Origin of the sequence: Methylobacterium sp. PvR107 (assembly GCF_017833295.1) — a bacterium.
GTDB lineage: Bacteria > Pseudomonadota > Alphaproteobacteria > Rhizobiales > Beijerinckiaceae > Methylobacterium.
Genome location: NZ_JAFIBW010000001.1, coordinates 2537526 through 2593327, shown reverse-complemented (window position 1 = coordinate 2593327; position 55802 = coordinate 2537526). Strand labels below are relative to the sequence as shown.

Here is a 55802-nt window from a genome sequence, read left to right as displayed (position 1 = left end):
CTCCGCTTCGCCCGTGGCTGCCGTACGCAAGGATGCCTAGAAGAGGCCGATGAAGATCGGACGCGTCGTCCCCGCAGGTGGGCCGTTCCGGCCCGCGCTGATCTCCCTGAGCCTGTGTGTTGCGCTCCTGTCAGCCGCCCCGGCGGCGGCCGACATGGTGATCGGCGTGGCGGTTCCGCGCTCGGGACCCTACGTGGCGGTCGGGGAGCAGGTGCTGCGCGGGGTCGAGGCCGCGGCCCGCGACGCGAACGCCATGGGCGGCCTCGACGGCCAGGCCGTGACCCTCGACGTCCAGGACGACGCCTGCGACTCCAACACCGCGACGGCGGTGGCCAACCATTTCGTGCGCTCCGACGTGCGCCTCGTCGTGGGCCATGTCTGCTCCAACGCCTCGATCGCCGCCTCCGACATCTACGCCCAGAACGGCGTCGTGATGATCACCGCCGCCTCGGTGGCGGCGCGGCTCACCGACCGGGGGTTGCCGACCGTCTTCCGCGTCTGCGGGCGCGATGACGATCAGGCCCGGCTGTCGGCGGCCGTGCTGGCCGAGCGCTTCCGGGACCGGAAGATCGCGCTGATCCAGGATCCGACTCCGGCGTCCCGCACCCTCGCGGCCGCCACCAAGGACAATCTCAACCGCATCGGCGTCAACGAGGCGCTGTCGCTGTCCTTCTCGCCCAGCGACGCCGACGATGCCGCATTGGCGGATCGCCTCAAGGCCGCGGGGATCGAGGTGGTCTATTACGGTGGTGATGCCGTCGAGATGGGCCGCTTGGTGAAGGTTGCCGCCGATCGGGGTTTTCGCCCGCAATGGTTCGGCACCTCGGCGATCGCCACGCCGGACTTTGCCAAGATCGCCGGGCCGGCGAGCAACGGCGTGCTGATGACCTTCTACCTCGACCCGAGCCGGCAGCCCGCCGCGGCGAGCGTGGTGAAGGCGTTCAAGGCCGAGAATGTCGATCCGACCGGCTCGACGATCTACGGCTACGCAGCCATGCAGGCCCTGGTCGCGGCCGGCAACTTCGCCCATTCCGCCGCGCCGAGGGCCATCGCCCAGGCCCTCCACACGGAGCGTTTCGACCTCGTGCTCGGGACGGTGGGCTTCGACGCCAAGGGCGACGTCACCGCGCAGGGCTACGTGCTCTACGTCTGGAAGGACGGGAGCTTCACGCCGGCCGGGAAATGACGGCCCGCGGGCGGGTCTTTTCGCGCCCTAGCCGCTCGCGGCATCGACCTCCGCGCCGCGGCCCAGACCGCGCAGCAGGTCGGCGAGGTGCGGCCGCACCTGCAGCTGCAGGGCGTGAAGCTGCCGGACCGCCTCGCTGAGCTGGCCGTCCCGGTTCAGCATCGCGTCGGCGAAGCCGATCATCCGGGCATTGGGCCAAGCGGGCTCGCGCAGGGCGTGCAGGCGCGCGACCAGCGCCGCGGCGGGCGTCTGCGGCTCGGCCTGGGCGAACAGGGTCAGCAGCGCGGCCGTCGAGCGCGACAGCCCGTAGTGGCAATGCACCAAGAGATGGGCGGCGCCGTCGAGCTGACGTCCGAAGTCCAGAATGGCTTCGACGTGCGCGGGCTCCGGCGGCACGAGGCCCTCGCCCGGGCCCAGGCAATCGTGGAAGCGCAGGGTGGTGCGGGTATGACGGCCGTAGCCCGCGAACGCCTCGGGTTCCGGCGTGCCGGGATCGAGCAGGGACAGGACATGGCTGACGCCGCGCGCGCCGTGGCCCGTCAGCTCCTCCAGGCCGCAGACGGTGTGCAGGGTGACGGCGGGCTCTGATCGCATCCGCGGCGCCTAGCACGGGCGAACGCCGGTTTCGAGGCGGAACGGAACTGGCCCCGGCGCCCGCGACTTTCGAGAACCGGCGCGGACGTGCTACCTGCGGCCGCCGATCCCGCGCCGGCCGGATCGGAGTTGCTCGAACGAGATGCCGTTGGACGAGACTCACATCGCGCACCCCCCTACGGCCGGGACGCGGCGCCGGACGGTGTTGACCGCCGGCCTCGGCGCGGCCGCCGCGATCGCCGGTCCGCTGGCGGCTCCCGCCCGCGCGGAGGGCGCCCCCGAACTGCGCTGGCGCTTGTCCTCGGCCTACGCGAAGAGTCTCGACATCCTGTTCGGCGCCCCCGAGTCGCTCAGCCGGATCGTGGCCGAGGCCACGGATGGACGCTTCCAGATCCAGGTGCAGGGGCCGGGCGAGCCGGTGCCCGCGGACGGCGTGCTGGACGCCGTGGCGGCGGGCACCGTCGAGATGGGCCACGGCCCCGCGACGCTGGGCATGGCCAAGGACCCGACCTTCGCGCTCGCCACCGCGATCCCGTTCGGCCTCAACGCGCGGGGCGCCGCCGCCTGGTGGCAGGCGGGAGGCGCCGCCGAGCTCTTCGGCGAGGTGTTCGCGAGGGCCGGCTTGGTCTGCCTGCCCGGCGGCAATACCGGCGCCCAGATGGGCGGCTGGTTCCGGCGCGAGATCAAGAGCCTCGCCGACCTCCAGGGCCTCAAGTTCCGGATCGGCGGCATGGGCGGGCAGGTGCTCGCCAAGTTCGGGGTCCAGCCGCAGGCGGTGCCGGGTCCCGAGATCTACGCGGCTCTGGAGAGCAAGAAGCTCGACGCCGCCGAGTGGATCGGCCCCTACGACGACGAGCGGCTCGGCCTGCAGAAGGTCGCACCGGTCTATCACTATCCCGGCTTCTGGGAGGGCGGCGCGATGCTGCACTTCTGGTTCAACGCCGAGAAGTGGAAGGCGCTGCCGAAGGCCTATCAGGCCGTTCTCCGGATGGCCGCCGCCGAGGTCGGAGCCGATGTTCAGGCCAAGTACGACGCGCGCAACCCCCAGGCCCTGCGCCGGCTCGTCGCCGCGGGGGCGCAGCTTCGCCCCTTCCCTCAGGAGGTGATGGAGGCGGCCCTCAAGAACGCCAACGACGTCTACGGCGAGATCGCCGCCAAGAACCCCGATTTCCGCCGGATCTACGAGGCGATGCGCACCTTCCGCAACGAGGAATACCTCTGGTTCCAGGTGGCGGAGTATACCTACGACAATTTCATGATCCGGGCGCGGGCGCGGGGATAGCGTCCGGCCGGGCAACGATGAGCGGGGAGGGCTGGATGGCCGGAGCGCTGAAGGTCGGGTTGGTGCTGCTCGGGGCCGCGCTGCCCCTCCAGGTGCAGGCGCAATCCGCCGCCAACCTGACGGCCCTGCGCGGGCTCGTCCCGGTGGCGCGGCTGCAGACCTCGCCGGACGGCCAGGCGGCGCTCGACGCGAATCTGCGGGTCACCGGCGATATCCAGACCGGCGATCTCAAGCAGCCGATCCTCCTGCCGTTCCCCGAGCAGCAACAGCTCGCCCTGCGGGACTGCTTCATCACCGACGGCAACGCCGCCAACCTCGCCGACGGCCTCGGCACTGCGCTGGCCCAGGCCTACCACGCCAAGGCGACCTACAGCGACTACAAGACCTTCACGAGCATCGCGCCGGCGGTTGCCGATCTGATCGGGTACACCAACAACGTGAGCAAGTCGGATTCGAATTCCGGCAAGTACTTCTTCGCCAACGCCACCACCAACGGCAAGCATCCGGTCTCGGCCGAGGCCGCCGCGATCCTGGCGGACGGCGCCGTGACCGACGTGTTCGGAAAGGCCTACGACCGGCCCGCCGGCAGCCCCGGCGCCGACCGCTACGGCAATTCGCGGCCGTTCCAGACCCTGCCGCGCCTCCGGGCCTATCGTGGCAAGGACTATTTCGGCGATCCCTCCCACAGCCTCGACTGGCTGCGCGGCCCCTCGCAGGATCTCGTCGACAGCCCATCCTACCCGAGTGGTCACACCACCTACGGCTATACCGAGTCCATGCTGCTCGCGCTCCTCGTGCCGGAGCGCTACCAGCAGATGGTCGCGCGCGCGGCCGAGTACGGCAACGACCGGATCATCGTCGGAGCCCATTACGCGATGGATGTGCTCGGCGGGCGGGCGACCTCGCTCCACGCCCTGGCCCACCTGCTGGCCAACGATCCGGCCTATGTCGGCCAGATCCGGAAGAACCCGGCCGTGCTCGACAAGGCCAGCGCCCAGGCCGACAAGATGGTGTCCGTGACCGATTACCGGGCGCTCCTGACGGAAGCCCGGGCGGCCATGACCGCAGCGCTGAAGGCCGGCTGCGGCGACACGGTGGCGGCCTGTGCCGCGAAGGATGACGGCCGGTTCAAGGATCCGGCCGCCAACGCGGCGTTCTACGCGGCGACCCAGACGTACGGCCTGCCGGTGGTGCATCCGGAGATCGCCGGTCGCCGGGCGGACGTGGCCAAGGTCGCCCCGGAGGCGGGCCACCTGCTGACCGCGGCCTTCCCGGCGCTGACGCTCGACGAGGCCAACGCCATCCTCACCGACACGCAGGGACCGGGCGGCGGCTTCCTCGACGACGGCTCGGAGTTCGGCGTCTATTCCCGCCTCGACCTCTACACGGCGGCCGGCAAGGCCGCGGCGCTGGCGGCGAGCCGCGGCGGGGCCAGCGCGACGCGCTGAGCGCGCGGCGAGCGGGTCCGGGCGATGCGCGCGCAGACGCCAGCGTCTTTGCGAGCGGAGCGAAGCAATCCAGGCGGCGCCACGCTTTCCAAGGTGGTGCCCCCCTGGGTCACTCCGCTGCGCGCGTGATAACGGCGCGGCTCAGGCAGGCCGCCAGGGTCGAGCGGGCCCGTCGTCTGGCGCGCCGCTCTCACGGCGACCGGTCGCGTGCGCTCACGGCGTGCGCTTGCGCAGCACGAAGTCCCCGAGCGCCAGGAACTTCTGCGCCCGCTTGCCGGTGTCGACCTCGGTGGTGAACACGTTGCCCTTCGAATCGACCGCGAGGTTGTGGACCCAGTGGAACTGGCCCGCCATGCGCCCGTTCCGGCCGAAGGCTCCGACCACCTCGCCGGTGGCCCGCGACAGGGTCCGGACCTCGTTGTTGGCCCCGTCGGCGTTGAGCAGGTAGGTCTCGTCGGCGTCCGGCCACAGGGCCAGCTCCCAGACCGAGCCGTTCGCCCGGGTGTTCTTCTCGACGAAGAACTCCTTCACGAAGGTCCCGTCCTTCTTGAACACCTGGATGCGGTCGTTCGTCCGGTCGCAGACATAGACCAGCCCGTCCCGGGCGATCCGCACGCAATGGACCGGATTGGCGAATTGCTGCGACGGCGCCGCCGCCGGGTCGTAGGGGCCGAGCTTGTCGTCGGTCGGCGGCTTCCCGTAGGCGCCCCACATCCGCTTGAACGCGCCCGTATCGCGGTCGAAGACGATGATGCGGTGGTTGTAGTAGCCGTCCGCGACGTAGACCTCGTTCGCCGCCATGTCGAAATCGACATTGGCGGGCCTGCCCAGGCGGCTGGTGTCGCGGCTGTCGGTCTGCGGGCCTGACTTGCCGATCTGCAGGACGAACTTGCCGTCGGGCGTGAACTTCAGGAGCTGCCCGTCCTGGTCGCCGTTGCCGGCGATCCAGACGAAGCCCTGGCCGTCGATCTGGATTCCGTGCTCGTTGGTCGGCCAGTCGTAGCCCGCGCTCGGGCCGCCCCAGCTTCGCAGGAGCGTGCCGGCCTGGTCGAATTCCAGCACCGACGGAGCCGGCTTGCAGCATTTGGTGCGCGGCGGATCGAGGCTCGCGGCCTTCTCGTCATCGGTCAGCGTCCGGGGCCGCTGGATCACCCAGACATGGTCCTGCGCGTCCACGGCGACGCCGGACGCCTGGCCCATGATCCAATCATTCGGCAGCGGCTTCGGCCAGGCCGGGTCGACCTGGAAGCGCGGTGCATCCGCCGCAGGCGCCGGACCGGCGAGAGCGAGCAGGCAGGCAAGTGCCGGCAGCGCGGCGAAAATCCTCATGGCGTATTCCCTCCCGCGCCTGTCCCGACGCTCGCGGCCAGCATGGCGCTCGGCGCAGGCGGGATCCAGCCATGCGGGGGCGCTCCGGTGACAAAGGACGCCGAACCAGGGGCCGAAAAAGAAAAAAGGCCACTCCCGAAGGAGCGGCCCGAAGTCTAGGGAGGAAACGCCCAAGAAGGGCTGCGGAAGGGCGACGCCATCGCTCTCCCGCGCTGCACAATCTGCGCTCGCCGGAGAAAATTGCAAGGGGATCAGGACAGCATGGCTGTCCTTTTGTGCTTTTGCACATGAGTCCGCGGGAGCCTGTGCTGAAAATGTCGCAGGCGGTGCAGCCTGACCGAAGTCTGAATTTTCCCGAGCCGCCGCGGCGGAAGATCCCATAAGTTCCTGATCAAGCGTGGGTTTGTCGGATCAGGCAGCACGCCGTTCAGCGGTTCGACTGCGTCTTCTTATTTCTCGCCCTCCGAGAGACGAATTCGCCATGCGCTCTAGCTCTCCGGCCAAGTCTTCCGCGTGGCGGGTGAAGCAAGGGTCAGGGTGCGCATGGCGATTCAGGGTGAACGGACCCGGGTTCTCAACGATGTCGAGCCGCGTGGAGACGGGGATTACGTCCTGTACCTCCTGCAGCAGGCCAATCGGGCCCATTTCAACCCGGCCCTGGAATTTGCGATCGAGGAGGCGAACCGGCTGAACCTGCCGGTTGTGGCCTGCTTCGGCCTGCTCGATGGCGCGAGCGGTTTCCCCGAAGCCAATGCCCGTCACTACGCCTTCCTGCTTCAGGGGCTCGCGGATGCGAAGGCGGGTCTCGAGAAGCGCGAGATCGGCTTCGTGATGCGCAAGGCCTCGCCCGCCAAGGTTGCGATCGACCTGTCCGCGGACGCGGCGCTCCTCGTCCTCGACCGCGGCTATCTCGCCATCCAGAAGGGCTGGTACCGGGAGATCGCCGCGGCCGTCACGACGCGGATCGTTCAGGTCGAGGGCGACGTGGTGGTGCCCGTGGAAACGGCCTCGCAGAAGCATGAATACGCCGCGCGGACGCTGCGGCCGAAGCTCAACCGGCTTTGGGACCCGTTCCTCGCGGAGCTGGCGCCGCGCAAGCTGAAGCGCAAGGCGGAGGGCCTCAAGCTGAAGTCCGAGATCGACGTCTCCGACCCGGAGGCGGTGCTGGCCGGCATGAGCCTCGACCGGGTGGTCGGGCCGGTGAAGCGCTTCACCGGCGGCGAGACGCAGGCCCGCAAGCGCCTCAAGGCGTTCCTGAAGGACGGGTTCGCGGGCTACGGGGCCGGGCGCAACAGGCCGGAGGCCGCCGCCGCCTCGCATATGAGCCCGTACCTGCATTTCGGCCAGATCTCGCCGGTGGAGATCGCCCTGGCGGTGCGGGAGGCCAAGATCGGCGATGCCGACGACCACAGCGCCTATCTGGAGGAGCTGATCGTCCGGCGCGAGCTCGCCATGAACCACGTCTTCTACACGGAAGGGTACGACGATTACGACCGGGCGGTGCCGGACTGGGCGCGCAAGACCCTGGCGGAGCACGCCGAGGACGCCCGCCCGCACACCTATTCGGAAGACCAGCTCGCGGCCGGCGAGACCCATGATCTGTACTGGAACGCGGCGATGCGCGAGATGCGCGAGACCGGCTACATGCACAACCAGCTGCGGATGTACTGGGGCAAGAAGATCCTCGACTGGTCGCCCTCGCCCAAGGAGGCCTTCGCGCGCACGCTCCGGCTCAACAACCGCTACTTCCTCGACGGGCGTGATCCGAACTCCTTCACCAACGTCGCCTGGGTGTTCGGCCTTCACGATCGCCCGTGGCAGAAGCGCAAGATCTTCGGCACGGTCCGCTATCAGAGCGAGAACTCGCTCAAGAAGTTCGACGCCAAGGCCTATGTGAAGGCGGTCGAGGCGCTCTGCGCCGCGGAGGCGGACGGGTAGGGCGGGTCCGGCTCCGATCGGGTCCGGGTCAACGCCGCATGCCGGTAGTCGCGCGGGCTGACGCCGTAGCGGTCGCGGAAGCGACGGGAGAAGTGCGCCTGATCGACGAAGCCGCAACGGTAGGCGACCTCGCCGAGCCGAATATGGAGGCAGCCCGGATCGCTGAGGTATCGCGCGGCCTTCTCGAGCCGCCGCTCCCAGATGTGGGCGGCGACGTTGCGCCCGTCCTCGCGAAACAGCGCCTGCAGGCGGCGCAGCGACACGCTCGCCGCGGCCGCGACCTGCGTCGGTCCCAGATCGGGATCGCCGAGGTTCTCGGCGATGTGAGCTTTGGCCCGCTGGAGGACCAGCGTCCCGTGAAGGGCCTTGGGCGTGTCCAGCGCCAAGCGCTCGGCGAGGCTTGCCGCGACAAGGTCGATCGCCACGGCGGTCATCCGTTCGGCCTCCTGCGGCGAGAGCCGGTCTCCCACGTTCAGAAGGTTGCTCACGAACGACCGGGCCAGGGTGGCGGTTGGCAGATGGCCGCCCACGGTCAGGCCGGCAAAACGCCGGGTGGAGCCCAGCATGGCCTCCAGCCATCCCCGCGGGATCTGAATGGCGAGCACCTCGCTATATCCTTTGTGCTCGATCGTCCAAGTCCTGTTCGTGTCGCGTATTGAGAAGTCTCCAATATTGTCGGTACTCGAACGATCGTATTGTTCTGAATGCACGGCCCCGGACAGTACCATGCTCATGAATAGCTGATCGGTCTTGTGATTTTCGTGCCGCAGCGTCTGCGTCGTTGTCGACGCTCTTAAATTGCTCAATGAAAATTTCGTGAACTGCAGGCTCCCGATGCTGGTCCCTTCGATCACGGCATCGAACGGATCCTCGCCCAAGCAGCTTTGCGCCATCGGAACGAGACGGTCTTCGCAGACGTCCCGCCACTGTCGGAAGCGATCTCTCGAGTGTACTTCATCGGTGGTGAAGATAGTCTGCATCACATCGGTCTTATGGACGGTCTTGTCGTGGGCCGCAACTTCGGCCTCTCGCATCGCCATCCCGCCGATCGGGTGGGAACCCGCTGGCCGGACAACCGGCTCCGAAGGTCTGACGAGGACTGTATGGAGCGGATCTGAACCGGCGCATCCGGGCGACCGGGGCGCGCCGGTTCCCAGCACCCGTCTGGCCGTCGGCCTCGTCGGCCCTTCGCCTCCGCAACCGCGATGTGCCGGCGAAGGCGTCCGGCTTCCGAGAGGGTCCCTTATCCATCGATTGCGGTATAGCGTTCGCTCCGCCAGCGCGGGTGCAGTGCTCAGACAGGGTCGAGATGCGGGACGAGGCGCAGGAGACGATGGACGCCCCGCCCGCGAAGCGCTCGCGCTACCGCCGCTCGATCATGCGGCTGCGCTCGGCCTCGATGGAGGCCTATCCGCTCTGGCGCGGCCGGCTGCTGTTCCTGGCCGGCGGCATCGGCGTCGGCCTCGCCGCCGTGCTCATGGCCAAGGGTGCGGATCTCGCGCAGGACGGATTCCGGCGTCTCATCGCGATCTCGCCGCTGATCGCCCTGGTGCTCACGCCGGCGGGGTTCGCGCTCGCGGCGCTCCTCGCCCGCACGGTCTTTCCGAACTCGCAGGGCTCGGGCATCCCGCAGGTGATCGCCGCCCGCCACGCCCGCGACGCCGGCTTCCGCTACGCCCTGATCTCGCCGCGGGTCGCCTTCGGCAAGGTGATGGTCCTGTTCCTGGGGCTGCTCTGCGGCGCCTCGGCCGGCCGCGAGGGGCCGACCGTGCAGGTCGGTGCCGCGATCATGGCCGCCTTCGGGCGCCTGACGCCGGAGCGGCTGCCGGGGCTGCTGCTCGCCGGCGGCGCGGCGGGCGTGGCGGCGGCGTTCAATACGCCGCTCGCCGGAATCGTGTTCGGGATCGAGGAACTGGGCCGGGCCTACGAGGCGCGCTCGTCGGGGCTGATCGTCGCCGGGATCGTGGCCGCGGGCCTGACCTCCCTCTGGCTCCTCGGAAACTACACGTATTTCGGAACGACCCAGGCGGAGCTGCCGCTGGCCGCAGGCTGGATCGTGGTGCTGATCGCCGTCTTGGGCGGACTCGCCGGCGGCGTGTTCAGCCGCGTCGTGATCCTGTTCGCCCGAGGCCTGCCCGGCGCCGCCGGGCGGCTGGTCCGGGGCCGGCCGGTCGTCTTCGCGGCCGCCTGCGGCCTGTGCGTCGCCCTGTGCGGGCTCGCCTCCGGCGGTGCCGCCTACGGTACCGGCTACGAGGAGGCTCGGGCGATCCTCCACGGCGACGCCGCTGCCGGGTGGAGCTACGCGCCCCTGAAATTCGCCGCCACCGTGCTCAGCTCGATCAGCGGCATCCCGGGCGGCCTGTTCGCGCCCTCCCTGGCGGTCGGGGCCGGGATCGGCGGCACGGTCCACGGCCTGCTGCCGGACATGCCGGTGGGGGCCCTCGTGCTGATCGGGATGGTGGCCTATCTCACCGGGGTGCTCCAGGCGCCGATCACGAGCTTCGTCATCGTCACCGAGATGACCCAGAACCACTCGATGATGATCCCCCTGATGGTGGCCGCGCTGATCGCCGACGCCGCCTCCAAGGCGGTCTGCCGCGGCGGGCTCTACCACACCCTGGCGGAGATCATGCTGGAGCGCGCCGATGTCCCGGCGCAGCCGGTGACCAAGACCGCCTGACCGATCTTGAGAATAAAAGCGGACCGGGCTGGATTCTGCGGAACGGTCTCGCTTGGTGCCGGTTGAGGCAGCAAATGTCAGCCCGCCCTGCGGGCCAAGCCGGAGTGACGCCATGACCCTTCTGAAGTGGGCCCTCATCTGCTTCGTGATCTCGCTGATCGCGGGCGGGCTCGGATTCACCGGCATCGCCTCGGGCGCGGGCTCGCTGGCGCGGATCCTGTTCGGGCTGTTCCTCCTGATCGCCATCGTGATCGTCGTGATCGCCTTCGCGGTCGGGCAAGCGGTGTTCTGAGGCCGGCGCGATGCGGGACCGGGTCTGCCTCGTCACCGGGGCGACCAACGGCATCGGCTACGAGACCGCCCTCGGGCTCGCGCGCTGCGGCGCGCGGGTCGTGATGGTCGGGCGGGACGCGGAGAAGGCGCAAACCTGCGCCGCGCGGATCCGCGCGGCCGTGCCCGGCGCGGCTGTCGACGCGCACATCGCGGATCTGTCCGCCCAGGCCGAGATCCGGCGCCTCGCCGGTGTCCTGCGCGACGCCCATCCGCGCCTCGACGTGCTGGTGAACAATGCCGGTGCGATCTTCGACCGGCGCACGCTCACCGTCGACGGCATCGAGCGCACCTGGGCCCTCGACCATCTGGGCTACGTGCTGCTCACCCTCGAACTGCTCGACACCCTGAAGGCCTCGGCGGCGGCCGGGGCCAAGCCGCGGATCGTCAACGTCGCCTCGGCGGCCCATTACCGGGGCCATATCGACTTCGACGACATCGAGGGCACCCGGCGCTACGGGGCGATGCGGGCCTACGCCCAGGCGAAGCTCGGCAACGTCCTGTTCACCTACGCCCTGGCCCGGCGCCTCGGCGGCAGCGGCATCACCGTCAATGCCCTGCATCCGGGCGTGATCAACACCGGCTTCGCCAAGAACACCGGCGGCCTGTTCGGCTCCGCGTGGTCGCTGATGCGCCCGTTCCTGACGAGCCCTGACAAGGGCGCCGAAACCTCGCTCCACGTCGCGAGCGCGCCCGAGCTCGACGGCGTCACCGGCCGCTACTTCTCGCATCGGCGGCCGAAGCCCTCTTCGGCCGAGAGCCGCGACGAGGCCGTGCAGGAACGGGTCTGGGCGCTCAGCCTCCGGCAGGTCGGCCGGAGCGACTGAAATGACGGACGCGGTTCAGAGATGGACCGCTTTCAGATCCGTCTTGGAGAAATCGCGTCCCTTGAAGAGCATCGGCGCACCGCTGGCGATGGCGCACGCATAGGACAGGCAGTCGCCGACGTTGAGTTGGGCCGGATGGCCGTGGCCTTTTCCGTATCTGGCAGAGGCCTCGACGGCTCGGCGGGCCACGGCGTCGGTAATCGGGATGACGGCGATCTCGGCCGCTGCGAGAAAGCTGTCCTACAGGTCGTTCGCCTGCGTCACCTCGAGGCTGAGGATGCGCGCGAGATCGATCATTGCCGCCAGGCGGACATGTGCCCCCGTCTCCCGGGTTCTGGCGTTCTCGATCCGCGCGAGGACGGTGCCGGCCTCGGTCTCGTCTGCCAGAATTGCCACGATGGCGGATGTCTCGACGAACATCACGCGCCCCAGAGGTCGTCGCGTTTGGCCTCGGTCAGCGGAGCTTGCCGCGTCTTCGTTGTCGCCGCCAAGGCCCTCGCACGAAGCGCGCGCACGCGCTCGGCCAACGGGACAGCCGCGTCCGCGCGCCGGATCTCGTTCTGAAGCGCGCGTCGGATGGCGGCCGTGAGGTTGGGCGCACCGGTCCTCCTCATCACCATCTCGGCGAGCGTGCGTACCTCCGGGTCTCGGATGCTCTGCTTGAAAGCGCCTCCGCGTCACCCCGCGTGTAGGGACGCCTGTGTGTCGTTCGTCCATACGGCGCTCGGTGCAGAGGCGGGGCCTGACGCACGCGGCGCCCGTCACGCCGCCGCCCGGACCCCGTGTTCGCCCTGCTGCTGGATCTCAATGAACACCCGGGTCACGTCCGGGCTGCGCTGCTTCAGCGCCCGATCGAGACGCGTCACGAGACTCTCGACCTCGCCGGCACTCAGGTCGTCGGCCATGTCGATGCTGAGATTGACCAGGATGTCGGACGGGCCGAGGTGCTGGGTCAGCACCTCGTTGACGTGGAGCACGCCCGGCTCGGCTCGCGCCAGCGCGCCGATCGCCGCCACGATCTCGGGGTCGGCCGCCTCGCCGATCAGCAGGCCGTGGGTCTCGATCATCAGGAACCCGGCCATGCCGACGAGCACGAGCCCGATCCCCACCGAGGCCCAGCCGTCGAGGCTCGGCATCTCCAGGATGTGGGACAGGCACACGCCGGCCAAAGCGATCAGGAGGCCGATCAGCGCGGCGGCGTCCTCGGCCAGCACCGTGAACAGGGTCGGATCCTTGCTGCGCCGGATCGCCCGCACGGCCGAGAGCTTGCCCTTCTCGGCCCAGAACTGGCGCAACGCCACGAAGAACGACGTGCCCTCGGCCGCGATGGAGAAGCCCAGAATCGCCACGTTCACCCAGATCCCCGGCAGCCGGTATCCCAGGATCTCGGCATCCACGTCGGGCTCCGGATGGCGGATCCGCGCGATGCCCTCGTAGATCGCGAACAGGCCGCCGCCGAGGAAGATCATCAGTGCGACCACGAAGGCATAGAAGTAGATCTCACGCCCGTAGCCGAACGGGTGGCGCGCGTCGGCCGGCCGCTCGGCCCGCTTCATGCCGATGAGCAGCAGCACTTGGTTGGCCGTGTCGACCACCGAGTGCACACCCTCGGCGATCATCGCGGTCGAGCCGGTCAGCGCCCCGCCGACGAACTTCGCCGCCGCGATGGCGAGATTGGCGCCGGCCGCCGCGTAGATCGCCCCCGTGCTCTCATGCGCCATCCGGTACCCTCCTGCACGCCGTCACGCGCGGCGTCGGCCGCGGCGGTGCAAGCGTTCCGGCGCGCCGCCGGTTCCCGTGTGGACGCGGACCGAGACCCCGTGCAACCTGCGCCCGCTCAAGAATGCCCGGAGGCAGCATGGCCGACGCCCGCTACGATCCCGACAATATCTTCGCGAAGATCCTGCGGGGCGAGATCCCGTGCCAGCGCGTCTACGAGGACGCGCACACGCTGGCCTTCATGGACGTGATGCCCCAGGGCGAGGGCCACACCCTGGTGATCCCGAAGGCGCCGGCCAGAGGGCTGCTCGATGCCGAGCCCGAGTCGCTCGGCGCCCTGATGGCCAGCGTCCAGAAGGTCGCCCGCGCCGTGAAGGCGGCGTTCCAGGCCGAGGGGCTGACCCTGTTCCAGTTCAACGAGCCGGCCGGCGGCCAGACCGTGTTCCACCTGCACGTCCACATCATCCCGCGGCGCGAGGGCGTGTCGTTGACGCGACACGAGGGCGGGATGGCCGACAATGCGCTCCTGGCCGAGCACGCCGCGAGGATCCGCAAGGCGCTCGAAGAGCAGGTCTGACGCTCAGGCCGCGCTCACCGAACCGCCCGCCTGGGCCATGCTGGCGAGCAGCCGGCGCAGGGCGGCGTTCTCCGTCTCCAGCTCGCTGACGCGCTTCAGCAGCATGGCCAGGGTCGCCTCGGTCGAGGTCGGATCGGGGGCGGACGCCGAACCGGCGCCGGTTCGCGCCGGCTCATCGAACGTGACGCCGATGCCGTCCTCCCGGCGCCAGCGCAGGGTCGCCCGGTATGTGCGGTCCTTCTGCGGGATGTAGAGGTCGAACGCCTCCGGGAGCGTCGTGGCCTCGCTCATGACCAGGCGCGCGCCGGAGGAGGACATATCCCGCACGAGGCAGTCGAAGCTCGACGACGCGTTGTTGAAGACGATGCGGCCCTTGAGGAAGACCCTCTGCCGCGTCTCTTTGCGATGCTCGGACATGCGGCCGGCTCCGAAGTGCTGACGATGCCCGGATCCTGCCTGCCAGCCCTTAAGGAATCTTGGTCGGGATACCGGAGTCGCGGCTCGTTCGAGCGCTCAATTGTTGATGGACCGGCAGCGGCCGGCGCCGCGTCCCTGCGATGCCCGCAAGCCTTCTATGACCCCCAAGCCTTCCGGCTCGACCGTGCGGGTCTCAACGGCGCGCAGCAGCGCGATCGCGAGACCGCAGATCGTCAGCACGTCGCAGGTCAGGCCGAAGACCGAGCCGACCAGCAGGTTGTGGCCGCCCCAGCACAGGGAGGCGCCGAGGAAGAGGCGCCGCATGGGCTGTGGCGCCGTGTGGAGCCGTGCGGCCGTCGCGAGCAGCGTGCCCGAGGCCGCGCAGGCCGACGGCCATCCGCTCCATGTGGCCACCGTCAGGCAGGCGGCCACGAGGGTGCTCGCCGCGAACAGCGGCGGGACCCAGGCGCTCCGGCCCGGCATGCCCACGCACCGCCGGGAGACGAGACTCTGCATCACCGAGATGGCGCACATCGCCGGCCGGTCAGCGCGCCGCGCGTCAGGTAATGGGCACCGAAGCAGGCGGCACAGGCCGCCGACGCCGAGAGGAGCCGATCCCGGCGCGGCATGAGGCCCGCGATGAAGCCGAGGCATAGGCCCAGGGATCCGAACAGATCGAGGTGCGCCGCAGCCGGAGCGTACTAGGAATACGGAACATCGACGGCGTTCATCGCCAGCGCCCAACCGGCGCGGGAGCGCCGCTTCTATCGGATGCGCTCGGTTCGCATGGTCATCGGTTGGTTAACGCCGGACCGAATCCGCCCCCCGGGTCGTGCGAGCGCGGCCGCCGCGCCGCAATCGTGAGCGAAGCGGTGTCCACGCGCGGTCATTCCGGGGCGCCGCAGACGAGCCCGGAATCCAGAGCCGCTGCCGGTGCAGGATCCTGGTGCATCGGCGCGTATTGCTTCGCTCTGCTCGCAAAGACGGCGGCACCGCCGCGATCCGAGGATCAGATCGACGCGATGGGCTGGTGCTTGCCGTCATGGGCGGCGCCCGACGCCATGCTCTGCGTCTCCCCGGCCTGCCGCTGGTCCCGCGCCGGGGGCGGATAGTCGGTTAGCGGACGCCAGGGCGCCGCCGGTGCACCGAGACGAATGCTGCCCGGCTTCAGAGCCAGCCAGACGGCGAAGGCCATCCACGGAACGACGAAGACCACGAAGGCGGCGAGTCCCACGGCATTCCTCCCGGCAGCGTTGATCGGTCAGGAAAACGCGGCACCGGCCGGTTAGGATCCCGGGTTGCTCCGGCTATGGCCCAAGCGCTGTCCGGCCGCCTGCTCGGGGGCCGCGCGGCCGGCCGGGAGGACGAGGTCGCCCAAAGCCGCCTGCACCGCAGCGAGGCCGTCGAGCCCGTGCATCAGGGCGATTTCCCCCCGATGCTCGTGGCGGATCCCCTGCGCCATGATCCGCAGGCGCCGGTCGCTGCTGAACAGGCCGAGCAGGGCTGCGGCACGCCAGTTGATCCCAACCGCGCTCGACCGATGTCACCGCACGATGCCGCTCACGCCGGCCCCCCGTACCAGACCGGTTCTGCCGTAGGGGGCCGGCTTGGCACGGGCGACAGCCTATGTTGGAGATTGCCGCGACGCGCCTGGAGCCGGACGTCGGCCGGACCTACACTCTCCGCCGCGCGGCCCGATGCCGGCACGCCGCACGCAGCCTGCAGGGAGCACGCGATGGCAGATCTCTCCGGAAAGACCGTCCTGGTCACGGCCGCCGCGCAGGGGATCGGGCGCGCGAGCGCGCTCGCCTTCGCCCAAGCTGGGGCGCGGGTCCACGCCACCGACATCAACGCGGACGCGCTCGCCGGCCTGCCGGCCGACAGGCTCGAGACGGCGCTCCTCGACGTCCTGGACCCGGGCGCCGTCACGGCCCTGGTGGAGCGGATCGGGCCGGTCGATGTCCTGTTCAACTGCGCCGGGATCGTCCATGCCGGCAGCATCCTCGAGATGCGCGACGCCGATCTCGACTTGGCCATCGACCTCAACGTCAAGGCGATGATCCGTACGATCCGGGCCGTGCTGCCGGGCATGCTGGAGCGGCGCGACGGCGCGATCGTCAACATGGCCTCGGTCGCCTCCTCGGTGAAGGGCGTCCCGAACCGCTTCGCCTACGGGCTGACCAAGGCGGCTGTGATCGGCCTGACCAAGTCCGTCGCGGCCGATTACGTCGGCCACAACATCCGCTGCAACGCGATCTGCCCCGGCACGGTGGAGAGCCCGTCGCTGCAGGAGCGGATCCGCCAGCAGGGCGATTACGAGCAGACCCGTGCAGCTTTCATCGCCCGCCAGCCGATCGGGCGGCTCGGCACGCCGGAGGAGATCGCCGATCTCGCGGTCTATCTCGCGGGCGCCACCTACACGACCGGCCAGGCGGTGGTCATCGACGGCGGCTGGACGATCTGATCGGACGGAACGCGTCTCAGAACCGGGCGACCAGCGCGACGCCGCCGATCATCAGCGCGCCGCCCAGGATCCGCCAGAGTCCCGCCTCGTGGACCTTGAAGCCGACCAGTCCGAAATGGTCGAGCAGGATCGACGTGACCACACCCGCCGTGACGATCAGCCCGAGGAAGGTGGCGGCGCCGATCCGTTTGGAGATGTAGAGCTGTGCCATCGTCAGGCCCGCGCTCATCAGGCCGCCGAGCCAGGCCCACCAGGGCACCTGCGCGAGGCGGTCCGCCCCCGGCAGCCCGAACTGTCCGGTCAGCAGCATGATCATCCCGATAGTGAGGATGCTGACGACGAGGCTGATCACGCCGGCCAGGAGCGGCCGCGCAAGGGACTTGGCGAGGCCCGCGTTCTGGCCGGGTTCGATCGCGGTGGCGATGCCCGCCAGCAGGGCGAAGCCGTAGAGGAAGAGCATTCGGGGATCCTGAGGGAGGGGGGACGTTCGGGTCGTCGGCCGGAACCGTCAGAACACCGCCACGAGGGCGACGCCCGCGACCATCAGCACGCCCCCGACGATGCGCCAGAAGCTGGCGCGATGGCGCTCGAAGCCGACGAGGGCGAAATGGTCGAGGGCGATCGAGCCGACCACGCCCGCCGTGATCACGCAGCCCAGGAACGTCGCGGCGCCGATCTGCTCCGAGATGTAGAGCTGCGCCAGCACGACCGCGGCGCCGAGGATGCCGCCGGGCCAAGCCCACCAAGGAACGGTCGAGGCCGCTTCGGTCGGGCTGTGGCCGCGCAGCCGCACGACGATCATGATCCCGAGGAAGCAGGCGATCGACAGAGCGAAGCAGAACACCCCCGCCAGCATCGGCTGCCCCGTGACCTTCGCCAGCGTGGCGTTCTGGCCGGGTTCGATGGCGTTGGCGACGCCGGCCAGCAGGGCGAAGCCGTAGAGATACCACATGGGCGGCCTGGGATGTCCGGAGGGGGAGCGGCCTGCGCGCTGGAGGCGGCGGCGTGCGTCGGTCTGTTGGGCAACCCTGGCGCGCGGCGGGTGACTGCATCCTCCTGGTAGCAAGAGCCAGGGACACATCGCCTCAGGCAATGGCCCGCGCAAATGCGAAGGGGTCACGGCTGCGGGCTCGGGGAAAGTTTCCGCGCCCTGAGTGGTTGGCGTACGACAGCCCGAGTGGATGATGGACGCCCGTAGCCCCGCGATCACGTCGCATAGACAGGACCGTCAGGCCGAGCTGACCCTGCGCGGCATCGCGCTCGGCGCAGGCATCACGGTCATCTTCATGGCCGCCAACCTGTATATGGGCCTGAAGACCGGGATGACGTTCTCGTCCTCTATCCCAGCCGCGATGATCTCGATGGGGGCGTTCCGGCTGATGGGCGGGGCCGGCATCCTCGAGAACAACATCGTGCAGACCCAGGCCTCGGCCGCCGGCACCCTGTGCAACGTCATCCTCGCCCTGCCCGGGCTCGTGCTGATCGGGCACTGGCACGGTTTCCCGTTCTGGCAGACCACGGCCGTGTGCATGCTGGGCGGTCTGCTCGGCGTCGCCTTCTCGATCCCCCTCCGCCGCGCCCTCGTCTCGGGCAGCGACCTTCCCTATCCCGAGGGCATCGCCGCCGCCGAGGTGCTGCGGACCGGTCAGGAGGCGGAGGGCGGCCAAGGCCTGCGCGACCTGCTCGGGGCCGCCGCCGCCGCCGGGACGATCGGGCTCGCCACCACCGGGCTGAAGATCCTGGGCGACGGGTGGAACGGCGCGATCAGCCTCGGGGGGGCGGTGTTCCGCACCGGAACCGGCTTCTCGCTGGCGCTGGTCGGGGTCGGCTACCTCGTTGGTATCGGCGCCTGCCTGGCGCTGCTGACCGGCGTCGTGATCGCCTGGGGCATCGCGGTGCCGGTGCTCACCGCCCTGTCGAGCGATCCCGCGAAATCCGCCGGGGAGGCCGCCGAGGCGGTCTGGTCCGGTCAGGTGCGCCTGATGGGCGCCGGCATCATCGCGGTGGGCGGCCTGTGGACCGTGGGGTCTCTGGCGCGCCCGATCCTGGCGAGCATCCGCGCCGCCCTGTCGGGCAGCGGCGGTCTCGGCAAGGACCACCCGCGCGAGGAGCGCGACCTGCCGATCGCCTGGGTCGCCGCCGCGACGCTGGGCCTGTGCGTGCCGCTCGCAATCCTGTTCGGCTTCTTCGCCAAGCCTGCCGATCTCGGCAGCCTGATGATCGTGCTGGCGGTCGCCGCGACGCTGTTCGCTGTCCTGTTCGGCTTCCTGATGGCGGCGGCCTGCGGCTACCTCGCGGGCCTGCTTGGATCCTCGTCGAGCCCGATCTCGGGGATCGGCATCCTGACCACGATGGCAACCGCGCTGCTCCTGCCCTTCATCCTTGGTCATTCCGCCGGGCCGGAGGGCGACCGGTTCGTCACCGGCATGGCGCTGCTGCTGACGTCGGTCATCATCACCACCTGCTCGATCGCCAACGACAACCTGCAGGACCTGAAGACCGGACAGGTCCTGGGCGCCACGCCCTGGCACCAGCAGGTCGCGCTGATCCTCGGCGTCGGGGTCGGCGCCGTGGTGATCGCGCCGCTCCTGTCGCTGCTCTACGAGGCCTACGGCTTCGTCGGCGCCCCCGCGCATGACGGGCAGGATGCGGGCAGCGCCATGGCGGCGCCGCAGGCCGCTCTGATGACCCAGATCGCGACCGGCATCACGCAGGGCGCGCTGCCCTGGCGCATGGTGATGATCGGCGCAGGGCTCGGCGTGGTCCTGGTCGCCGCGGAGACATGGCTGAAGCGGCGCAACCTCACCTTTCCGGCGCTGACGGTCGGGATCGGCATGTACCTGCCGCTCTCGGTGGAGATGACGATCGCCATCGGCGGCATTCTCGGCTGGGTCGCCGAGCGCCGGCTGCGCGCCCGGGTCGGCGGCAAAGGCGACAAGACGGCCGACAAGGCGGTGGGGACCGCTCGCCGTCGCGGCGTGCTCCTCGCCTCGGGATTCCTGGTCGGGGAGAGCTGCGTCGGCGTGCTGCTCGCCGGCGCCGATCTCCTGGCGGGGCACAGCTCGGCAATCGCGATCGCCGGCAAGGGCTTCGCGCCCTACGCCACCGGACTCGGCCTCGCGGTCTTCCTGGCGGGCCTGACCGCCTACCTGCGGATGGTCTCGTCCCCGGCCATGGCGCCACGCGACCCGTGATGGATTTCCGTGCTCCCAGAGGGATTCCTTCCCTGCGGTGCGCTCGCGATGAGGGTATGAGGCGCGCGACCGCCGTTATCCCGGTCCTTCCCGAGCTGGATGTAAGCATGGCAGAGGCGGCAACCCGGGAACGCGCGTTTCCGCTGAGCGCCGGGATCCTGTTCGGGCTCGGTCTCGGCGGCTTCTGCGACGGGATCGTGCTGCACCAAGTCCTGCAATGGCATCACATGCTGAGCTCCTGATACCCGATCGATACGATCGCGGATCTCGCGCTGAACACCCTGTGGGACGGCATCTTTGACAGCACGACATACGTCTTCGTCGTCCTCCGGCGGTTCATCCTCTGGCGGGCCGCGCACCGCACGCATCGCGCCTGGTCCAGCAAGCTGCGCGCCGGGCCGCTCCTGATCGGCTGGAGCCTGTTCAATCCCGTCGAGGGGGTGATCGACCGCGAGAACCTCGGCGTGCATCACGTCAACGAACGGGTGCCGCAGGCGCAGGGGCTCTTTCGGGACATCGGATTCCTGCCCTGGGGCGGCCTGCTGGCCGCGGGCCTGGGCCTCGTGCAGGACGGCCGCGCGGCGGAGGCCTCGGCGGCGCGGGCCGCCGCATGAGGGCCGCCGGCTTCGGCCTCCGTCCGGTTCTTCCCTGGCTCGTCCTGACCGCCGGCCTGATCCTCGCAACGCTGCCGGCGTGGCGGCCCCTGATCTTCGGGACCGCGCCGACCCGCGATGACCTCCTCAGCCTGCGCTGCCTGTCGCGCTGAACGACAGGAACCCGGGGGCTCGGACCGCGGATCAGCTCTGGTCCGCCGCCTCGCCGAGCAAGGTCCGGATGAAGCGGCGGGTGCGCGGATCGCTCGGGCGCCCGAACAGGTCGGCGGCCGGTCCCTGCTCGACGATCCCGCCGCCTTCGAGGAACACCACCCGGTCGGCGACGCGCCGCGCGAGGCGCAGGTCGTGGGTTGCCATCAGCATGGTCATGCCTTCGCCCGCGAGGCCGGCCAGCACGTCGACCACCTCGGCGGCGAGTTCCGGATCCAGGGCCGAGGTCGGCTCGTCGCAGAGCAGCAGGCGCGGGGCGGGGGCGAGGGCCCGGGCGATCGCCACCCGCTGCTGCTGGCCGCCCGACAGGCTGGCGGGCCAGTCCGCCGCCTTGTGGGCGAGGCCGACCCGGTCCAGCAATTCCAGAGCGCGCGTCCGTGCCCTGGCCTGCGGCCACCGGGCGACGGTCACGAGCCCCTCCGTGACGTTCTCCAGAACGGTGCGGTGGGGGAAGAGCTGGAAGTTCTGGAACACCATGCCGGTCTGCCGGCGCATGGCGAGCACCGCGCGCCGCGCCGGCGGGCTGTCCGGCCGGAAGGTGAGGCGGAGATCGCCGAGGGTGAGGGTCCCCGCCTGCGGGATTTCCAGCAGGTTCACGCAGCGCAGGAGCGTCGACTTGCCCGAGCCCGACGGGCCGATCAGCGCCGTGACCCGCCCCTCCGCAACGGCGAGGTCGACGCCGTGCAGGACCGTTGTGGCGCCGAAGCGCTTCTCGATGGCCGACAGGGCAATCACGCGCGCGCCTCCAGGTAGCCGCCGTAGCGGCCGAGGCGCCGCTCCAGGAGCGTCTGAAGCCAGGACAGGAGCGAAGACAGGACTAGGTAGATCAGGGCGGCCTCGCTGTAGAGGATCAGCGGCTCGTAGGTGACGGCGACGATGCGCTGCGCCGCCTGGAACAGCTCCGGCACGGTGATGGCGGCGGCGAGGGAGGTGTCCTTCACGAGGGCGATGAAGGAATTGCCGAGCGGCGGCACCGCGACCCGCGCGGCCTGCGGCAGGATCGTGCGGCGCAGGGTTTGGCTCGGCGTCATGCCGATCGCGTAGGACGCCTCCCACTGGCCGCGCGGGAGGGACCCGATGGCGGCCCGGATGATCTCCGACGTGTAGGCGCCGACGTTGAGCGTGAAGCCGATCACCGCGGCCGGAAAGGCGTCGATCAGGATCCCGGCGCTCGGCAGGCCGTAGAAGATCACGAAGAGCTGCACGAGGAGCGGGGTGCCCCGGAAGATCCACACGTAGAGCCATGCCAGCGCCGCCAGCGGGCGGGGCGCGAACAGGCGCACGAGGGCGGTCCCGAGGCCGAGCCCCAGGCCCAGGGCGAAGGCGATGAGGGTCAGCGGAACGGTGAAGCGCAGGCCCGCTGCGAGCAGCGGCTCGAGCGACTGGAGCATGAGGTCGAGCCAGTGCGGCACGGGGTGGCGTGTCCTTCCGGGCGGAGTGTGACCGGCTATACAGGTTCGGCGGCCGGCTGGGATGTTCGTCGCGATGGATGGGGCGCGGGCCTTCCATCCCGAGGGAGCTTTCGGAGGCACCCAGCTGCCCGGCAACGAGACATCAGGAACGTGCGCGGGGCCCGTTCCCGTGCGAGCTTGCAACTTCCGGGATCTCGGTCGGGCACCAGAGCCTTGAGGAGGGCGGTTTCCCCCGCCCGTGCGGAGAGGGGTCAGGGGTGGGGGTGGCGCAGAAGGCGCGGCATCGCTCGATCCTGAACCACCGCCACCGCCAATCCCTCCTCGCAAGGGGGAGGGGAGCGCGCTGCGGCCCCGGTCTATTTCGAGACGTCGGCGCCGAAATACTTCTGCGCGATCGCCGCGTAGCTGCCATCGGCCTTGATCGCCTCCAGCGCCTTGTCGATCGCGGCCTTCAGCGCGGGATTGTTCTTGCGCAGGATGATCCCGGACGCGTCCGCGTCCTGCTGCTCGGCGGCGATCTTCACCGGGGCGTTCGGCTTCTGCTTGTGGAAGTCGAGGAACGACAGGCTGTCGTTGATGGTCGCGTCGGCGCGCCCGGTGAGGACCAGCTGGACCGACTGGTCGAATCCGTCCGTCCCAACGAGCTCGGCCCCGGATTGCTCGGCGAGGCGCGCGAAGTTGCTGGTCAGGCTCTGCGCGGCCTTCTTGCCCTTCAGGTCGGCGAAGGATCGGATGTCCGCCCGGTCGGCGCGGGTGATCAGCACGGCGCGCGCCCGAATATAGGGCTCTGAGAAGTCGAACTTCGCCTGCCGCTCCTTGGTGATGCCGACCTGGTTGATCACCACGTCGTAGCGCTTGCCGTCGAGCCCGGCGATCAGGCCGTCCCACTTGCCCTCAAGGAATTGCGGTGTGACGCCGAGCTGCTCGGCGACCTTGCGGCCGATCTCCACGTCGAAGCCGACGAGCGCCCCGGAGGCATCGTGGAACGTGAAGGGCGCGTAGGTCCCCTCGGTGCCGATGCGCAGGGTCTTGGCGGCGCGGATCGCGTCAAGATCGTCCGCCCGGGCGGCTGCGCCCAGGAGAAACGCCGAGACGGCCAGCATCGCGGCCACGCCCGTCGAGAAAAGTCGCATTCTCAATTGCTCCTGCTCGATAACAATGTTCTCTCGCCGTCGCGAAAGTCGTTCCCGGCTCCGCACGTGCATCGCAGCCATGAATCGAGTCGGGTGGTGCTGGCAAGAGACCGGATCAACGGCGGCGGATTTCTGTCCCGTCGTGAAGCTCTACTCCGCGCCGCGCGTCTTTATCCACCGCTGTCCAGGACCCAGCAGACGGCCGGCCGCTGACGGTGGGGCTGCATTGTCCCGACCGCTCGCTCCGCGTCACGACGGCGGCGCGGCGGGTCCGTGCTAAATGGAGGCGGGTCCCGATTCCTAGAGCGAGTCACGCGCCGGGGCGGAGCCCGACCGACGGAAGGAGCGCCCATGACCTCGCCCACCCAGACCTACCGGGGCGTCTTCCCGGTCGCCCCCACGGTGTTCGACGCCTCCGGCGCCCTCGACCTCGACGGGCAGCGCCGGGCGATCGACTTCATGATCGAGGCCGGCAGTCACGGTATCTGCATCCTCGCGAACTTCTCCGAGCAGTTCGTGCTCACCGACGACGAGCGCGAGCGCGTGATGCACGCCGTGCTGGAGCATGTCGCCGGCCGCGTGCCGGTGATCGTCACCACGACGCACTTCGCCACGCAGGTTTGCGCCGAGCGCTCGCGCCGGGCGCAGGACGCCGGGGCCGCCATGGTGATGATCATGCCGCCCTATCATGGCGCCACGATCCGCGTGCCCGAGCTCGGCATCTACGACTTCTTCCGCGCCGTTTCGGATGCGATCTCCATCCCGATCATGATCCAGGACGCCCCGGTTTCGGGCACGCCGCTCTCGGCCGCCTTCCTGGCGCGCATGGCCCGGGAGATCGCCAACGTCGCGTATTTCAAGATCGAGACCGCTCAGGCGGCCGCGAAGCTGCGTGAGCTGATCGCCCTCGGGGGCGACGCCGTCGTCGGCCCCTGGGACGGCGAGGAGGCAATCACCCTGATGGCCGACCTCGATGCCGGCGCCACGGGGGCGATGACCGGCGGCGCCTATCCGGACGGGATCCGCCAGATCACCGACGCCTACGCGGCCGGCCGCCGGACGGAGGCGATGGATGCCTACGAACGCTGGCTGCCGCTGATCAACTACGAGAACCGGCAATGCGGGCTGCTCGCCTGCAAGGCGCTGATGCAGGCAGGTGGGGTGATCGCCCACGAGATCGCGCGGCTGCCGATCCAGCCGCTCCACCCGGCGACCCGGGCGGGCCTGATCGAGCTCGCCCGCCGGAACGACGCTCTGGTGCTGCGCTGGGGGCGGTGACGTCGGCCACTGTTTCAGCTGGAATGCCGCAGGGGGTCTGGGCCAGAACGCGCATTCGCCTCCCCGGACCGGAACGCATGTGGGGTACCGGGCCGTGGAGTCAGTGCGCTGGCCCGGCAGGATCCGGCTACCTCAGCACGCCCGATAGCTGCGCCACCGCCTCCCGGGCCAGGGCCGGGCTGATGGCGAAGCAGATCCGCACGAGGCCTTCGCCCTCGGGCCCGAAGGCGGTGCCGGGGGCCACACCGACCTTCGCGTCCCGCAGCAGACGGAGCGCGAAGTCGAGGCTCGGCTCGTCGCCGCCCATCCGGGCCATGAGGTAGAAGGCGCCGTCCGGCGGCGCGACCGTCACGCCCGGCAGCCGGGACAGCCCGTCCACCAGGATCGCCCGGGCCTCGGCGCAGCGATCGACCATGGTGCGGATGAAGCTGTCGCCCTCGTCCAGCGCCGCGATGCAGGCGTGCTGCACGAAGGTCGAGATCGAGGTCGTGCTGTATTGCCCGAGCTTCGCGAAGGTGGGCGCCAGACCGCGGGGGTAGATCACCCAGCCGGCACGCCAGCCGGTCATCGCCCAGTTCTTGGAGAAGGTGTTGGTCACGATCAGCCGGTCGTCCTCCGTGCAGATCTGGAGGAAGGACGGCGCGATGCGGTTGCCGTAGGTGAAGTGCGCGTAGACCTCGTCCGAGAGGATCCACAGGCCGCGGTCGCGGGCGAGGTCGCGCAGCGCCGTCATTTCCGCGAGCGGCATGGTCCAGCCGGTCGGGTTCGAGGGCGAGTTGATCATGATCACGCGGGTGCGGGGCGTCAGCGCCGCCTCGATATCGGCGAGCGGCAGGGCGAAGCGCCCGTCGGGCAGCCTCCGATACGGGACCGTCACGGGCACGCCCCCGGTGATGCGCACGGCCTCGCGCAGGTTCGGCCAGGCGGGAGAGGGGATGATGATCTCGTCGCCGGGCTCCAGCAGCACCTGGGCGGCCTGCATGATCGCGTTCATGCCGCCGGCCGTCACGGCGAACCGGTCGGGCGGGATCTCAACGCCCCAGTGGCGCGCGTGATAGGCGCCGAGCGCCGCCCGCAGCGCCGGCAGGCCCAGCGACGTGGTGTAGCGGGTATGCCCCGCCAGCATGGCCCGGTGCGCCGCCTCGACGATGAAGGGCGGGGTCGGCAGGTCGCCCTCGCCGATCCAGAGCTTCACGACCTCCGGGTCGTCGCGCCCGCGATCCGCTACGAGACCGATCTGGCTCGTGCCGATCCCCCGGATGCGCGCCGAGAGGGCGTCCGCGAGATCGGCGGGCGCGGCAGGAGCGAAGGATGCGGCCATGATTCGCGACGGCTCTCCGTGCGCCGGGATGCGCGATGCCCGCGCAACGCGGCAGGCCGATGGCGGGCATCGCGCCTGCAAGGATCCCGGCAGAGGGGTGATCGGCGGGACCCTGACGCGTTCGGGCCCGTCCGTCCAGGCCCGCGAAGGCGGCACCCGGGGCAATCGCTTCGGAGACTAAGTTTCCAAGGCCGAGGGCGGCATCACAGGCTGATGCTGGCAGAGATCCGGCCAACGGGCTGGTCGACCACTTCGTCGTTCCGGGGCGCCGGAGGCGAGCCCGGTATCGAGAACCGCCGTCGGTGCAGAACGAGAACCACCCGGGTGCCTGGAACCCGGGCCCCGCTGCGTGGCCCCGTGATGACGGGGCAAACGCTTCAGCGTCAAGGTCCCGCGCCCGGTCAGGCGACCGCGAGGGCGCCGCGGTAGATCGCGATCAGGGAGACCCCGACATGCTCGATATGGGCGCGCAGGAGTTCGGCCGCGGCGTCGAATTTGCGCGCCTCGCACAGGTCCAGGATCTGCGTGTGCTCCAGCTCGGCACGGGCGATGTCGTCCGGGGTCGAGAGCTGGATGCGGGTCGGGCGATCGCAATCCTGCAGCAGGCCGGACACGATGGTCAGCGCCCGCGGACGGGCCGCATGCCGCAGGAGATCGAGGTGGAACCGGCTGTTCAGCTCCCCCCACCTTTGGGACTCCCCAGTCTTGAGCACGCGGTTGTACTCGCGCGAGAGCGCGTGCAGGTCCTGAAGGTCAGTCTTCGTGAGATGGGGCGCGGAGAGTGCCAGGAGTTGCGGCTCGAGCTGGCAGCGCAGTTGGAAGATGTCTTCCACCTCCTCCAGGGACAGCCCCGAGACCACGGCACCCCGGTGCGGCATGATCTTGACCAGGTTGCTGGCTTCGAGCTGCAGGAGCGCTTCCCGCACCGGGATCCGGCTGATCCCGAACTCCTCGGCCAGCGCATCCTGTCGGAGCTGGACGCCGGGCGGCAATTCCCCGTTCAGGATCCGCTGGCGAAGCGAGTCGGCCACGGCGGCCGCCACGGTCTTGTGCCGCAACCGGTCGGATGCGGGTCGGGCCGGAACCGCTGGGGACATCAACGCCTCGGGATCACTGTACGCATTTATACATAGCGGTCCGCAGCGATCAAACCCTACCGGTGACAGAAGCGGCGCCGATAATCACGTCAGGTTGCCAAAAAGGGAACCTGACGCGCGGCTGGCACTCTCTAGAGTGCGTGCGGACGTGCAGCCGGACCATCTGCCCCGCTGAGGTCGAGGGGCTTGGGCCGGCACCGGGCAATCGCACACCATTCACTCCCATCCCAAGGCGGATTCACGGGACGCGCCCGCTCTGTGCCGAGCGAGCGTAGACGGGGCGGGGAACATATTCCAAAGCCCGTCAAATTGCCCTCAAATACATTAGTTTTTCCTGGAGCGCGGTTCGGCCGGCGGAACGGAACGCCCGTGCGGATCCGCCCAGGGGGCCTGCGCGAGCCTCTGCACGAGGTAGCCGATCAGAGCGGTTACCCGGGCCGGGCGCGGGTCGCCGGGCGGCGTGACGAGGTGAAGGGCGATCGGCGGCGGCGACCAGCCGGGCAGGACCCGCTCCAGGCGGCCCGCCTCCAGGTCGTCCCAGATCATGAAGTCCGGCTGCAGCGCGAGACCGAGGCCGGCCCGGAGCGCCGGCGCGAGCGCCTCGGCGTTGTTCGCCCGCAACTGACCGCCGGGCACGATGACGGCCTCGGCCCCGGTCCCGTCCACGAAACGCCAGCGGTCGGGCGTCGGCAGGTAGGCGTAGCCGAGGCAGGCGTGCCGAGCGAGGTCGTCCGGATGCTCGGGGCGGCCCTGCCGGTCGAGATAGGCGGGCGTGGCCACGAGCGACCGCCGGATCGCGCAGAGGCGGCGCGCCCGCAGGGACGAGTCCGGCAGGGCCGCGATGCGCAGACCGATATCGAAGCCGCCGCCGACGAGGTCGACCACCGCGTCGGAGAGGTGCAGGTCCACCGACACGGCCGGATGCTGGTCGAGGAAATCGGGCAGGAGCGGCGCCACGTGCATCACCCCGAAGGTCATGGGCGCGGCGAGCCGCACCAAGCCCCGCGGTTCCGTGGCGCCCGCGGTGGCGAGGGCTTCGGCCGCCTCGCCCTCGGCGAGGATGCGCGCGGCACTCGCCCTGGCCGCCGTTCCGGCCTCGGTGAGCGCGAGCTTGCGCGAGGTGCGGTTGAACAGCCTCGCTCCGATCCGGCTCTCCAGCCGCGCGACAGCCTTGGAGACCGTGCCCTTCGACAGCCCGAGATCGGCCGCGGCCCGACCGAAGGAGCCGGTCTCCACCACCTTGGCGAACACCGCCCAGGCCTCGAAATCGGGCAGTCGCATGGGTCAAATCCGGAAACGATACGTTTCCATCGTTTCTATTTTCGGGGGACCTGGCAAGGGGCACATTGCGGTCATCGGAGAACGCGCCGCACCCCTCGCGGCGATCTCCCGGGAGACATCGTCATGGTTCAGACCGGCCTCCATCACGTCACGGCCTTCTCCGGCCCGGCCCTCCGCAACCTCGACTTCCACACCCGCATCCTCGGGCTGCGGCTGGTGAAGAAGACCGTCAACTTCGACGATCCGGGCACCTACCACCTCTATTACGGCGACGCGGCCGGCCAGCCCGGCACGATCCTGACCTTCTTCCCCATCGAGCATGCGGCCCCGGGCCGCGTCGGGATCGGCGAGACCCAGGAGACCGCGTTCCGAGTGCCCCGCGCCTCCATCGGCTGGTGGACCCACCGGCTGATCGAGAAGGGTGTCGCCCACGAGCCGCTGGTCCAGGTCTTCGGCGAGCCGACGCTGCGCTTCCGCGATCCCGACGGCATGATGCTGGCCCTGGTCGGCGTCGATGTCGGGGGCGAGGCGGCCTGGGCTTCGGCCGAAGTGCCGGCCGAGCACGCGATCCGCGGTCTCCACGGCGTGACGCTCCTCCTCGACAAGGCCGAGCCCACGGCGGCGATCCTCACCGAGGTGCTGGGCCTGCACGAGGTCGGCCGCGAGGGCAATCTGGTCCGCTTCGCGGGCAGCGCCGCGATCGGCAGCCTCGTGACCCTGCGGGCGGTGGGCGGCTTCCTTCCGGGGCGGCCGGGCGCCGGCTCGGTCCACCACATCGCGTTCCGGGCCGCGGACGATGCCGCCCAGGCCGCGATGGGCGAACAGCTCGCCGCGCGGGGGCTCCACGTCACCGAGCAGCGCGACCGCCAGTATTTCCGCTCGATCTACTTCCGCGAGCCCGGCGGCGTGCTGTTCGAGATCGCCACCGACGCGCCCGGCTTCGCGGTCGACGAGCCGGTGGAGGCCCTGGGCCAGGCCCTGAAGCTGCCCGCCGGCCTCGAGCCGCACCGGGCCCGGATCGAGGCCGTGCTGCCCAAGGTCGCCTGATCCCACAATCCCGCCCCGCCATCCGCGGGGCGGGCGCCCACTCCCACCATCAGCGAGGTCGCCATGACCCAGGATACCCTCGGCTTCATCCACCATTTCGAGCCCGGCGCCGATGCCGCGCACCCGCTCCTCCTCCTCCACGGGACCGGCGGCAACGAGCTCGACCTCCTGCCGCTCGGCCGGATCGTCGCGCCGGGCGCGGCCCTGCTGTCGCCACGCGGAGCCGTGTCGGAGAACGGCATGCCGCGCTTCTTCCGGCGCCTGGCGGAGGGCGTGTTCGACGAGGCCGATCTGCGCCGCCGCACCGCGGATCTTGCCGGCTTCGTGGCGGCGGCGCGCGACCGCTACGGGATCGGAGCGCCCCTGGCGCTCGGCTTCTCCAACGGCGCCAACATCGCCGCGTCGCTGCTGATGCTGCGGCCGGAGGTGCTGGCCGGCGCCGTGCTCATCCGCCCGATGGTGCCCTTCGCCGAGGCGCCTGCCGCCGACCTCGCCGGCAAGCCGGTCCTGATCCTCTCCGGGGCGATCGACCCGATCGTGCCGGCCGAGAACGCGAGCCGCCTCGCCGACCAGCTCGCCGCCGCGGGTGCGGCGGTCGAGCATCGGATCCTGCCCACGGGCCACGGCCTGTCGCAGGCCGACATCAACCTCGCGGTCGACTGGACCCGCGGCCACGCACTCCCGAGCGCGGCCTGATTCTCCCCCGCTCTCGCACAGGACAATGACCGCCATGGCCTCCTCGACCTCCCCCCTCCCGCGCGTCGCCGGTGCTTTGCCGGCGACCCTCCTGCCGGTCACCGGCCGCGTTCTGATGAGCGCGCTCTTCCTGGTGAGCGGCGTCGGCAAGCTCGCCGCGGCCGCCGCGACCCTCGCCACCATCCGGGCCGCCGGCCTCCCGCTGCCGGAGGTCTCCTTCGCGGCCGCCGCCCTGGTGGAGATCGGCGGCGGCCTGCTGCTGATCGCGGGCTACCGCGTTCGGATCGTCGCCCTGGTCCTGGCGGCCTTCGCGGTCGCCACGGCGCTGACCTTCCACAGCGCCCTCGCGGATCCCAACCAGATGTTCCACTTCCTGAAGAACTTCGCGGTGGCGGGGGGCCTGCTGCAGGTCGCGGCGTTCGGGGCCGGCCCGCTCAGCCTCGACGCGCGGCGGGGCCGGGTCTGACCGTTCGCCGTCTCGGACCCGCCCGTTGGCCTTCATCCAGAGTTGAGCGGGGCAGCGGCCTTTCCCGCGCGTTTCGGTGCCCGTAAAGCCTGTCGGAGCCTCGGACCGGGGCCTGACAGATGACGGAACCGCGGATGCCGACCACCGACGCTCCTCTCGCCCTCGGGATCATCGGCGCGGGGATCATGGGCGAGCGCCTGCTCAACGCCATCCACGGGGCGCCGGACTCGCCCGTCCGGGTCTCGGCGATCTGGGACCCGGCCCCGGAAGCTCTGGACCGCATCGCCGCGGCGTTTCCGGCCGTGCCCCGCGTCGCCGATGCCGCCGCGGTCGTCGCCGCGAGCGGCTGCGTCTACGTCGCCTCACCGCCGGCTTCGCATCTCGGCTACGCCCGCGCGGCCGTGACCGCGGGGCGCAGCGTGTTCTGCGAGAAGCCGCTCGCCATCGATCTCGCTGAGGCCCGCGCCTTCGTGGCGGAGGCCGGGAGCGCCGGCGCGGTGAACTTCCCGTTCGCCTCGTCGCCAGGGGTGGCGGCGATCGAGCGCTGGATCGAAGCGGGCGCGATCGGGACCCCGCGGCGGCTCGCCATCGCGGTCGAATTCTCCCGCTGGCCGCGGCCCTGGCAGGTGGACGCGGCGCGCTGGCTCGACGCGCGGGAACAGGGCGGCTTCACCCGCGAGGTGGTCTCGCACTTCCTCTTCCTGGCGCGCCGCCTGCTCGGCCCCCTGCAGGACATCCGGGGACACGTCGATTTCCCGGAGGCCGGCCGGTCCGAGCGGGCGATCGACGTCACAATCACGGCGGGCGGCCTTCCGGTTACGCTGACCGGCCGGGTCGGCGCCACCGCCGCGGACGATCACAACACCTGGACCCTGGAGGGCGACGCGGGTGCCGTGCGGCTGCGCGACTGGGCCATCGCCGAGCGCCGCGCTCCGGACGGGCGCTTCGAGCCGGAACCCGACGCGATCCCAAACGAGCGGCTGCGCCCGCTCACCCTCCGGCGCCAGATCGAGGGCGTAGTGCGGATGGCGCGCGGCGAGCCTCACAACCTCGCCACCTTCGCGGAGGCGCTCGCCGTGCAAGAGGCGGTCGAGGGCATCCTGGCGCTGTGAGGGCAGGGCCCTCAGACCCTGGCTGCGAATCCGGCCGGGCGCCTCGGCCAGGACGGCCGGAGCGGCGGTAACATCGCTGGCATTGCCGGGCGTCAGCAGGAGGGCGCCGGCCCGGCCGAGGACATCAGTGAGCGCGTGGACCTTGGTCTTCTGGCCGCCGCGCGACGGGCCAATGGCCTGTGCCGTCGCCCCCTTTCCCGCTGTGCGCCAAGCGATGCGCGCGCACGGTGCTGCTGTCGGTCGCACCCGCCTCACCCGACCAGCCGGTCTTGGTCGGGGCCGCCGACATGCCCTCCCGGAAGCCACGCCGGGACCAGCGGATGAAGCAGTTGTGGGCGCGCGTGCGAGGCCCAGCGTGGAGGGGCCGTCACGCCAGCGACAGCCCAAGGGGGGGACGTTCAGGATGCCAGAGATGATTCGCCGGGCGTCCTTCCGCTCCGGTCCGGACTGAACCTTGGGCATGAACCGGGCCATCACCGCCCTTTGCTCATCCGAGAGCCAGAACAGGTCCGCCATCGCCGCCTCCCCCTCGGCAAGCGGCTGCCCTGAATCATAAAGCCGTCGACTGAACAAGGCCTTGCTTCGGTTCGCACCCGAGGTCGCTTCGCTCGCGATGACGGAGCGGTTCCGTCACCTGGGGGCGTCAGCCGGAAACGCTCTCAGACCTCGAGGAGGTCGACCAGGAACGGGATCAGCGGCGCGTCGGCGGGCGGCATGGCGAGATCGCGCAGCGCCTTCGGCCGGACCCATTTGAGCGCCTGCCCCTCCATCGGGCGCGGCGTGCCGGTCCAGCGCCGGCAGACGTAAAGCGGCATCAGCAGGTGGAAATCCGGATAGGCGTGGCTGGCGAAGGTGAGCGGCGCGAGGCACGGCTCCTCGACCCGGATACCGAGTTCCTCGGCGAGCTCCCGGATCAGCGTCTGCTCGGGACGCTCGCCGGGCTCGACCTTGCCGCCGGGAAACTCCCACAGGCCGGCGAGCTGCTTGCCCGGCGGGCGCTCGCTGACCAGCACGCGGCCGTCGACATCGACAAGCGCCACTGCGACGACCAGCAGGAGGCGGAGCACGGCCTGTTCGGGCGCGCTCACGGGGCCACCGCGAAGCTGGCCGAGACCTCGGAGGACATCTGGATCGTGCCGGCCTCGATCGGTACCCGTCGGCCCTTGGCGGGCATGGGCGCCGGGAGGGCGCGGCTGGCCATGGGGAACGGTGCCCCGCCCTGGGTCGAGAGGGTGCAGAGCGGGCCAAGCTTGGTGCCGAGCGCGTCGGCGAGCGCCTCAGCCCGGGACCGGGCGTCGCGCGCCGCCGCCACCTGGAGCGCCGATTCGGCCTTGTCGGGATCGCGCAGCCCGAAGCTCACGGAATCGATCCGGTTCGCCCCCGAATCGAGGGCTTGGCGCAGCAGGTCCCCGAGGCGGTCCATGTCGGCGAGCCGGACAGTCACGAGATTGCTCGCGCGGTAGCCGTCGGGCTCCTCGGTACTGCTGCCGCCGGGCCTGACCACCGCGCGGGTTGCAGCCTGAAGCGTGACCGCTTCCGTCCCGATATCCGCTGGCGTCACGCCGAGGGTGCGGGCCTGCGCGGAGATCCCGGTCACAGTCTTGGAGGCCGCGTCGAGGGCTGCCGCCGCGGTGGCGCCACGCGCCTCGACCCCGATGGTGATCTCGGCGAAGTCAGGCGCCCGCGTCTCGACGGCGCGTCCGACCACGCTGATGTGGCGCTTGCAGGCCGAATCGTCGGCGTGGACCGGCGCGACCAGAATCGCCGCGATGAGGGTGCCGGCGAGGGCCGTCCTCACGAGCGGTAATCCCCGTTGATCTCGATGTAGGCCTTGGTCAGGTCGCAGGTCCAGACGCGGGCCGCGCCGTCGCCGAGGCCGAGATCGACCCGGATGCCGATCTCCGGCGCACGCATCACGGCGCTCGCCGCCGCCTCGCTGTACGCGGGATCGCGGGCGCCGTGGACGGCTACGCGCACGTCGCCGAACCAGATCGCCAGCCGGTCCCGGTCGGCGGGCTCGCCGGCCTTGCCCACGGCCATCACCACCCGGCCCCAATTGGCGTCCTCGCCCGCCACCGCGGTCTTCACCAGCGGCGAGTTGGCGATCGACATCGCGATCCGGTGCGCGGAGGCGTCACTCTCGGCGCCCGTGACCCGCACGGTGACGAACTTGCGCGCGCCCTCGCCGTCCTTGGCGACGAGCTGGGCCAGCTCGACCAGCAGGCTTTCCAGCGCCGCGCGGAAGTTCGACAGGCGCGGATCGGCGGGATCGGACACGGCCGCGTTTCCGGCCCTGCCGGTGGCGAACAGCATCAGCGTGTCGGAGGTGGAGGTGTCGCCGTCCACCGTCACGCAGTTGAAGCTCGTCTTCGTCCCCGCGGACAGGAGGGCCTGCAGGACTGTCTGGGGCAGGGCGGCGTCGGTGAAGACGAAGGACAGCATCGTCGCCATGTCGGGGGCGATCATGCCGGCGCCCTTGGCGATGCCGTTGATCGTCACGCCCACGCCGTCGATCTCGGCCGTGCGGGTGGCGAGCTTCGGGAACGTGTCGGTGGTCATGATCGCGCGGGCCGCCTCGTCCCAGGCGGCAGGCCCGTCCGCGGCCCGGGCCGCGCAATCGGCCAGCACGCCTTCGAAGCGCTCCGCCGGCAGCGGCTCGCCGATCACGCCGGTGGAGGCGACATAGACCTCCCGCGCGCTGCAGCCCGCCGCCGCCGCGGCAATCTCGACGGTTCGCGCCACCGCCTCGCGGCCGAGCCGGCCCGTAAAGGCGTTGGCATTGCCGGAATTGACCACCAGCGCCCGGGCCGAGCCGTCGGCGAGCGCTTCCCGGCACCAATCCACCGGCGCCGAGGGGCATTTCGAGCGGGTGAACACGCCGGCTGCCCGGGTCCCGGGCTCGAGGGCGACGTAGAGCACGTCGGTGCGGCCGCTGTAGCGGATCCCGGCCTGGGCGGTGGCGATTCGCACCCCGGTCACGGGCGGCAGATCGGGGCTCGCGGCAGGCGCCAGCGGGGAGACGGGCGGTGATTTCGCGGACGACATCGGCTCGGGCTCCGGCAGCGCGGCGTGAGAGGCCGCGGCCGGCCGGTGTTGCCCGCCTGACCCCCGCGGCGTCAACTGCGTGCCCAGTCTCTGGTCACGCTTCGGGCTGCATCGCCATTGTGCAGCGGCGGCGCGGAATGCGGCGCCTTCACGGCGGCGGGCTTGCGCGGGGATTGCTTCCCAGCTTAGCATGCTGCATCGCAAAGCCAGCGCGAAGTCGAGTGCGGAATGCCCCCAGCCGACGTCGAGACTGCCTCCGACAGCCTTCCCCAAGGCAGCTGCTACCGTATTCAGGTGCTGGTTGTCGGCCGCCACAAGCGCTGGCGCGACGAGGTCTCGGCTCAGGTCCGGATGCTGGGTTACCAAGTCACCGCCTGCGACCGCGGCGTCGATGCCATGACGGTGCTGGCCCTCGGTTTGCCGGTCGACGTGTTGGTGGTGGATACTGCGCTCCATGGCAGCCTGTGCTGCGCGCAGCTCGCCGTCGAGGCGCGGACCCTGCGGCCGGGACTGCGCATCATCCTCGCGCGCGATCCCGTCGACGCCATGGGCCCGGAGGTCTCGGCCCGGGTGCCCGACGCGCTGCTCGTCCCGCGCGACCAGCTCCAGAACGGGATGGTGGCCACAACGATGCGCGAGGCGTTGGCAAGCCGCGCCGCCTGAAGCGCGATTCGGCTGCGTTTCGCCCCGGGCGATCCGCTCGCGGCCTTGGGACGCGACCGGCCGGTGTTGTGAGGGCTTCTCCCGCTGCACCGTGACGGCACGCCGAGCTCTGCTCGCGGCACGCCCCCGGTATCGGCGTCGCACGGATCACGCCCTCGGCGGGACCAGGACGCGCCCGAATCCTGCTCGCCAATGCAGCATCCCAGACGAGCGAGCGCCGTCTCGATCCGCGAGACACACGGCACGCAGCGAGGGCCAGCACGGCGATTGCCAAGCCGGCGGCGTCCGCACGTTCAGATCATCGCACCACCAAGAACCGTTCGGAAAGAACGGCCGCAATTCGCTTTAGCGGGTTGATTGGCGGCCTGTAAGCGGTCTTATTGTAATTTAATGCTCAATTCCAGACTATTTAGTGATTTTTTCGACTGATATACTACCCAACCTCAAGTATCGTTCCGATAAAAAGACAAATTTGACACAAAGATGTCACAAATATCCTACCTTGATATGCGGCGCAGCATCGGGGCGACGCATCAAGGGCGAATAGGATGAGCATCGGGATAAAGTCGCGCCTATATTCCGGATTTATTCTGCTTGTCATAATGGCGGGATTTATTGGCGCGTTTGCAGTCGTTCAGCAAACTAAGCTCAACGAAAGTTATCACCTGCGCCGCCGCCTCTATCTGGGCGCACAGGCGATTTTCGCCGTCGATGGCTCGGCGGCGCGTCTCAACGGCTTTGCCGAGACTTATCGGCTCACACCGCAGCCGGAGCGGATCGTCGCGATGGAACAGGCGCGCCTCGCGATCGAGAAGTCCTGCGACGGTGGTATCGCGGGAGCCCTGACGGATCTCGGGCGCAAGTACTTCACTGAGATGCGCGATCACGCCAGTGCCATGAGGCCGGAGCTGGAGCGTCTCGCCGCCGCGGGCGCCGCTCTCAGCGAATCCAAGGCGCGGATGTTCGAGTCCGGCAACGTGCTGGCTCAGCTCATGGCGAAGCTGATCACGGACGTGCACGCACGCGCCGAGGAGGCGACGCTCGCCCGCGCCCAGAACGTCGACAATGTCGTCCTGCGGGCGCGCCTGACGTCCGCGCGCTATATGATCAGCTTCGACCCTCAGGATTTGTCGTCCTACAGCCGTCGGATCGACGAAGCGCGGTCGGCACTGGAGACGTTCAGGGCGGGTCCGGGAGGAGCGCCGTTCGGGCCGCAGGTCAACACGGTTCTCGAAGCGCTCAAGACCGCCTCGAGCAGCTTCTATGTTTATGATCAGGCCATGATCACAGCGAAGACTGTGTTCGAAAGCGGGATCAAGCCGCATATCGAAGCCCTCGAACGACTCGGCGTGGATCTGCGGGGCAGGATTCTGGCAGCCGCCGAGCGGAAGTCCAAGGAAACCGATGAAGCCGCAGAAAGCGCCCAGCGCATCCAGATCGGCCTCTTCGCGCTGGTTCTTGTTCTCGGCGGCCTCCTGGCCTTCCTGGTCGCCCGCAGCATCGTCCGGCCGCTCACCGGCATGACGGAGGCCATGACGCGGCTGGCCGGCGGCGACCGGGAGGTCGTGGTGCCCTATCGCGACGTGACCGACGAGATCGGCGCGATGGCCCGCGCCGTGGACATCTTCCGCCAGAACGCCGTCGCCCGCGCCGAGCTGGAGGCCGCGCGGGCCGCCGAGCAGGCCGCCCGCCTGCGCCGGGCCGAGCGGGTCGACGCGCTGGTGCATGCCTTCGAGGGGAAGATCGCCGCCTCGCTCGACATCGTCACGGCGACGACCACCGCGCTCGATGCCACCGCGCGGGCGATGACCCGGGTGGCCGACGATACCAACAGCCAGGCCGTGACCTCGAGCACGGCCGCAGAGCAGACCTCGTCCAACGTCCAGACCGTAGCGGCTGCGGCCGAGGAGATGGTCACGTCGCTCCAGGAAATCGAGCGGCAGGTGGTCCGCTCGAACGAGGTCGCCGGTCATGCCGCCCACGAGGCCGAGGCGACCAACGCCGCCATGGCGAGCCTCCGCGCGGCCGCCGAGCAGATCGGCGCGGCCGTGACCCTCATCTCGGGAATCGCCAGCCAGACCAACTTGCTGGCGCTGAATGCCACGATCGAGGCGGCGCGTGCCGGCGAGGCGGGGCGGGGCTTCGCCGTCGTCGCCGCCGAGGTGAAGGCGCTCGCGGGACAGACGGCGCGGGCCACCGAGGAAGTCGGCGGTCAGATCGCCGCGATCCAGGCGGCCTCTGGCCAGGCCGCGGAGGCGATGCAGCAGATCGGCCGCACGATTGCCGCCGTGAACGAGATCAGCGGCGCCATCGCCGCGACCGTGGTGGAACAGACGGCGGCGACGAGCGAGATTTCGCGCAACGCCGGCGAGGCGGCGCGGGGCACGGAGGACGTTTCGGCCAACGTGTCGCGGGTTCTGGCCGCCGCCCGCCAGACCGGCAGCGCGGCCGTCCAGGTGCAGAGCGCGGCCGCCGAGCTGGCGGCGCAGTCGCTCACCGTCAAACGCGACGTCGACAGTTTCCTCAGCGACATCCAGGCCGCTTGAGGCCGGGGCATCGTTCAGCCTCGCCGCCTGGATCGGTCGCTGAGAGCATGTTCCGCCGAAGTGGTCACCGGTTCGGCGGAGAATGCAGCCTCATCGATAAGCTAGAGCATTTTCAGCGGTTCAAGCATCGCTGAAAACGCTCTAGATCGCGGCGGCGGGATCCGATTCGTCGCCGTCCTGTCCACGGCGCTCGCGCGGGCGGCGGTCCAGGAACGAGCGGCCGAGGGCGCGCAGCGGCGCTGTCAGCCGGCGGACATCCTCGGCCCGCTCCATGAAGCGCTCGCCATTGCGGATCTCCTTGTCGAGCCGCGCCATCGTCCGGGCGAGCGCCGGATCCTCGTCGTCGAGCCAGACCTGTGTGACGCGGGCGAAGGCGATCACCACGCCCTGCAGCTTGAGCTGCCCGAGGGGGCCCTCGGTGTCGATCCCGGCTGCCGCCAGCATGTAGCGGTGCGAGTTCAGCATGACGCCGTTCAAGGCCAGCATCGACAGCGGCTCGCCGCGGAGCGCGTAGGCAATCCGGCGCAGGGCCGGCTTGTAGGGCTCCATCGCGTCGAGGCGGCGCATCAGCACGTCGAACAGGCGCTCGCGGGTCGGCTCTTCCTCAAGGCCCGCGAGGTCGCCCTCCAGGACCTTGCGGTCGATGATCCGAGTGAGCCCGCCGAGCACGGCGCCCTTCGAGGGGAACAGGTCGCGCAGCTCGGCCAACGTCAGGCCCGCCTCGCGGGCGATGTCACTGACTTCGATGTCGTTCCAGGGCTGCTCTGCGGCGAGCCGCATCAGGGCCTCGACGGCGGCCTCCCGGGGCGGCAGCTTCGGCGCGCTGTCGCTCGGCGCCGCGCCCGCCTGCCCAGAGGCCTCGGCCGCAACGCTCTCCTGCACGACGCTCCCGTCGGTGCGGCTCGACGTGGCGGTGCTCGCGGCCTTGCGGGGGCGCTTCGGAGAGGCTTTGCTGTCGGTCATGGGTCGGTCGCCCGCATTTGTCGGTCGTGTCGCTTCATTTAGGTGGGCCGGCGGCGAAGGGCAGGGTCGTCGCGCGGCCATGCCGCACAGAGGTGGGCCCGCTGTCAGCCGGAGAGTTCCGCCGCCCGTCGACGGGCCGCCGCCACAGCCTCCCGCATCAGCGCGCCAAGGCCATCCGGGCGCATCAGCACATCAAGCGCCGCCGCAGTGGTGCCGCCGGGCGAGGTGACGTTGCGGCGCAACTCCGCCGCCTCGGCCGGATCCGCATCGAGGAGCGCGCCGGCGCCCGCCACCGTGGCCCGGGCGAGAGCACGGGCGACGTCGGGGTCCAGACCGGCCGCGATGCCGGCCTCCGCCAGGGTCTCGGCGAGCAGGAAGACGTAGGCCGGGCCGGAGCCCGAGACCGCCGTCACCGCGTCGATCTGCGCCTCGTCGGCGAGCCACGCCACCGCCCCGTTGGCCGCGAACAGCGCCTCGGCGGCCGCGCGCTGCTCCGGCGAGACCTCGGGACTCGCGCAGGCGCCGGTGGCGCCCCGGCCGATGCTCGCCGGCAGATTGGGCATCGCCCGGACGACGGCACGCGCCCGCTTCAGCCGGGCGCGCAGGTCGGCGATGGTTTTGCCCGCCAGGATCGAGACGAGGAGCGTGTCGCGGCCGATCAGCCGATCCAGCCCGGTGGCCGCCGCCTCCAGGCCCTGCGGCTTGATCCCAAGGACCAGCACCGCCCCGGGCTCGGCATCCGGCGGGTTCAAGGCGATGCCCCGCGCGGCGCAGAGATCCACGATCGGGCGTGCGGGCACCGGATCGATGATCGTCGTGCGGCGCGGGTCGAGGCCGGCCTCAAGCCACCCCGTCAGCATCGCGCCGCCCATCTTGCCGGCCCCGGCCAGGACCAGGGAGTCCGGCATCCGCGCCGCGGAGGCGCCCGGGTCCGTCACGCCTCGCCTTCGGTCTCGAACAGGACGGCATCCAGCGCCTCGCGGGCGCTCTTTCCGGCCCACAGCACGAACTGGAACGCCTGGTAGTAGCGCTCGCAGGCGTCGACCGCGCTCTTCATCATGGTGGCGCATTGCGGATGGGTCGGGACCGCCCCACCCGTCAGCAGCAGGGCGTGCCGGAACATGACCACGCTGTCGCTCGACCACAGGTCGAAATGGCCGACCCAGAGCTGCTCGTTGATCAATGCGATCAGACGCATCACCTCGGTCCGCTGCCGCTCCGGCACCTTGAGGTCAAACGCGCAGGCGACGTGCAGAGCCTCCACGTCCTCGATCCACGTGAAGGCCACGTTGTAGTCGGTCCACCGGCCGGGGCTCGTGACCGACATCTCGTCGGTCTCGGCCCGGTCGAAGATCCAGTCGCGCAGGGACGCCAGCCGCTCGACGACGTCGAGCGGATGCTCGTTCCGGTCCGGGTCGTGGAAGTCGACATTGAGAAGCGGCATGACGATCCAAAAGGACGGCCTAGACGAGTCCGGGCCTGACGTGACGGTGACGCGAAACCGGAGCGTGAGAACACTCCGAGAACTGGAACGACCGGCAGATCTGCACCGGAGGTGAAGCGATCGACTGTCAAAGCTCCGCGGACATCGCCCCGCAGCCCCCGAATCACCCTATGCCCGACTATAGACCGGCCGTGACTCGCGACACAAAGTGCAGGCCACGTTCAGTGAACAGGAAACCGGATCGTCGCTGCCGCTTCCTGTGTAAAAGCCTCCGGCGTTGCCGCGGAGACTCAGACGACCTCGCTCAGCCCCGCCGCACCCGCTGCGGCACCGCCGGATTTCGCCTCCAGGGCCGTGACGCGGGCCGTGAGCGCCGCGTTCTGCGCCTGCAGGTTGGTGACGAGATCGCGCAGCACATCGAGCTCTTCGCGCGAGGCGACGTCGAGGTCGCGGATCACGCGTTCGAGCTGGGCCTTGACCACGGTTTCGGCCTCACGGCGCACGCCCTGGGCGGCGCCGGCCGCATCGGTCATCAGGCGGGCGAGATCGTCGAACAGTCGGTTCGAGGGGGGCATCCTGGTCTCCCGGATCGGCCGGCTGCCGCGACGGCCGCCTGACTGCGCGATTCGAGTGAGGAGATAGGAATCTTCGCGGTGGGGAGCAACGCCCCGGGACGGCGGAGCGGGGCCGGTGGACCACCGCTCCGCCTGCGGACCTCACATGCGATGCATCATCCGGCGGTGCATGCGACGATGCATCATGCGCCGCTCCATCCGGCGGTGCATCATCCGGCGCTCCATGGGGGTCATGCGGACATGGGTCACCGCATCGGGGGCCGTGACGGCGCCGGGCATAGCGGGGGCCGCGGAGGCGGGCTGGACGAGGGCGGCGCCGCCGAGCGTGGCCAGCACGGCGAAGGCGAAGGTCAGTTTCCTCACGAGGAGACTCCAGTTCTCTGATGGCCGGGTTTGGTGCCCGGTTCATCCTCCCGGATGGGAGGTACGGAGAGTCGTCTCGTGCCGCGGGGCGGCACGGCGGGTCTGCGAGGACCCGCCGCCATCAACTTCCGGGTTACAGATTCGTTTCCTCGAAGGCCTTCACCCATTCGGCGCAGATGCCCGAGCGGACGATGTCGTTGCGGGTGAACTCGACCACCGGGATCGGCATCATCCGGCTCTTGATCAGATGCATCACGGTGCGCAGGCCCGAAGTCTCGCGGAGATCCGTCTGCGAGACGTCGCCGTTGATGATGACCTGGCAATCGTCGCCGATGCGGGTCAGGAACATCTTGATCTCGTTGACCGTGGTGTTCTGGGCCTCGTCGAGGATCACGAGGCAGTTCTTGAAGGTTCGCCCGCGCATCACCTCGAAGGGGACGATCTCGATGTCGCCGGTCTTGACGGCGATCTCGAAGGCGGCGGCGCCCATGCGCTCCTTCATGGCCTCGGTCAGCGGGGCGACCCAGGGGGCGATCTTCTCCTCAAGGGTGCCGGGGAAGTAGCCCAGCGAGCGGCCTGACGGCACGTTCGGACGGGTGATCACCACCTTGGCGATGCGACGCTGGCGGAGCTGATCCGCGGCGCGGGTTCCGGCGATGAAGGTCTTGCCGGTGCCGGCCGGCCCGAGGACGATGACCTGCGGGGAGCGGGCGAGGGCGTCGAGATATTCGGCTTGTCGTTCGGTGAGCGGTTGGATCGGAGCGAGGTTGCGTTCTTCGTCGAAGCGTGTGCGATGAATGCGGGACGTGCGGTCTTCAACCAGTTCAAGTCGTGCGCGGCGTCTCTTCATGGATGTACACTCCAACGGGACTTGCCAACCTGGATCTGTCTCTGAACTGCCGTTTACCTGCTTGCTCCCGGTTCTACTCGTTTGCGGACTTAATACCGGCCCTAGACCGAAGGTTCCGCCCCGCGTTCGTCAGCCTGTGGAGAGCGTCACGACATGTCGTACGCGGCCGAATACGCGATGCAACTGCCGCACCAGCGCGCTTCGCACCCGACGATTGCGCGCCGGGTGTGACCAAGAGGTGACGGTGAGGGGCGGGGTTTCGAAAATGCCGCGCGGCTGGCGCGGATGCATCAGGGTTGGCCTGAGCGATGCCGCCTCCGTCCATCGGCCGCCCCGTCCTGGCGGGCAGGGCAGAGCCATCCGGCAGTGCCGCGCCGGCGGATAACCCACCGCTCCGGGTCGCTTCGCCGCGCGCGCGATGACGGAGCGTGTTGCAGGGACGGGAAGCCTCGACCGGATACCGTACGGGTCGGGATGGCACGGTATCCGGCACGATCGCGGATCCTCCCCGCCCGCAGGGGCGAAGCCGGCCGACCCTGCCGCCCTGAAACGTCCGGGCTTGGTCGGCGGGACTAGCTCGATCCAGCCTGGATGAAGCTGTCGAGGACCATTTTCCGGCCGGCCTTGTCGAAGTCAACGGTCAGCTTGTTGCCGTCCACGCCGGCGATCGTTCCGGGGCCGAACTTGGTGTGGAACACGCGCTGGCCGGTCTCGAACGCCGACGGCGTGCCCGTCGACTTGGCGATCAGTTCGCCCTCGATCTGGCGCGGACCGCCCGAATAGCCTCCGGACCGTCCGCCGGGCCCCGAACCGAAACCGCGGCCGCCATTCGGCGCCGTGTTGGCTTGCGCCCGCTGCCAGCCGGGCGTGCCGTAGCTCGATCCGAACGGCGTCGGGTTGCGGTCGAACCGCGAGGCGCCGGCGGAGAAATGGGCGGGCGCCTCGACCACGTCGACGGCTGTCTCCGGCAACTCGTCGATGAAGCGGGACGGGATGGTCGAGGACCACAGCCCGTGGATGCGCCGGTTCACCGCGAAGGACAGCTTCGCCCGCTTGCGTGCTCGGGTGAGACCGACATGGGCGAGGCGCCGCTCCTCCTCAAGGCCGGCGCGGCCGCTCTCGTCGAGCGCCCGCTGGCTGGGGAACAGGCCGTCTTCCCAGCCGGGCAGGAACACGGTGTCGAATTCGAGCCCCTTGGCGGCGTGGAGCGTCATCAGGGAGACGCGCTCGGCGCCCTCGGTCTCGGAGGCCTCCATCACCAGGGAGACGTGCTCGAGGAAGGCCGCCATGTCGGGGAATTCCTCCATCGAGCGGACGAATTCCTTGAGGTTCTCCAGGCGCCCGGCGGCGTCAGCCGAACGGTCCTTCTGCCACATCTCGGTGTAGCCGGATTCCTCCAGGATGATCTGGGCGACCTCGCTGTGCGGCCGCGACTCCACGAGCCGCGCCCACCGCGAGAAGCTCTGGGTGAGCGCCCGCAGGGTGGAGCGGACCCGGGGCTTCAGCTCGTCGGTCTCACACAAACGTTCGGCCGCGATCCGCAGCGGCAGCCGGTTGGCCCGGCCGTAGGTGTGGAGCTGCTGCAGGGTCGCGTCGCCGAGGCCGCGCTTGGGCGTGTTGACGATCCGCTCGAAGGCGAGGTCGTCGCTGACATTCATGGTGGTGCGCAGATAGGCCAGGGCGTCGCGGATCTCGGCGCGCTCGTAGAAGCGCGGGCCGCCGATGACCCGGTAGGGGAGGCCGAGCTGGACGAACCGGTCCTCGATCTCGCGCATCTGCGCGGAGATCCGCACCAGCACGGCGATCTCCGACAGGGCGTGCTGCTTCGCCTGGAGGGATTCGATCGACTCGGCGAGCATCCGCGCCTCCTCCTCGGAATCCCAAGCGCCGGTCACGGTGACGCGCTCGCCCGGCTCGTCGTCGGTGCGCAGGGTCTTGCCGAGCCGGCTCTCGTTCTTGGCGATCAGCCCGGAGGCGGCGGCCAGGATGTGGCCCGTGGAGCGGTAGTTGCGCTCCAGCCGCACCACCACCGCACCCGGGAAATCGTGCTCGAAGCGCAGGATGTTGTCGACCTCGGCGCCGCGCCAGCCGTAGATCGACTGGTCGTCGTCGCCCACGCAGGCGATGTTCTTGCGGTTCTGCGCCAGGAGGCGCAGCCACAGGTACTGGGCGACGTTGGTGTCCTGATACTCGTCGACCAGGATGTAGCGGAACCGGTCCTGATAGTTGGCCAGCACGTCGGGATTTTCCCGCCAGAGCTTAAGGCAGAGCAGCAGGAGATCGCCGAAATCGACGGCGTTCAGCGTCGCCAGCCGGGCCTGATAGGCGGTGTAGAGCGTGCCGCCCTTGCCGAACGCGAAGGCGGCGGCCTCGCCCGGGGGCACCTGCTCCGGCCCGAGGCCGCGGTTCTTCCAGCCGTCGATGGCGTGGGACAGGGCGCGGGCCGGCCAGCGCTTCTCGTCGACGTTCTGGTCGGCGATGACCTGCTTCATCAGCCGGAGCTGGTCGTCGGTGCCGAGAATCGTGAAATCGGACTTGAGCCCGACCATCTCGGCATGGCGGCGCAGGATCTTGGTGCCGATGGCGTGGAAGGTGCCGAGCCAGGGCATGCCCTCGCCGGCGGGGCCGATCAGCGCGCCGATCCGGTGCTTCATCTCCCGGGCGGCCTTGTTGGTGAAGGTCACCGCCAGGATGTCGAAGGGCCGCGCCCGGTTGGTCGCGATCAGGTGCGCGATGCGGGTGGTCAGCACGCGGGTCTTGCCGGTCCCGGCGCCAGCGAGCACGAGCACCGGGCCCTCCGTGGTCTCGACGGCGCGGCGCTGCTCGGGGTTGAGGCCTTCGAGGTAGGCGGAGGCGTCGCGGCGGAGCGCGCCCATGGCGCGGGCGGCGATGGAGGAGGCGGGAGCGCCGTCCCCGGCGGGCTGCGCGGGCGGGTGGTTCTGCATCCCGCATCCCTGGACCAAATCGCGAACGGCGTCGAGGTGGTTCGGGCGCGCTGGGGACAGCCGTGGCCGGCGCGAGCGGTGCGAATCTCCAAGTAAGTGCACCTTGGATCGTCCTCTCGGCGCCTCCCACGACAGCGCCCCGACATTCCGGGGCCGCGCAGCGGCGCCCGGAATCCAGATCCGCAGGTGAAGCAAATCCAGCCACCGTTGGCGGCTCTGGGTTCCGGGCTCGCCTGCGGCGCCCCGGAACGACGGCGCTGCCGCCGGGGTGGCATCGCCGCTGGCGCCCGCCGGGACTTATCGTGCTATGGCCGTGGCGACTGACTCGCGGGGGCACGCGGGGCGCGGCGGCACGGCGAGGTCGCGGCCTCGCGCAGAGATGGTGCGGAACGGGACCATTGCGTGATCTTCTGACCGCGCTGGCGGGCGCCGTCATCCTGGTTCTCGTGGCGGCGCTGGCCGTCCCCCCCTTCGTCGATTGGCAGGCCCATCGTGCGCTGGTCGAGCGGGCGATGACCCGTTCCCTCGGGGTGCCGGCCCGGACCGACGGCCGGATCGAAGTCCGCCTGCTGCCGTCGCCCCGGCTGCGCGTCGACCGGCTGCATCTCGGAGCCGACGCGGACCGACCCACGCTCGACGCCCGGTTCGTCAAGGCCGAGATCGCCCTGGCGCCGCTCCTGAAGGGCGAGTTCCGCTTCACCGAGACCCGGATCGGCCGGGCGGAGATCAAGCTCCCGCTCGCGGGCCCCGACGCCCTGAAGCTGCCGGGCGACTTCGGCGAAGCCCTGCGCGCGCGCGACTTCGCGATCGAGGCCCTGCACGTCCAGCAATTCCTCGTGACCACGCAGGTGCCGGCCACCGGCCGGACCGACCAGCTCTACGTCCAGGACCTGACCCTCCAGGCGCCGGCGCTAATCGGGCCCTGGCGCGTCGAGGGAACGAGCGGCGGCATCCCGTTCCGCGCCGTTAGCGGCACGCCGGGGTCCGATGGGCGCTTGGCCGCGAAGATCTCGGGCGGCGGCGACGCGCATCCGCGGTTCGAGGCGGACGCACGCTTCGGCCTGGTCCCGGCGGAATCCGGCCGGGCCGTCTCGGTGGAGGCCGAAGGCTCCGCCCGCCTCGTGGTCGGCCCGCCGACCCAGGCCGCCGGGGCCTACCTGCCGTTCTCGATCGGCGGCGCCTTCAAGGCCCGCGGCACCCAGGTGCGATTCGAGAACGTCGATCTCGCGATCGATCCGGGCGGCCGCGCCTTGCGGCTCGGCGGGAGCGGCCGCCTCGACCTGCGCCAGTGGCGCGCCGGCCTGAACCTGGAGGCCCGCCGCCTCGACCTCGACGCGTTCCTGGCCTCGCCCGAGGGCCAGAGCCTGATCGCCCGCGGCCTGCCGAGCTGGGCCGGGGGCCTGCCGGCCATGCTCGACCTCGATCTCGCGGTCGGCAGCGCCGTGCTCGGCGGCGAGGAATGGTCGAATCTCGCGCTCACCGGCACCCTGGAGCGCGCGGGCGGCCTGCTGCTGCGCCGCCTCGCGGTGACCGGGCCGGCGGACTCGAGCGTCAGCGTCAGCGGGCAGGTCGAGACCGCGCCGTTCCGCCTGACCGGGCCGGTGGCGCTGACCGCGCCGGATTCCGAGGCGCTCGGGCGCTACCTACGCCGCCTCGGCCTGGACGGCCCCCTGACCGCGCTCCTCGACGGCCGCCGGATCGAAGCCGCCGCCGACGTTTCCGCCGATGCGGCGAGCCTGTCGCTGCGCAACCTCCGGCTCGGCCTCGGGCCGGCGCGGATCACCGGCAATGCCCGTTACACCGCCGCGGAGGCCGGAACGCGCGGGCGGTTCGAGGCGCAGATCCGCGCGAGCGGCATCGACATCGCCGGCCTGCCGCCCCTCGGGACGACGCTGGGGAGCCTGCGCGATCTCGATCTCGCCCTGACCCTGGAAGCACGGGACGTCCGTTTCGGGGCGGCGGGCTCCGGAAACGGCACCATCGCGGCGCGCATCCAGTCGGACGGCGCGGGCCTCGCGGTCGACAGTCTCGACGTGACCGACCTCGCGGGCGCGAGCGCCACGCTCTCCGGCCGGATCGGCGCGGACGGGACCGGCCGCGTGTCGGGGCGCCTGAAGGCCCCGGTGGCGGCGCCGTTGCTCGGCCTGCTCGAACGGGTCTGGGTCGGCGAGATCCGCCTGCTCCCCGCCTTCCTGCGGGACGCGCCCCTCGACCTCGCCGTCGCCCTCGACCGGGAGGGCGTGGCCTCCGAGGCCCTGCGCACCCAGGCGAAGGGCAGTGCCGGCGGCGGCACCCTCGACCTGATCCTGGCGAGCCGCGGGACACGGATCGAGGGCGGCACCGCCGCCCTGACCAGCCCGCGGGCCGGCCTGTGGTTCGGGCGGACCGACATCGCCGGCCTGCAGCGTCCCGCCGAGCTTCACCTCAAGGCCGAGCGACCAGGCGCCGGCGCCCTCGCCCTCACGATCGACGGAACGGTGGCGGGCCTCCGGATCGCGACCGGCCGGCCGGTCCAGATCGGGGCCGACGCCGTGCCCACCGGCGGCGAGATCCGGGCCGACACGGCCGACCTCGCTCCGTTCCTGACGCTCGCCGGGGCCGCGCGCCTCCAGCCGGGCGCTTGGCCGGCGGACCTGACCGTCACCCTGTCGCGGGACAAGAGCGACAGCATCGCCGCCCTCACCGGCAAGGTCGCCGGGTCGGGCGTGACCGGGACGCTGATGCGGGCGCCGGGCGGGGCCCTGCGCGGCCGTCTCGGCCTGGACCGCCTGTCGCTGCCGCAGCTCGCCGCCGCGCTCCTGCTTCCGACGGAGGCGAACGGCCGGTTCTCGACGCCGCCGTCGCACCCGTCCGCCGCCCTCGATACCCGGATCGCCAGCCTCGATCTCGGGCGCGGCCTCGTGGCGACGGAGGCCTCCGTCGCCCTCGGGCTGGCCGACACGAGCCTGACCCTGCGGGACCTCACGGCCAAGCTCGCCGGTGGACGGATCGCGGGCTCGGCCACGATTGCCCGGCTCGGGGCGGCCGCGGCGATCACCGGCGAGGGCACGATCGACGCGGCCGCGATCCCGGCGCTCGCCGGGGGCGGCCCGGTCGGCGGCCGCCTGAGCGCCGACCTGCGCGTCTCCACCAATGCGGAGACGCTGACGGGTCTCGACGAGGGTCTCTCGGGGAGCGGCACGCTCACCCTCCAGGACCTGAGCGTGCCCGAGGCCGATCCCGCGGGGCTCGGACGCGCCCTGGCCCGGGCGGCCGAGATCGACGATCCGCTGCGCGGGGGGCGGCTCCAGGCCCTGGTCTCCGAGGAACTCGCGAAAGGTGGCGCGCAGGCACGCGGGCCAGCCCGCGCCGCGGCCACCATCGTCGGCGGCGTGCTGCGGGCCGGCCCCCTCGACATCGATTTCGGCTCCGCGCGCTGGACCGGCACGGTCGGCTACGACCTGCGTGCCGGCCGGCTCGACGCCCGCGGCACGCTCGCCGGCGGCCCGGTGCCCCGAGGCTGGAATGCCGGGCCGCCGGCCGTCCAGCTCGGGCTGACGGGGCCGCTCGCCGCGCCCGAACGGAGTCTCGATGTCGGCGCCCTGTCGAACGGGCTCGCCGCCTTCGTGCTGCAGCGCGAGCTGGAGACGATCGAGTTGTCCGAGGCGGATCAGGTGGAGCGGCAGCGCCGCCGCGCCCGGATCGAGATGGACCGCGCCCGCGCCGCGGCGCTCAAGGCTGCGGCCGACAAGGCCGCTGCCGAGAAGGCTGCCGCCGAGCGCGCCGCCGCCGAGGAGGCCGCACAGCGGGTCCGGGTGCAGGGCGGCGACGGGCAGGGCGCGACGCCCATCGACGCGCAGCACCCGTAATCGCTTAGGGAATTCGTCCGCAGGGCCGAAGACACCCGCGCAGGGGCTGTGTGATCTCAGTGACTGGTGCGGGAGAGGCAAGCCGCACAGCGTCCCGTTCCGCCGGCCTGTGAGAAGCCGCCCGAGCCGGCTGCTCCCGCGTCATCTCGGGGCCGCGCAGCGGCGCCCGGGATCCAGAGCCGCCGTCGTGCCGAGGCATCACACGGACGGCGGATCCGACGTCCAGATCGATGTGCCGCGGGCGCACCCATGAGGACGGCTCCGGAACGCACGCCGGACCGGCTCGCTATCCCCTCAAACGATGAAGCGCCGGTCGACGGTCTGGAACAGGTAGAAGCCGTTGAAGCGCACGGCCGTGTCGGCGGCCCTGTCGTCGAAGTCGAGCGGCTGCCGGCTGCCGTCGCAGAGCTTGCCGCCAAAGGTCCAGCGGCCGGCACCGATGAAGGGCGGGACACTGCTGGCCTCCGGCACCGCGCAGCAGAGGCCCTCCACGCTTCTGAGCTGGAACAGGTTGTAGCTTCGCATCCGAAGTCCTCCGCCTGGCCGCCCTCAAGCCAAATTTTCCCAATACAAGATCTTGCATTGCGAAGAATCGGCTTGACCGTGCTCATAATGGCACAATCAGTCGAGTTTGTGACGGTCAAGTTTCAGGGACGTTTCGGTTCAACTCCTCGAGCCAGATGCGCGCGGACCCGTCCGAAGGCGCCCGCCAGTCGCCCCTCGGCGACAGCGAGCCGCCGGCCGAGACCTTCGGCCCGTTCGGGAGCGCCGAGCGCTTGAACTGGCTGAAGCCGAAATAGCGGGTCAGGAAGACACCGAGCCAGCGACGGATCTCCGGCAGGTCGTATGCGACCCGCTTGGTCTCGGGAAAGTCCGGCGCCCAGAAACCGCTCTCCTTGTCGCTCCAGGCATGCAGCGCCAGGAAGGCGATCTTCGACGGCCGGAACCCGTAGCGCAGCGTGTAGAACAGGTTGAAATCCTGCAGCGCGTAGGGGCCGATCGTGGCTTCCGTGCTCTGCGGGCTGTCGTCCTGGTCCATCGGCACCAGTTCGGGGGAGATCTCGGTGTCGAGGACCGCCTGGAGGGTGCGCGCCTCGTCCGGCCCGACCTCGCCGTTGCCGATCACCCAGCGGATCAGGTGCTGAATCAGGGTCTTGGGCACGCCGGCATTGACCGCATAGTGGCTCATCTGGTCGCCGACGCCGTAGGTGCACCAGCCGAGCGCCAGTTCCGAGAGGTCACCGGTGCCGACCACGATGCCGCCGGCATGGTTGGCGAGCCGGAACAGGTAGTCGGTGCGCAGGCCCGCCTGCACGTTCTCGAAGGTCACGTCATAGACTGCCTCGCCTTTGGCGTAGGGGTGGCCCATGTCGGCGAGCATCTGCTTGGCCGCCGGGCGAATGTCGATCTCGGCGGCGGTGCAGCCGAGCGCCTTCATGAGCGCGTGGGCGTTGGTCTTGGTGGCGTTGGAGGTGGCGAAGCCCGGGAGCGTGTAGGCCAGGATGTCCGAGCGCGGATAGCCGAGGCGGTCGAAGGCTTTGGCGATCACGATCAGCGCGTGGGTCGAATCGAGTCCGCCCGAGACGCCGATCACGGCCTTGCGGGTGCCGGTCGCCTCCAGGCGCTTGGCGAGGCCGGCGACCTGGATGTTGTAGGCCTCGTAGCAATCCTGTGCGAGACGCGCCGGATCGGCCGGCACGAAGGGAAAGCGCTCGATCCGCCGGATCAGCCCGATATCGGCCTCCGGGGGGCTGAGCCTGAACGCGACGCGACGATAGGCGAGGGCGTGGCGCCGGGCGTCGTCGTCGAAGCTGCCGGCCTGCAGGCGCTCCTGGGCGATCAGGTCGAGGTCGATATCGGCCAGCGTCGTCACCGGGCCTACGGGAAAGCGCTCGCCCTCGGCGAGACGGACGCCCAGCTCGTCGATGCTAGTCTGGCCGTCCCAGGACAGGTCGGTGGTCGATTCGCCCTGGCCGGCGGCGGCATAGACATACGCGCAGGCGCCGCGCATCGCGGCGGCCCGCGACAGGAGCGCCCGCGATTCGGCCCGGCCCACGGTGATCGGGCTGCCGGAGAGGTTGGCCAGCACCGTGGCGCCCGCCAGCGCCGCGCGCATGCCGGGGGGCTCGGGCACCCACAGGTCCTCGCAGATCTCCACCCCGACCACGAGGCCCGGCAGTTCCTCGGCGGGGAACAGCAGGTCTGTTCCGAAGGGCACCTCGTGACCGGCGACCCGGATGGTCTCGCCACTGATCCCGGCGCCGGAGGCGAAATGGCGCTTCTCGTAGAACTCCCGGTAATTCGGCAGGAAGGTTTTCGGGACCACGCCGAGCAGGCGGCCGCCCTGGATCGCCAGGGCGCAGTTGTAGACGCGGTGGCGCCAGCGCAGCGGCGCGCCGACGAGCAGGAGCGGCCGGAGATCGGCCGATTCGGCGATCACCCGGGTTGCTGCGGCCTCGACCGCGTCCAGCAGCGTCTGCTGCAGGAGCAGGTCCTCGATCGCGTAGGCCGAGAGGCCGAGTTCGGTGAACACCGCCAGCGCCGCCCCCGAACCGTGGCAGGTCCGGGCCAGGTCGAGGATCACGTCGGCGTTGCGCTCGGGCTCGGCCGGGTGGCTGCGGCCGGTGCAGGCGGCGACGCGGGCGAAGCCGTGGCGGTAGAGGGAGCGGAAGCGCGTCGGCGATTCGGAGGTGGCTTGCGACACGGGCACCTGTCCGGATGAGGGGTGGCTGCGGGTATCATATGGGACGCGGCAGGGTGGTGGCAGCGCCGCGTCACGCCGGTCAACGCGGCGGGACGGAGTTTGGCCTCCATCGGCCTTTCACGGCCTCCGCGTCATCCCGGGCTCGCCTACGGCGCTCCGGCATGCAGGAGGCGACCGACAGGTCCGGACCCCCACATGGTTTCCGCCAGATGGGCGCGCGGCAAGCCTCCATTAACGACGAATGGCCTAACTCAGGGACAGCCGCCGCGCGTCGGCGGATCCCTGTTTCGAGTATCGTTCGAGAACCCATGCGCGCATCGGGACGGCCTCCGTACTCCCACCGTGACCCCGCTCGCCCCGTCCGCGGCGGCGACCGCTCGGGCCTCTCCCTGGGAGCCCTTGCGCACCGGCTGATGGCGCTCCGCGCCAGCCTCACCCGACGCCTGTCCGGCTCCCCGGCCGGCGTGCCAGCGCGCCCGTCCTACGGCGTCCCCGGGTGCCGGGCGGAGCCGAGCTGGCTCACCGCGCCGGCCGCGATGGTCGGCCGCGAATCCGCGGAGCGCACCCCGCGCGCCGCTCCGTCGGAGCCCCAATGGCCGGCCGAGGTCTTCGACGACCGGGCGAGCCTCGACGCGCTGGACGGACCCGTCGTCGAGAGCCGAATCGATCGCAGCGCCTCCTCGCCGGGCGTGCTGGTGCGTCAGCCGCGCCGACCCGCTGCGATCGCGCCGGAGCATGCGGCGGCCTCCGCGCCCGCACCGGCTCCGGCCGCGCCTTCGGCCGTGCGCTGGACCCGGACGCCCGATTCGGTGCTGCAGGAGCGCCGCCAGCGCGCCCTCGAGGCCGAGCGCGTCGCCCTGGAGCGCGCCCGCGCCGATGCGCAAGCGGCCGCCCTCGCTCAGGAGACCGAGCGGGCGGCCCGCGACGAGGCCGAGCGCGAGCGCAGCGAGCATGCCCGGATCGCCTCCGAGGAGGCCGAGCGCGCGTTCGCCCCGCCGGACATGCCCGAAGCCGGCGCGCCGGACGCGGAGCCGGTGCCCCTGTGGCGCCAGCCCTTCGTCGCGCCGCCGGGCGTCCGCTTCTTCCGCACGCCGGACCGCCGCCCGGTCCGGCCCGCCGTCGAGCTCGCCGCGTCCACGGCGGTGATCGCCCCGGTGGCGGCCATGCCGGTCGTCGCGGAGGCGGCCGAGGACGCCGTACCGGCTCGTGACTGGTCCGACCTGCCGGACTGGTCCGAGGTCCAGCCCTGGTTCGAGGGCGCCGATTGGTCGTCCGTGGACGCCTGGTCCGCCCTGGAGGCGCAGCCCGCCGTAGCTGCACCGGCCTTGGGGGAGATCACCGCGCAGGCGGCTTCCGACGAGCGCTTCGTGTCGATGCCCCTCGACGTCTCGCACCTGCGCTCGCTGCCGCCGCGGCCGGTCTACGTGCTCGACCGGCTCGTGCGGTTCGATCAGCCGCCGCGGCCCGCCGACGGGCAGGATAACGGAACGGAGTCCGGCCAGCGCACCGAGGAGGCCGCCGCGATCCGGAGCGCGTTCCTGCCGTCCGCCACGCCGGCATCGTCCGGCCTGTCGCTGGTCTTCGGCCCCGGCATTGCGGCCGAGCCGGAAGCCCCGCGCCGCGCCCCCGTTCTCAGCGCCATGGCGGCGCGGGCGGCGATCCGTGCGGGCGGCCAGCCGAGCCCGGTCCCGCCGGCGCCGCAGGCTCAGCCCGAGATGGTCCCGTTTCCGGTTGCGGCCACGCCGATCGCCGAGCGCGCCGAAGCGGAGCGCGTGGTGATCCCGATGACCCCGCGCCCGGTCCTGCTCCGGGGCAAGCTGGCGCCGCAGCCCGAGCCGATGGCGGCCGAGGTCGAGGTCGCGGCCGAGCCCGTCGCGGCTGCGGTCGAGATGGTCGAGGTCGCCGTGCCCGCGCCCGCTCCGTCCGCGCTCCCCATGGTGGCGTCCCGGGCGCACCTGATCCCGGCCGGCCGCCACCTCGAGATCGCGCCGATCGAGAACGCCGATTACGAGCTGCCGTCCCTCGAACTGCTCGCCCTGCCGGCCCCCGGCGGCAGCGAGGAGGTCGATGCCGACGTCCTGGAGCAGAACGCCCTCAACCTCCAGCAGACGGTGCAGGATTTCGGCGTGCGCGGCGACATCCTGGCGGTGCGGCCCGGCCCGGTCGTCACCCTCTACGAGCTCGAGCCCGCCCCCGGCACCAAGTCCAGCCGCGTGATCGGCCTGTCGGACGACATCGCACGCTCCATGTCGGCGGTCTCGGCCCGCGTCGCGGTCGTGCCCGGCCGCAACGTCATCGGCATCGAGCTGCCGAACGAGACCCGCGAGACCGTCTACCTGCGCGAGCTGCTCGCGTCGGCCGATTTCGGCGAGAGCAAGCACAAGCTGGCTCTGTGTCTGGGCAAGAACATCGGCGGCGAGCCGATCATCGCCGACCTCGCGCGCATGCCCCACCTCCTGGTCGCCGGCACCACCGGCTCCGGCAAGTCGGTGGCGATCAACACCATGATCCTCAGCCTGCTCTACCGGCTCAAGCCGGAGGAGTGCCGCCTGATCATGGTCGATCCCAAGATGCTGGAGCTGTCCGTGTACGACGGCATCCCGCACCTGCTCTCCCCGGTCGTGATCGACCCCAAGAAGGCGGTGATCGCCCTCAAATGGGCCGTGCGCGAGATGGAGGAGCGCTACAAGAAGATGTCCAAGATCGCCGTCCGGAATATCGACGGCTACAACGCCCGCATGAAGGAGGCCCGCGACAGGGGCGAGACCATCACGCGCACGGTCCAGACCGGCTTCGACCGCCATACCGGCGAGGCGGTGTACGAGGACGAGGCGATGGACCTGGCGCCGCTGCCGTACATCGTGATCGTGGTCGACGAGATGGCCGACCTGATGATGGTGGCCGGCAAGGACATCGAGGGCGCGATCCAGCGTCTCGCCCAGATGGCGCGGGCGGCCGGCATCCACCTGATCATGGCGACGCAGCGGCCGTCGGTGGACGTGATCACCGGCACGATCAAGGCGAACTTCCCGACCCGGATCAGCTTCCAGGTGACCAGCAAGATCGACAGCCGCACGATCCTGGGCGAGATGGGCGCCGAGCAGCTGCTCGGTCAGGGCGACATGCTGTTCATGGCCGGCGGCGGGCGCACGACCCGCGTGCACGGGCCGTTCTGCTCGGACAGCGAAGTCGAGAGCGTGGTCGCCCACCTCAAGCGCCAGGGCCGGCCCAGCTACCTCGACGCCGTCACCGCCGACGACGCGTCCGAGGAGCCCACCAAGGAGGGCGGCCGGTCCGGCCGGGGCAAGGCGGCGACTGCCGACAAGTCCGAGCGTTCCGACGAGCCCGAGGAAGACGCCCCCGTCTTCGATATCGGCGCCTTCGCGGCGGCGACCGGCGGCGAGTCCGACGACCTCTACAAGCAGGCCATCGAGGTGGTGCTGCGCGACCAGAAGGCCTCGACCAGCTACATCCAGCGCCGCCTGCAGATCGGCTACAACCGCGCCGCCTCGATCATGGAGCGGATGGAGATCGAGGGCATCGTCGGCCCGGCCAACCATGCCGGCAAGCGCGAGATCCTGGTCGCCGGGGCGTCGCACAGCTCGGCCGGAATGTACGACGACGAGTGACACGCTGTCCGGGCCGCTTCCCACGGGGGCGGCCCGGACGTCGCATCTTCGCCACAGGGCGGGGTTCTAACGGGCCGCTGCGAAACCCGCCCCGTCCTTGCGCGCGGAGCGACGCAACCCAGGACAGCGCGACATCGGTAAGCGTGGCGCACCTGGATTGCTTCGCTCCGCGCGCAAGGGCGAGGGGATGGTCAGGCGTCCGCAGCGGCCCGCACACCTCTGTTTCGCCGCCGGAGCTTGCCCGCGGTTCCCCAGGAGATTCTGCCGATGATCGGCCGCCGCATCCGCACAGCCGGCTCCCTGATCGCCGCCGGGCTGTGGCTCGCGACCGCCAACCCGGCCGACGCGCAGGTCGGCGCCTTCATCGACAGCTTGTTCGGCCACAAGGAGGAACCCGCCCCGCAGCCGGAGACCGCCCCGGCAGCGCCCGCGCCGGCCAAGAAGCCGGCCCCCAAGGCGAAGGAAGCGAGCAAGGACGCGAAGGCCGGCAGCGCCAAGCCCGCCAAGGGCGGCGACAAGGCCGACCACAAGGCCCCGGAGCCGAAGGTCGCGGCGGTCGGCGCGCCGACCGCGAT

Annotated in this window: 51 protein-coding genes and 3 pseudogenes (1 of these 54 only partly in view); 22 read left to right on the top strand and 32 right to left on the bottom strand. The window is 70.7% G+C overall.

Going from position 1 to position 55802, the window contains the following annotated elements:
* Positions 1-49: 49 nt before the first annotated feature.
* Complete coding sequence (locus tag JOE48_RS12130) at positions 50-1186, top strand: branched-chain amino acid ABC transporter substrate-binding protein (RefSeq protein ID WP_210030054.1); 1137 nt, start codon at positions 50-52, stop codon at positions 1184-1186.
* A gap of 27 nt (positions 1187-1213) precedes the next feature.
* Here JOE48_RS12130 and JOE48_RS12125 read toward each other — a convergent pair whose 3' ends face one another.
* Positions 1214-1780, bottom strand: a complete 567-nt coding sequence (locus tag JOE48_RS12125) for a tyrosine phosphatase family protein (protein ID WP_210030052.1) — start codon at positions 1778-1780, stop codon at positions 1214-1216.
* A gap of 142 nt (positions 1781-1922) precedes the next feature.
* On the opposite strand from JOE48_RS12125, the gene JOE48_RS12120 reads away from it, so the two are divergent.
* On the top strand, positions 1923-3062 hold the full coding sequence (locus JOE48_RS12120; RefSeq protein WP_210030051.1) for a TRAP transporter substrate-binding protein: 1140 nt from the start codon (positions 1923-1925) through the stop codon (positions 3060-3062).
* Positions 3063-3097: 35 nt separating this feature from the next.
* Complete coding sequence (locus JOE48_RS12115; RefSeq protein WP_210030050.1) at positions 3098-4510, top strand: phosphatase PAP2 family protein; 1413 nt, start codon at positions 3098-3100, stop codon at positions 4508-4510.
* Positions 4511-4723: 213 nt separating this feature from the next.
* On the opposite strand, the gene JOE48_RS12110 is transcribed toward JOE48_RS12115, so the two are convergent.
* Positions 4724-5839 (bottom strand): hypothetical protein, encoded by a 1116-nt coding sequence (locus tag JOE48_RS12110; RefSeq protein ID WP_210030049.1) that lies wholly within the window; start codon positions 5837-5839, stop codon positions 4724-4726.
* A gap of 543 nt (positions 5840-6382) precedes the next feature.
* Here JOE48_RS12110 and JOE48_RS12105 point away from each other — a divergent pair.
* Complete coding sequence (locus JOE48_RS12105) at positions 6383-7777, top strand: deoxyribodipyrimidine photo-lyase (RefSeq protein WP_210030048.1); 1395 nt, start codon at positions 6383-6385, stop codon at positions 7775-7777.
* On the opposite strand, the gene JOE48_RS12100 is transcribed toward JOE48_RS12105, so the two are convergent.
* Positions 7729-8817, bottom strand: coding sequence for a helix-turn-helix domain-containing protein (locus JOE48_RS12100; RefSeq protein ID WP_245252805.1), 1089 nt, complete (start codon positions 8815-8817; stop codon positions 7729-7731). The two genes, JOE48_RS12105 and JOE48_RS12100, sit on opposite strands and share 49 nt — an antisense overlap.
* A 293-nt stretch (positions 8818-9110) precedes the next feature.
* Between JOE48_RS12100 and JOE48_RS12095 the strand changes: the two genes are divergently transcribed.
* The 3 genes from JOE48_RS12095 (at position 9111) to JOE48_RS12085 (ending at position 11614) form a co-directional block, all read left to right on the top strand.
* Positions 9111-10457, top strand: coding sequence for a chloride channel protein (locus tag JOE48_RS12095; RefSeq protein ID WP_210030047.1), 1347 nt, complete (start codon positions 9111-9113; stop codon positions 10455-10457).
* A 112-nt stretch (positions 10458-10569) separates the two neighbouring features.
* The gene (locus JOE48_RS12090; protein WP_010685332.1) at positions 10570-10749 is read left to right on the top strand and encodes a DUF1328 domain-containing protein; all 180 of its coding nucleotides are present in this window, start codon (positions 10570-10572) and stop codon (positions 10747-10749) included.
* Positions 10750-10759: 10 nt separating this feature from the next.
* A complete protein-coding gene (locus tag JOE48_RS12085; RefSeq protein ID WP_210030046.1) occupies positions 10760-11614 on the top strand; it encodes an SDR family oxidoreductase in 855 nt (284 codons plus the stop codon).
* Between the two features lie 15 nt (positions 11615-11629).
* Here JOE48_RS12085 and JOE48_RS30275 read toward each other — a convergent pair.
* The 4 genes and pseudogenes from JOE48_RS30275 to JOE48_RS12070 form a co-directional block, all read right to left on the bottom strand.
* A pseudogene (locus JOE48_RS30275) lies at positions 11630-11833 on the bottom strand (PIN domain-containing protein); the annotation flags it as partial.
* Between the two features lie 21 nt (positions 11834-11854).
* Complete coding sequence (locus JOE48_RS30270) at positions 11855-12034, bottom strand: type II toxin-antitoxin system VapC family toxin (RefSeq protein ID WP_245252804.1); 180 nt, start codon at positions 12032-12034, stop codon at positions 11855-11857.
* Positions 12034-12267 carry a type II toxin-antitoxin system VapB family antitoxin gene (locus JOE48_RS12075; protein ID WP_312893417.1) on the bottom strand — a complete coding sequence of 78 codons (234 nt, stop codon included), beginning with the start codon at positions 12265-12267 and terminating at the stop codon, positions 12034-12036. Before JOE48_RS12075 ends, JOE48_RS30270 begins: the two co-directional genes overlap by 1 nt.
* A gap of 108 nt (positions 12268-12375) precedes the next feature.
* Positions 12376-13335, bottom strand: coding sequence for a cation diffusion facilitator family transporter (locus tag JOE48_RS12070; RefSeq protein ID WP_210030044.1), 960 nt, complete (start codon positions 13333-13335; stop codon positions 12376-12378).
* A 137-nt stretch (positions 13336-13472) separates the two neighbouring features.
* Here JOE48_RS12070 and JOE48_RS12065 point away from each other — a divergent pair, with 137 nt between their 5' ends.
* Positions 13473-13910 carry an HIT family protein gene (locus JOE48_RS12065; protein WP_210030043.1) on the top strand — a complete coding sequence of 146 codons (438 nt, stop codon included), beginning with the start codon at positions 13473-13475 and terminating at the stop codon, positions 13908-13910.
* A 3-nt stretch (positions 13911-13913) separates the two neighbouring features.
* Here the strand turns inward: JOE48_RS12065 and JOE48_RS12060 are convergent, their stop codons facing one another.
* From JOE48_RS12060 to JOE48_RS12045, 4 genes are all read right to left on the bottom strand, one after another.
* Complete coding sequence (locus JOE48_RS12060; protein WP_210030042.1) at positions 13914-14327, bottom strand: PilZ domain-containing protein; 414 nt, start codon at positions 14325-14327, stop codon at positions 13914-13916.
* 96 nt (positions 14328-14423) lie between these two features.
* Positions 14424-14810 carry a YgjV family protein gene (locus tag JOE48_RS12055; RefSeq protein ID WP_409518576.1) on the bottom strand — a complete coding sequence of 129 codons (387 nt, stop codon included), beginning with the start codon at positions 14808-14810 and terminating at the stop codon, positions 14424-14426.
* 526 nt (positions 14811-15336) lie between these two features.
* Positions 15337-15561 (bottom strand): hypothetical protein, encoded by a 225-nt coding sequence (locus JOE48_RS12050; protein WP_210030041.1) that lies wholly within the window; start codon positions 15559-15561, stop codon positions 15337-15339.
* 51 nt (positions 15562-15612) lie between these two features.
* A complete protein-coding gene (locus JOE48_RS12045; RefSeq protein WP_210030040.1) occupies positions 15613-15789 on the bottom strand; it encodes a hypothetical protein in 177 nt (58 codons plus the stop codon).
* Between the two features lie 273 nt (positions 15790-16062).
* Here JOE48_RS12045 and JOE48_RS12040 point away from each other — a divergent pair, with 273 nt between their 5' ends.
* Positions 16063-16791, top strand: a complete 729-nt coding sequence (locus JOE48_RS12040; protein ID WP_210030038.1) for an SDR family oxidoreductase — start codon at positions 16063-16065, stop codon at positions 16789-16791.
* A gap of 16 nt (positions 16792-16807) precedes the next feature.
* Here JOE48_RS12040 and JOE48_RS12035 read toward each other — a convergent pair whose 3' ends face one another.
* Positions 16808-17251 carry a DMT family transporter gene (locus JOE48_RS12035; RefSeq protein WP_210030036.1) on the bottom strand — a complete coding sequence of 148 codons (444 nt, stop codon included), beginning with the start codon at positions 17249-17251 and terminating at the stop codon, positions 16808-16810.
* A 48-nt stretch (positions 17252-17299) separates the two neighbouring features.
* Positions 17300-17743, bottom strand: coding sequence for a DMT family transporter (locus JOE48_RS12030; RefSeq protein ID WP_210030034.1), 444 nt, complete (start codon positions 17741-17743; stop codon positions 17300-17302).
* Between the two features lie 232 nt (positions 17744-17975).
* On the opposite strand from JOE48_RS12030, the gene JOE48_RS12025 reads away from it, so the two are divergent.
* The 3 genes and pseudogenes from JOE48_RS12025 (at position 17976) to JOE48_RS12015 (ending at position 20751) form a co-directional block, all read left to right on the top strand.
* Positions 17976-19985, top strand: a complete 2010-nt coding sequence (locus tag JOE48_RS12025; protein ID WP_210035715.1) for an OPT family oligopeptide transporter — start codon at positions 17976-17978, stop codon at positions 19983-19985.
* Between the two features lie 107 nt (positions 19986-20092).
* Positions 20093-20599 (top strand): annotated as a pseudogene (locus JOE48_RS12020) (DUF2243 domain-containing protein).
* Positions 20596-20751: a hypothetical protein gene (locus tag JOE48_RS12015; RefSeq protein WP_210030032.1), complete on the top strand. Its 156-nt coding sequence runs from the start codon at positions 20596-20598 to the stop codon at positions 20749-20751. Before JOE48_RS12020 ends, JOE48_RS12015 begins: the two are co-directional and overlap by 4 nt.
* A 31-nt stretch (positions 20752-20782) precedes the next feature.
* Here JOE48_RS12015 and JOE48_RS12010 read toward each other — a convergent pair whose 3' ends face one another.
* The 3 genes from JOE48_RS12010 to JOE48_RS12000 all read right to left on the bottom strand — a co-directional run bounded on the left by JOE48_RS12010 (position 20783) and on the right by JOE48_RS12000 (position 23354).
* Entirely contained in the window at positions 20783-21544 is a 762-nt protein-coding gene (locus JOE48_RS12010) for an amino acid ABC transporter ATP-binding protein (protein ID WP_210030030.1), read from the bottom strand.
* Positions 21541-22221: an amino acid ABC transporter permease gene (locus JOE48_RS12005; protein WP_210030028.1), complete on the bottom strand. Its 681-nt coding sequence runs from the start codon at positions 22219-22221 to the stop codon at positions 21541-21543. The genes JOE48_RS12010 and JOE48_RS12005 overlap by 4 nt, the downstream gene beginning before the upstream one ends.
* 356 nt (positions 22222-22577) lie before the next feature.
* Positions 22578-23354 carry an amino acid ABC transporter substrate-binding protein gene (locus JOE48_RS12000; protein ID WP_210030027.1) on the bottom strand — a complete coding sequence of 259 codons (777 nt, stop codon included), beginning with the start codon at positions 23352-23354 and terminating at the stop codon, positions 22578-22580.
* A 351-nt stretch (positions 23355-23705) separates the two neighbouring features.
* Between JOE48_RS12000 and JOE48_RS11995 the strand changes: the two genes are divergently transcribed.
* Entirely contained in the window at positions 23706-24632 is a 927-nt protein-coding gene (locus JOE48_RS11995) for a dihydrodipicolinate synthase family protein (protein WP_210030024.1), read from the top strand.
* Between the two features lie 127 nt (positions 24633-24759).
* Here the strand turns inward: JOE48_RS11995 and JOE48_RS11990 are convergent, their stop codons facing one another.
* The 3 genes from JOE48_RS11990 to JOE48_RS11980 form a co-directional block, all read right to left on the bottom strand.
* Positions 24760-25953: a pyridoxal phosphate-dependent aminotransferase gene (locus tag JOE48_RS11990; protein ID WP_210030023.1), complete on the bottom strand. Its 1194-nt coding sequence runs from the start codon at positions 25951-25953 to the stop codon at positions 24760-24762.
* 401 nt (positions 25954-26354) lie between these two features.
* Positions 26355-27050, bottom strand: a complete 696-nt coding sequence (locus JOE48_RS11985) for a GntR family transcriptional regulator (protein ID WP_210030022.1) — start codon at positions 27048-27050, stop codon at positions 26355-26357.
* Positions 27051-27374: 324 nt separating this feature from the next.
* Complete coding sequence (locus tag JOE48_RS11980; RefSeq protein WP_210030021.1) at positions 27375-28331, bottom strand: LysR family transcriptional regulator; 957 nt, start codon at positions 28329-28331, stop codon at positions 27375-27377.
* Positions 28332-28454: 123 nt separating this feature from the next.
* On the opposite strand from JOE48_RS11980, the gene JOE48_RS11975 reads away from it, so the two are divergent.
* From JOE48_RS11975 to JOE48_RS11960, 4 genes are all read left to right on the top strand, one after another.
* The gene (locus JOE48_RS11975) at positions 28455-29378 is read left to right on the top strand and encodes a ring-cleaving dioxygenase (RefSeq protein WP_210030020.1); all 924 of its coding nucleotides are present in this window, start codon (positions 28455-28457) and stop codon (positions 29376-29378) included.
* Positions 29379-29441: 63 nt separating this feature from the next.
* Positions 29442-30074: an alpha/beta hydrolase gene (locus JOE48_RS11970; RefSeq protein WP_210030019.1), complete on the top strand. Its 633-nt coding sequence runs from the start codon at positions 29442-29444 to the stop codon at positions 30072-30074.
* 34 nt (positions 30075-30108) lie between these two features.
* On the top strand, positions 30109-30540 hold the full coding sequence (locus JOE48_RS11965; protein ID WP_210030018.1) for a DoxX family protein: 432 nt from the start codon (positions 30109-30111) through the stop codon (positions 30538-30540).
* Between the two features lie 134 nt (positions 30541-30674).
* The gene (locus JOE48_RS11960; RefSeq protein ID WP_210030016.1) at positions 30675-31652 is read left to right on the top strand and encodes a Gfo/Idh/MocA family protein; all 978 of its coding nucleotides are present in this window, start codon (positions 30675-30677) and stop codon (positions 31650-31652) included.
* Positions 31653-31676: 24 nt separating this feature from the next.
* On the opposite strand, the pseudogene JOE48_RS11955 reads toward JOE48_RS11960, so the two are convergent.
* From JOE48_RS11955 to argJ, 4 genes and pseudogenes are all read right to left on the bottom strand, one after another.
* Positions 31677-32168: pseudogene (locus JOE48_RS11955) on the bottom strand (IS5 family transposase); the annotation flags it as partial.
* A 143-nt stretch (positions 32169-32311) separates the two neighbouring features.
* On the bottom strand, positions 32312-32740 hold the full coding sequence (locus tag JOE48_RS11950) for a (deoxy)nucleoside triphosphate pyrophosphohydrolase (RefSeq protein WP_210030014.1): 429 nt from the start codon (positions 32738-32740) through the stop codon (positions 32312-32314).
* Positions 32737-33450 (bottom strand): SIMPL domain-containing protein, encoded by a 714-nt coding sequence (locus JOE48_RS11945; RefSeq protein WP_210030013.1) that lies wholly within the window; start codon positions 33448-33450, stop codon positions 32737-32739. The genes JOE48_RS11950 and JOE48_RS11945 overlap by 4 nt, the downstream gene beginning before the upstream one ends.
* Entirely contained in the window at positions 33447-34697 is a 1251-nt protein-coding gene (argJ, locus tag JOE48_RS11940) for a bifunctional glutamate N-acetyltransferase/amino-acid acetyltransferase ArgJ (RefSeq protein ID WP_210030012.1), read from the bottom strand. The genes JOE48_RS11945 and argJ overlap by 4 nt, the downstream gene beginning before the upstream one ends.
* Before the next feature lie 228 nt (positions 34698-34925).
* On the opposite strand from argJ, the gene JOE48_RS11935 reads away from it, so the two are divergent.
* Entirely contained in the window at positions 34926-35360 is a 435-nt protein-coding gene (locus JOE48_RS11935; RefSeq protein ID WP_210030011.1) for a histidine kinase, read from the top strand.
* Positions 35361-36145: 785 nt separating this feature from the next.
* Positions 36146-37906, top strand: coding sequence for a methyl-accepting chemotaxis protein (locus JOE48_RS11930; RefSeq protein ID WP_245252802.1), 1761 nt, complete (start codon positions 36146-36148; stop codon positions 37904-37906).
* 141 nt (positions 37907-38047) lie between these two features.
* Here JOE48_RS11930 and JOE48_RS11925 read toward each other — a convergent pair whose 3' ends face one another.
* The 7 genes from JOE48_RS11925 to JOE48_RS11895 form a co-directional block, all read right to left on the bottom strand.
* Positions 38048-38869 (bottom strand): TetR/AcrR family transcriptional regulator, encoded by an 822-nt coding sequence (locus JOE48_RS11925; RefSeq protein ID WP_210030009.1) that lies wholly within the window; start codon positions 38867-38869, stop codon positions 38048-38050.
* Between the two features lie 104 nt (positions 38870-38973).
* On the bottom strand, positions 38974-39777 hold the full coding sequence (gene proC / locus JOE48_RS11920; protein ID WP_210035713.1) for a pyrroline-5-carboxylate reductase: 804 nt from the start codon (positions 39775-39777) through the stop codon (positions 38974-38976).
* Positions 39778-39803: 26 nt separating this feature from the next.
* Positions 39804-40313 (bottom strand): YbjN domain-containing protein, encoded by a 510-nt coding sequence (locus tag JOE48_RS11915; RefSeq protein ID WP_210030008.1) that lies wholly within the window; start codon positions 40311-40313, stop codon positions 39804-39806.
* Between the two features lie 290 nt (positions 40314-40603).
* Entirely contained in the window at positions 40604-40888 is a 285-nt protein-coding gene (locus JOE48_RS11910) for an accessory factor UbiK family protein (protein ID WP_210030006.1), read from the bottom strand.
* 141 nt (positions 40889-41029) lie between these two features.
* Positions 41030-41251 carry a hypothetical protein gene (locus JOE48_RS11905; RefSeq protein WP_210030004.1) on the bottom strand — a complete coding sequence of 74 codons (222 nt, stop codon included), beginning with the start codon at positions 41249-41251 and terminating at the stop codon, positions 41030-41032.
* Between the two features lie 133 nt (positions 41252-41384).
* Entirely contained in the window at positions 41385-42101 is a 717-nt protein-coding gene (locus JOE48_RS11900) for a PhoH family protein (RefSeq protein ID WP_210030002.1), read from the bottom strand.
* 572 nt (positions 42102-42673) lie between these two features.
* Positions 42674-45046, bottom strand: a complete 2373-nt coding sequence (locus tag JOE48_RS11895; protein WP_210030000.1) for an ATP-dependent helicase — start codon at positions 45044-45046, stop codon at positions 42674-42676.
* 398 nt (positions 45047-45444) lie between these two features.
* Between JOE48_RS11895 and JOE48_RS11890 the strand changes: the two genes are divergently transcribed.
* Positions 45445-48894, top strand: a complete 3450-nt coding sequence (locus JOE48_RS11890) for an AsmA-like C-terminal region-containing protein (protein WP_210029999.1) — start codon at positions 45445-45447, stop codon at positions 48892-48894.
* A 294-nt stretch (positions 48895-49188) separates the two neighbouring features.
* On the opposite strand, the gene JOE48_RS11885 is transcribed toward JOE48_RS11890, so the two are convergent.
* Together JOE48_RS11885 and JOE48_RS11880 are read right to left on the bottom strand one after the other, a co-directional pair.
* Positions 49189-49419, bottom strand: coding sequence for a hypothetical protein (locus tag JOE48_RS11885; RefSeq protein WP_210029998.1), 231 nt, complete (start codon positions 49417-49419; stop codon positions 49189-49191).
* 115 nt (positions 49420-49534) lie between these two features.
* Positions 49535-51598, bottom strand: a complete 2064-nt coding sequence (locus tag JOE48_RS11880; protein ID WP_210029997.1) for an NAD(+) synthase — start codon at positions 51596-51598, stop codon at positions 49535-49537.
* Between the two features lie 413 nt (positions 51599-52011).
* Between JOE48_RS11880 and JOE48_RS11875 the strand changes: the two genes are divergently transcribed.
* Both JOE48_RS11875 and JOE48_RS11870 read left to right on the top strand, forming a co-directional pair.
* Entirely contained in the window at positions 52012-55227 is a 3216-nt protein-coding gene (locus JOE48_RS11875; RefSeq protein WP_210029996.1) for a DNA translocase FtsK, read from the top strand.
* A gap of 267 nt (positions 55228-55494) precedes the next feature.
* Positions 55495-55802: the 5' end (the start) of a LolA family protein gene (locus JOE48_RS11870; RefSeq protein ID WP_210029995.1), read on the top strand. The gene runs 589 nt beyond the window's last position; the window shows 308 of its 897 coding nt (coding positions 1-308); the start codon lies at positions 55495-55497; the stop codon falls past the right edge of the window.

Bases quoted from the DNA above. Each gene is read 5' to 3' on its own strand.
- JOE48_RS11960 (WP_210030016.1), top strand. From the start codon at position 30,675: ATGCCGACCACCGACGCTCCTCTCGCCCTCGGGATCATCGGCGCGGGG.
- argJ (WP_210030012.1), bottom strand. From the start codon at position 34,697: ATGTCGTCCGCGAAATCACCGCCCGTCTCCCCGCTGGCGCCTGCCGCG.
- JOE48_RS12025 (WP_210035715.1), top strand. From the start codon at position 17,976: ATGGACGCCCGTAGCCCCGCGATCACGTCGCATAGACAGGACCGTCAG.
- JOE48_RS11970 (WP_210030019.1), top strand. From the start codon at position 29,442: ATGACCCAGGATACCCTCGGCTTCATCCACCATTTCGAGCCCGGCGCC.
- JOE48_RS11990 (WP_210030023.1), bottom strand. From the start codon at position 25,953: ATGGCCGCATCCTTCGCTCCTGCCGCGCCCGCCGATCTCGCGGACGCC.
- JOE48_RS12030 (WP_210030034.1), bottom strand. From the start codon at position 17,743: ATGTGGTATCTCTACGGCTTCGCCCTGCTGGCCGGCGTCGCCAACGCC.
- JOE48_RS12085 (WP_210030046.1), top strand. From the start codon at position 10,760: ATGCGGGACCGGGTCTGCCTCGTCACCGGGGCGACCAACGGCATCGGC.
- JOE48_RS11895 (WP_210030000.1), bottom strand. From the start codon at position 45,046: ATGCAGAACCACCCGCCCGCGCAGCCCGCCGGGGACGGCGCTCCCGCC.
- JOE48_RS12040 (WP_210030038.1), top strand. From the start codon at position 16,063: ATGGCAGATCTCTCCGGAAAGACCGTCCTGGTCACGGCCGCCGCGCAG.
- JOE48_RS11900 (WP_210030002.1), bottom strand. From the start codon at position 42,101: ATGAAGAGACGCCGCGCACGACTTGAACTGGTTGAAGACCGCACGTCC.
- JOE48_RS12015 (WP_210030032.1), top strand. From the start codon at position 20,596: ATGAGGGCCGCCGGCTTCGGCCTCCGTCCGGTTCTTCCCTGGCTCGTC.
- JOE48_RS11915 (WP_210030008.1), bottom strand. From the start codon at position 40,313: ATGCCGCTTCTCAATGTCGACTTCCACGACCCGGACCGGAACGAGCAT.
- JOE48_RS11995 (WP_210030024.1), top strand. From the start codon at position 23,706: ATGACCTCGCCCACCCAGACCTACCGGGGCGTCTTCCCGGTCGCCCCC.
- JOE48_RS12055 (WP_409518576.1), bottom strand. From the start codon at position 14,810: ATGCCGGGCCGGAGCGCCTGGGTCCCGCCGCTGTTCGCGGCGAGCACC.
- JOE48_RS12095 (WP_210030047.1), top strand. From the start codon at position 9,111: ATGGACGCCCCGCCCGCGAAGCGCTCGCGCTACCGCCGCTCGATCATG.
- JOE48_RS12125 (WP_210030052.1), bottom strand. From the start codon at position 1,780: ATGCGATCAGAGCCCGCCGTCACCCTGCACACCGTCTGCGGCCTGGAG.
- JOE48_RS12100 (WP_245252805.1), bottom strand. From the start codon at position 8,817: ATGGCGATGCGAGAGGCCGAAGTTGCGGCCCACGACAAGACCGTCCAT.
- JOE48_RS11875 (WP_210029996.1), top strand. From the start codon at position 52,012: ATGGCGCTCCGCGCCAGCCTCACCCGACGCCTGTCCGGCTCCCCGGCC.
- JOE48_RS12000 (WP_210030027.1), bottom strand. From the start codon at position 23,354: ATGCGACTTTTCTCGACGGGCGTGGCCGCGATGCTGGCCGTCTCGGCG.
- JOE48_RS12035 (WP_210030036.1), bottom strand. From the start codon at position 17,251: ATGCTCTTCCTCTACGGCTTCGCCCTGCTGGCGGGCATCGCCACCGCG.
- JOE48_RS12070 (WP_210030044.1), bottom strand. From the start codon at position 13,335: ATGGCGCATGAGAGCACGGGGGCGATCTACGCGGCGGCCGGCGCCAAT.
- JOE48_RS12120 (WP_210030051.1), top strand. From the start codon at position 1,923: ATGCCGTTGGACGAGACTCACATCGCGCACCCCCCTACGGCCGGGACG.
- JOE48_RS11935 (WP_210030011.1), top strand. From the start codon at position 34,926: ATGCCCCCAGCCGACGTCGAGACTGCCTCCGACAGCCTTCCCCAAGGC.
- JOE48_RS12090 (WP_010685332.1), top strand. From the start codon at position 10,570: ATGACCCTTCTGAAGTGGGCCCTCATCTGCTTCGTGATCTCGCTGATC.
- JOE48_RS11965 (WP_210030018.1), top strand. From the start codon at position 30,109: ATGGCCTCCTCGACCTCCCCCCTCCCGCGCGTCGCCGGTGCTTTGCCG.
- JOE48_RS11925 (WP_210030009.1), bottom strand. From the start codon at position 38,869: ATGACCGACAGCAAAGCCTCTCCGAAGCGCCCCCGCAAGGCCGCGAGC.
- JOE48_RS12115 (WP_210030050.1), top strand. From the start codon at position 3,098: ATGGCCGGAGCGCTGAAGGTCGGGTTGGTGCTGCTCGGGGCCGCGCTG.
- proC (WP_210035713.1), bottom strand. From the start codon at position 39,777: ATGCCGGACTCCCTGGTCCTGGCCGGGGCCGGCAAGATGGGCGGCGCG.
- JOE48_RS11930 (WP_245252802.1), top strand. From the start codon at position 36,146: ATGGAACAGGCGCGCCTCGCGATCGAGAAGTCCTGCGACGGTGGTATC.
- JOE48_RS30270 (WP_245252804.1), bottom strand. From the start codon at position 12,034: ATGTTCGTCGAGACATCCGCCATCGTGGCAATTCTGGCAGACGAGACC.
- JOE48_RS12065 (WP_210030043.1), top strand. From the start codon at position 13,473: ATGGCCGACGCCCGCTACGATCCCGACAATATCTTCGCGAAGATCCTG.
- JOE48_RS11910 (WP_210030006.1), bottom strand. From the start codon at position 40,888: ATGCCCCCCTCGAACCGACTGTTCGACGATCTCGCCCGCCTGATGACC.
- JOE48_RS11885 (WP_210029998.1), bottom strand. From the start codon at position 49,419: ATGCGAAGCTACAACCTGTTCCAGCTCAGAAGCGTGGAGGGCCTCTGC.
- JOE48_RS11980 (WP_210030021.1), bottom strand. From the start codon at position 28,331: ATGCGACTGCCCGATTTCGAGGCCTGGGCGGTGTTCGCCAAGGTGGTG.
- JOE48_RS11975 (WP_210030020.1), top strand. From the start codon at position 28,455: ATGGTTCAGACCGGCCTCCATCACGTCACGGCCTTCTCCGGCCCGGCC.
- JOE48_RS12045 (WP_210030040.1), bottom strand. From the start codon at position 15,789: ATGGCGCAGGGGATCCGCCACGAGCATCGGGGGGAAATCGCCCTGATG.
- JOE48_RS12060 (WP_210030042.1), bottom strand. From the start codon at position 14,327: ATGTCCGAGCATCGCAAAGAGACGCGGCAGAGGGTCTTCCTCAAGGGC.
- JOE48_RS12105 (WP_210030048.1), top strand. From the start codon at position 6,383: ATGGCGATTCAGGGTGAACGGACCCGGGTTCTCAACGATGTCGAGCCG.
- JOE48_RS12130 (WP_210030054.1), top strand. From the start codon at position 50: ATGAAGATCGGACGCGTCGTCCCCGCAGGTGGGCCGTTCCGGCCCGCG.
- JOE48_RS11985 (WP_210030022.1), bottom strand. From the start codon at position 27,050: ATGTCCCCAGCGGTTCCGGCCCGACCCGCATCCGACCGGTTGCGGCAC.
- JOE48_RS12110 (WP_210030049.1), bottom strand. From the start codon at position 5,839: ATGAGGATTTTCGCCGCGCTGCCGGCACTTGCCTGCCTGCTCGCTCTC.